The organism is Breznakia sp. PF5-3 (assembly GCF_029504745.1).
Classification (GTDB): Bacteria; Bacillota_I; Bacilli_A; order Erysipelotrichales; family Erysipelotrichaceae; genus Breznakia.
Map to the genome: position 1 here is coordinate 1 of NZ_JAQFIQ010000016.1, position 46,214 is coordinate 46,214.

General features: G+C 32.0%; 44 protein-coding genes. 35 read left to right on the forward strand and 9 right to left on the reverse strand.

Features of this window, described 5'->3' with window-relative positions; all coding sequences use genetic code 11:
- Positions 1–526: 526 nt before the first annotated feature.
- The 10 genes from M2475_RS05225 (at position 527) to M2475_RS05270 (ending at position 13,063) form a co-directional block, all read left to right on the forward strand.
- Complete coding sequence (locus tag M2475_RS05225; RefSeq protein WP_277490072.1) at positions 527–2,260, forward strand: ABC transporter ATP-binding protein; 1,734 nt, start codon at positions 527–529, stop codon at positions 2,258–2,260.
- Positions 2,261–2,336: 76 nt separating this feature from the next.
- Positions 2,337–3,209, forward strand: a complete 873-nt coding sequence (locus M2475_RS05230) for a hypothetical protein (protein WP_277490073.1) — start codon at positions 2,337–2,339, stop codon at positions 3,207–3,209.
- A gap of 97 nt (positions 3,210–3,306) precedes the next feature.
- A complete protein-coding gene (locus M2475_RS05235; protein WP_277490074.1) occupies positions 3,307–4,074 on the forward strand; it encodes a ZIP family metal transporter in 768 nt (255 codons plus the stop codon).
- Between the two features lie 7 nt (positions 4,075–4,081).
- Positions 4,082–4,591, forward strand: coding sequence for a transcription repressor NadR (locus tag M2475_RS05240; RefSeq protein ID WP_277490075.1), 510 nt, complete (start codon positions 4,082–4,084; stop codon positions 4,589–4,591).
- A gap of 68 nt (positions 4,592–4,659) precedes the next feature.
- Positions 4,660–7,293 (forward strand): PD-(D/E)XK nuclease family protein, encoded by a 2,634-nt coding sequence (locus M2475_RS05245; RefSeq protein ID WP_277490076.1) that lies wholly within the window; start codon positions 4,660–4,662, stop codon positions 7,291–7,293.
- Positions 7,293–10,418, forward strand: coding sequence for a UvrD-helicase domain-containing protein (locus tag M2475_RS05250; RefSeq protein WP_277490077.1), 3,126 nt, complete (start codon positions 7,293–7,295; stop codon positions 10,416–10,418). Before M2475_RS05245 ends, M2475_RS05250 begins: the two co-directional genes overlap by 1 nt.
- Before the next feature lie 112 nt (positions 10,419–10,530).
- Entirely contained in the window at positions 10,531–10,836 is a 306-nt protein-coding gene (locus M2475_RS05255) for a TIGR04197 family type VII secretion effector (RefSeq protein ID WP_277490078.1), read from the forward strand.
- Between the two features lie 5 nt (positions 10,837–10,841).
- Entirely contained in the window at positions 10,842–11,189 is a 348-nt protein-coding gene (locus M2475_RS05260; protein ID WP_277490079.1) for a hypothetical protein, read from the forward strand.
- Positions 11,189–12,634: a hypothetical protein gene (locus M2475_RS05265; protein ID WP_277490080.1), complete on the forward strand. Its 1,446-nt coding sequence runs from the start codon at positions 11,189–11,191 to the stop codon at positions 12,632–12,634. Before M2475_RS05260 ends, M2475_RS05265 begins: the two co-directional genes overlap by 1 nt.
- A 9-nt stretch (positions 12,635–12,643) precedes the next feature.
- Positions 12,644–13,063, forward strand: a complete 420-nt coding sequence (locus tag M2475_RS05270; protein WP_277490082.1) for a hypothetical protein — start codon at positions 12,644–12,646, stop codon at positions 13,061–13,063.
- A gap of 326 nt (positions 13,064–13,389) precedes the next feature.
- Here the strand turns inward: M2475_RS05270 and M2475_RS05275 are convergent, their stop codons facing one another.
- From M2475_RS05275 to M2475_RS05310, 8 genes are all read right to left on the reverse strand, one after another.
- Positions 13,390–14,727, reverse strand: a complete 1,338-nt coding sequence (locus M2475_RS05275; protein WP_277490083.1) for an MATE family efflux transporter — start codon at positions 14,725–14,727, stop codon at positions 13,390–13,392.
- A gap of 261 nt (positions 14,728–14,988) precedes the next feature.
- Positions 14,989–15,726 (reverse strand): copper homeostasis protein CutC, encoded by a 738-nt coding sequence (locus tag M2475_RS05280; RefSeq protein ID WP_277490084.1) that lies wholly within the window; start codon positions 15,724–15,726, stop codon positions 14,989–14,991.
- A complete protein-coding gene (locus tag M2475_RS05285; RefSeq protein ID WP_277490085.1) occupies positions 15,719–16,240 on the reverse strand; it encodes a FumA C-terminus/TtdB family hydratase beta subunit in 522 nt (173 codons plus the stop codon). The genes M2475_RS05280 and M2475_RS05285 overlap by 8 nt, the downstream gene beginning before the upstream one ends.
- Positions 16,237–17,085: a fumarate hydratase gene (locus tag M2475_RS05290; RefSeq protein WP_277490086.1), complete on the reverse strand. Its 849-nt coding sequence runs from the start codon at positions 17,083–17,085 to the stop codon at positions 16,237–16,239. The genes M2475_RS05285 and M2475_RS05290 overlap by 4 nt, the downstream gene beginning before the upstream one ends.
- Entirely contained in the window at positions 17,082–18,254 is a 1,173-nt protein-coding gene (locus tag M2475_RS05295; RefSeq protein ID WP_277490087.1) for an NADP-dependent malic enzyme, read from the reverse strand. Before M2475_RS05295 ends, M2475_RS05290 begins: the two co-directional genes overlap by 4 nt.
- A gap of 85 nt (positions 18,255–18,339) precedes the next feature.
- A complete protein-coding gene (locus M2475_RS05300) occupies positions 18,340–18,813 on the reverse strand; it encodes a VanZ family protein (protein ID WP_277490088.1) in 474 nt (157 codons plus the stop codon).
- An 84-nt stretch (positions 18,814–18,897) separates the two neighbouring features.
- A complete protein-coding gene (locus tag M2475_RS05305; RefSeq protein WP_277490090.1) occupies positions 18,898–19,443 on the reverse strand; it encodes a hypothetical protein in 546 nt (181 codons plus the stop codon).
- 133 nt (positions 19,444–19,576) lie between these two features.
- The gene (locus M2475_RS05310; RefSeq protein WP_277490091.1) at positions 19,577–21,493 is read right to left on the reverse strand and encodes a BglG family transcription antiterminator; all 1,917 of its coding nucleotides are present in this window, start codon (positions 21,491–21,493) and stop codon (positions 19,577–19,579) included.
- A gap of 186 nt (positions 21,494–21,679) precedes the next feature.
- On the opposite strand from M2475_RS05310, the gene M2475_RS05315 reads away from it, so the two are divergent.
- From M2475_RS05315 to M2475_RS05435, 25 genes are all read left to right on the forward strand, one after another.
- Complete coding sequence (locus tag M2475_RS05315) at positions 21,680–21,994, forward strand: PTS sugar transporter subunit IIB (RefSeq protein ID WP_277490092.1); 315 nt, start codon at positions 21,680–21,682, stop codon at positions 21,992–21,994.
- A gap of 37 nt (positions 21,995–22,031) precedes the next feature.
- A complete protein-coding gene (locus tag M2475_RS05320) occupies positions 22,032–23,291 on the forward strand; it encodes a PTS transporter subunit EIIC (protein WP_277490093.1) in 1,260 nt (419 codons plus the stop codon).
- A 21-nt stretch (positions 23,292–23,312) separates the two neighbouring features.
- The gene (locus M2475_RS05325) at positions 23,313–23,651 is read left to right on the forward strand and encodes a PTS lactose/cellobiose transporter subunit IIA (RefSeq protein WP_277490094.1); all 339 of its coding nucleotides are present in this window, start codon (positions 23,313–23,315) and stop codon (positions 23,649–23,651) included.
- A 58-nt stretch (positions 23,652–23,709) separates the two neighbouring features.
- Positions 23,710–25,140 carry a family 1 glycosylhydrolase gene (locus M2475_RS05330; RefSeq protein ID WP_277490120.1) on the forward strand — a complete coding sequence of 477 codons (1,431 nt, stop codon included), beginning with the start codon at positions 23,710–23,712 and terminating at the stop codon, positions 25,138–25,140.
- 11 nt (positions 25,141–25,151) lie between these two features.
- Complete coding sequence (locus M2475_RS05335) at positions 25,152–26,603, forward strand: family 1 glycosylhydrolase (protein ID WP_277490095.1); 1,452 nt, start codon at positions 25,152–25,154, stop codon at positions 26,601–26,603.
- Between the two features lie 11 nt (positions 26,604–26,614).
- Complete coding sequence (locus M2475_RS05340) at positions 26,615–28,051, forward strand: family 1 glycosylhydrolase (protein WP_277490096.1); 1,437 nt, start codon at positions 26,615–26,617, stop codon at positions 28,049–28,051.
- Between the two features lie 2 nt (positions 28,052–28,053).
- Positions 28,054–28,653, forward strand: a complete 600-nt coding sequence (locus M2475_RS05345; RefSeq protein WP_277490097.1) for a hypothetical protein — start codon at positions 28,054–28,056, stop codon at positions 28,651–28,653.
- Positions 28,654–28,719: 66 nt separating this feature from the next.
- The gene (locus M2475_RS05350) at positions 28,720–29,319 is read left to right on the forward strand and encodes a hypothetical protein (protein WP_277490098.1); all 600 of its coding nucleotides are present in this window, start codon (positions 28,720–28,722) and stop codon (positions 29,317–29,319) included.
- A gap of 144 nt (positions 29,320–29,463) precedes the next feature.
- Positions 29,464–30,969: an NAD(P)H-hydrate dehydratase gene (locus tag M2475_RS05355; protein ID WP_277490099.1), complete on the forward strand. Its 1,506-nt coding sequence runs from the start codon at positions 29,464–29,466 to the stop codon at positions 30,967–30,969.
- Complete coding sequence (locus M2475_RS05360; protein WP_277490100.1) at positions 30,966–31,868, forward strand: hypothetical protein; 903 nt, start codon at positions 30,966–30,968, stop codon at positions 31,866–31,868. The genes M2475_RS05355 and M2475_RS05360 overlap by 4 nt, the downstream gene beginning before the upstream one ends.
- 51 nt (positions 31,869–31,919) lie before the next feature.
- Positions 31,920–32,264, forward strand: a complete 345-nt coding sequence (locus M2475_RS05365) for a PTS lactose/cellobiose transporter subunit IIA (protein ID WP_277490101.1) — start codon at positions 31,920–31,922, stop codon at positions 32,262–32,264.
- A 170-nt stretch (positions 32,265–32,434) separates the two neighbouring features.
- Positions 32,435–32,857 (forward strand): hypothetical protein, encoded by a 423-nt coding sequence (locus tag M2475_RS05370; protein WP_277490102.1) that lies wholly within the window; start codon positions 32,435–32,437, stop codon positions 32,855–32,857.
- A gap of 41 nt (positions 32,858–32,898) precedes the next feature.
- Positions 32,899–33,231: a hypothetical protein gene (locus M2475_RS05375; protein ID WP_277490103.1), complete on the forward strand. Its 333-nt coding sequence runs from the start codon at positions 32,899–32,901 to the stop codon at positions 33,229–33,231.
- An 11-nt stretch (positions 33,232–33,242) separates the two neighbouring features.
- Positions 33,243–33,536, forward strand: coding sequence for a hypothetical protein (locus M2475_RS05380; RefSeq protein ID WP_277490104.1), 294 nt, complete (start codon positions 33,243–33,245; stop codon positions 33,534–33,536).
- A 2-nt stretch (positions 33,537–33,538) separates the two neighbouring features.
- Entirely contained in the window at positions 33,539–34,300 is a 762-nt protein-coding gene (locus tag M2475_RS05385) for a hypothetical protein (protein ID WP_277490105.1), read from the forward strand.
- Positions 34,297–35,844: an Mbeg1-like protein gene (locus M2475_RS05390; protein ID WP_277490106.1), complete on the forward strand. Its 1,548-nt coding sequence runs from the start codon at positions 34,297–34,299 to the stop codon at positions 35,842–35,844. The genes M2475_RS05385 and M2475_RS05390 overlap by 4 nt, the downstream gene beginning before the upstream one ends.
- A gap of 75 nt (positions 35,845–35,919) precedes the next feature.
- Positions 35,920–36,756, forward strand: a complete 837-nt coding sequence (locus M2475_RS05395; RefSeq protein WP_277490107.1) for a DUF368 domain-containing protein — start codon at positions 35,920–35,922, stop codon at positions 36,754–36,756.
- Positions 36,757–37,104: 348 nt separating this feature from the next.
- Positions 37,105–40,614, forward strand: coding sequence for a pyruvate:ferredoxin (flavodoxin) oxidoreductase (gene nifJ, locus M2475_RS05400; protein ID WP_277490108.1), 3,510 nt, complete (start codon positions 37,105–37,107; stop codon positions 40,612–40,614).
- Positions 40,615–40,746: 132 nt separating this feature from the next.
- Positions 40,747–41,211: a GyrI-like domain-containing protein gene (locus M2475_RS05405; RefSeq protein WP_277490110.1), complete on the forward strand. Its 465-nt coding sequence runs from the start codon at positions 40,747–40,749 to the stop codon at positions 41,209–41,211.
- A gap of 473 nt (positions 41,212–41,684) precedes the next feature.
- The gene (locus M2475_RS05410; RefSeq protein WP_277490111.1) at positions 41,685–42,176 is read left to right on the forward strand and encodes a GyrI-like domain-containing protein; all 492 of its coding nucleotides are present in this window, start codon (positions 41,685–41,687) and stop codon (positions 42,174–42,176) included.
- A 196-nt stretch (positions 42,177–42,372) separates the two neighbouring features.
- Positions 42,373–43,164: an HAD family hydrolase gene (locus M2475_RS05415; protein WP_277490112.1), complete on the forward strand. Its 792-nt coding sequence runs from the start codon at positions 42,373–42,375 to the stop codon at positions 43,162–43,164.
- Between the two features lie 93 nt (positions 43,165–43,257).
- Entirely contained in the window at positions 43,258–44,220 is a 963-nt protein-coding gene (locus M2475_RS05420; protein ID WP_277490114.1) for a type I phosphomannose isomerase catalytic subunit, read from the forward strand.
- A gap of 7 nt (positions 44,221–44,227) precedes the next feature.
- On the forward strand, positions 44,228–44,656 hold the full coding sequence (locus M2475_RS05425) for a DUF3284 domain-containing protein (protein WP_277490115.1): 429 nt from the start codon (positions 44,228–44,230) through the stop codon (positions 44,654–44,656).
- 55 nt (positions 44,657–44,711) lie between these two features.
- On the forward strand, positions 44,712–45,170 hold the full coding sequence (locus tag M2475_RS05430) for a hypothetical protein (protein ID WP_277490116.1): 459 nt from the start codon (positions 44,712–44,714) through the stop codon (positions 45,168–45,170).
- A gap of 85 nt (positions 45,171–45,255) precedes the next feature.
- Entirely contained in the window at positions 45,256–45,738 is a 483-nt protein-coding gene (locus M2475_RS05435; protein WP_277490117.1) for a hypothetical protein, read from the forward strand.
- A 33-nt stretch (positions 45,739–45,771) separates the two neighbouring features.
- On the opposite strand, the gene M2475_RS05440 is transcribed toward M2475_RS05435, so the two are convergent.
- The coding region (locus M2475_RS05440) for an IS3 family transposase (protein ID WP_277490118.1) at positions 45,772–46,214 on the reverse strand (443 nt) is incomplete at its 5' end.

The window sequence follows — 46,214 nt, forward strand, 5'->3', positions numbered from 1 at the left end:
AGTTATTTTCAGTGTACACTTATTCACTTTTCAAAGATCTTTAAAAACTTTTTAAAGTTGGTCAATATTGCTTGACTTCCTTATAGTTAGCTCCTTGTTTAAAAGTGTGCTTTGTATGTTTTTTTCAACATAGTCTAGATGGTTTTCTTTTAACCATGCTTTTGCTTTGATAGCTGATGTACAGCCGAACGATGTATACATTAAAATCATATCCATCTCTCCTTTCCTTATCCACCTTCATTGTAGCATATAAAAAACAGAAATCAACAAAAACCTATCTTTTTAATAGGAATTAACAATTTCTTAACAATTATCACATATTTTTACATATAACCTTGATAATTGCGATACTAGAAAAGGGTATACTTTAAGCAAGCAAACGATAATAGGTTTGCTGAAGTATTCCCTAAAAATACTTCATATATTCTCCCTTTTTTTAAATAAATTCAAATAAAAAGCCTAATGGGCTTTTTATTTTTAGCTTTTCTGTATTATATGATATAATGCTTTAATTGGGGGAATGAACATGAGTAAAAGAATGAAGAAGTTTTTAGGTTATTATAAACCGTATCGTAAAATATTTTTTACGGATATGTTTTGTGCTTTAATCGCTTCAGCAATTACGTTGATATTTCCTTTATTAACAAGGTATATTGCAAATGATGTTTTACAAGCAGAAGGAAATGTTGCCTTTGATATCATCTGGAAAATAGGAACGGTGATGGTTGTTCTTGTAATTATTGAATATTTTGCTAATTATTATATTGCTTATAAAGGGCATGTCATGGGAGCTTATATGGAAGCGGATATGCGGGATGAATTATTTCAGCATTATCAGAAGCTAAGTTTTAATTTTTATGATGATCAAAAAGTTGGTCAATTGATGACGCGTCTAACAAATGACTTGTTTTCTTTAACTGAACTTTATCATCATGGACCAGAGGATATTGTGATATCCTTTATTAAAATTATTGGTGCTTTTGTAATTTTGATAGCTATCCATGTTCCACTTACATTAATTGTATTTGGAATGATACCATTTATGATTATCTTCAGTGTTTATTATAATAAGCAGATGAAGCGTGCATTTAAAGCGAATCGTAAAAAAATAGGAGATATCAATGCTAGAATTGAAGATAGTCTTTCTGGGATTCGAGTTGTAAAATCATTTGCGAATGAAGAGCAAGAAATGAATCGTTTTCAACATGAAAATCGTTTATGGATTGATACAAAGCGTAATTCATATCATAAGATGGGAAGATTTCATTCAGGGATTGGTGCTTTTATTAGCATGTTAAGTGTGGTTATTATTTTAGGTGCAGCATATTTTATTTCTGAGGGACAAATGAACGCAGGGGATTTAATTGCTTACTTATTGTATATTTCAAATCTAACAGATCCAATTAAACGATTGATTAACTTTACGGAGACATTTCAAGATGGAATATCAGGGTTTGAACGTTTTATGGAATTGTTAGAAATCAATCCTGATATTGAAGATCAACCAAATGCAATTGAATTAAAAGATGTAAAAGGAAATGTAGTATTTGAAGATGTATATTTCCGTTATAATGAAAAAAGTGAATATGTTCTTGAGGATGTAAATCTTGATGTAAATGCAGGAGAGTATATTGCCTTGGTTGGGCAAAGTGGTGCTGGAAAGACAACGCTATGTTCTTTAATTCCAAGATTTTATGAAATCAATAAAGGTGATATTAAGATAGATGGAATATCAAATAGAGATATTAAATTAAAATCATTACGAGATAATATTGGTGTTGTTCAACAAGATGTATATTTATTTGCTGGTACAATTATGGATAACATTGCCTATGGGAACCTTACAGCAAGTGAAGAGGATATTATTCGTGCAGCGAAACAAGCAAATGCACATGAGTTTATTATGGGCTTAGAAGATGGTTATTATACTGATATTGGATCTCGTGGGGTGAAGTTATCAGGTGGTCAGAAACAAAGGTTATCCATTGCTAGAGTATTTCTTAAGAATCCTGCGATTTTAATTTTTGATGAAGCAACAAGTGCACTTGATAATGAGAGTGAACAAGTGGTTCAAGAATCTTTAGAAAGCTTAGCGAAAGATCGTACAACATTTGTAATCGCACATCGATTATCAACGATTAAAAATGCAAAAAGAATTGTTGTTTTAGGTGAACATGGTATTGAGGAAACAGGAAATCATGAAGAATTATTAAAACAAGATGGAGAATATGCCAAATTATATAATATGCAATTTAGATAGGTAGTTCCTATCTTTTTTGTTATAAAAAGTTTGGAAATGGAGAATGTGGGGTATAATAAAGAAAAAGGAGAAAAATATGGATGATATGAATCGAAAATTGGATGCATATTTAAAATCAAAAAATATTGTTACCGAGGATGAACTAAAAAAAGCGATGGAGGAATTTATAGATTTGTATAATACAAAAAATATGCCAGTTAATGAATCTAAAATGTCGCAAGCATATGATTATTTAGAACAGGCTCAATCTGCGAATACTTTAGCATCTGCAAAAAAATATGCTAAGAAGGCTTTGGAAATATGTCCAGATTGTCTTGATGCGACAATGTTTTTGGCAGAATTAGAACCAGATTTTTTCAAAAAGGAGAAAATGATGCTCTCTGCTATTGAGATAGAAGAAAAGAAATTGAAGAAAGAGCACTACTTTGAAAAGGATATGGTAGGGAATTATTATGGAGTTTTTGAAACGCGACCTTACATAAGAGCACTTTATCAATTGGCATTTATGTATGCTGTAGATGGCAGAATAAAGAAAGTGATTGAAATTTGTAAAGAGATATTACGTTTAAATGAAAATGATAATACAGGAAGTCGATATTTATTGATGGCAGCTTATGCTTATATAGAAGATGAAAAAGCATTGAAAACTTTATATACAAGATATGAATATGAATGTTTAGAAACCCTAATTCCTTTTTTAATAATTTATTATAAGCAAGGCGACTATGGAAAGGCAAAAGAGTATTTGAATAAGATAAATAAAGCAAATCAATATTTTAAAAGTTTATATTTAGATGATAGTATTTTGAACGATTTAAAAGTACCTGATGGTTATTTCGCTATTGGGGAACCATCAGAAGTTAAAATGTATTTTGAAAAGTATAGTTTTTTATTGGATAGTGTTAATTGGCTAGATGAATTCATTAATAAAAAAGGAAATATTAGATAATCATCATTATTCATTAAAAGGAAGTTCCTATCTTTTTTGTGCATTCAATTTGAGTTTTCTTGATGCGGATTAGTATAATATGTATAAGGAGATATTTATGGAAACATTTATTGGAATTATGATTCCCTTTTTTGGGACTACCTTAGGGGCGTTATGTGTTTTTTTATTTAGGGAAAAAGTGAGTGATAAAATATTATCAAGTTTTCTTGCCTTAGCTGCGGGAATTATGGTGAGTGCTTCTTTTTTCTCGTTAATATTACCAGCTTTGGAAGCTGGTGGGGATAATGCGATTATTCCAGTTACGATTGGTTTTATGGCAGGGGGTATCTTTTTGTTTGTCTTGGATCGAATTTTGCCTCACCTTCATCCCAATACCAATACGGTGGAAGGATTACCAGCCCATTTAAAGAAATCTACTATGTTAGTATTAGCGGTTACCTTACATAATATTCCTGAGGGTATGGCTGTAGGGCTTTTATATGGTGTTGCATTACAAAGTGGTGATGTGGTATCTTTTTCTTCGGCGCTTGCTTTATCGCTTGGAATTGCATTGCAAAATATCCCTGAAGGAGCAGCAATATCATTGCCATTGAAAAAGACGGGAATGTCAAATGTTAAAGCGTTTATTTATGGAATGCTTTCGGGAATCGTTGAACCACTTGGAGCAGCAATTGCAATTTTCTTTGTTTCTCTTGTTGGTGGAATGATGCCTTGGTTGTTATCTTTTGCTGCAGGTGCTATGATGTATGTAGTTGTTGAAGAATTGATACCAGAAGCACATATGGATGAGCATTCTCATCATATAACATTTATCTTTATGATTGGATTTGCAATGATGATGGTTTTGGATGTCGTTTTAGGATAAGGAAATTATGGATACAAAAGTACGTAGAATAAAAATTTTAGAAGATTTGAAGCAAACAACAAAGCCGTTAAATGCGACTTTGTTAGCGAAAAAATATGGTGTATCAAGACAGATTGTGGTTGGTGATATAGCCATTTTGAAAGCGCAGCAGGAGCCCATTGTAGCGAGTGTAAAAGGTTATTTGTATCTTCGCGACGAAGATGATGGTATGTATACAATAGCTTGTAAACATAGCAGTGAGGAGACGAGAGAAGAACTACAAATCATTGTTGATAATGGTGGTGTTGTGATGGATGTTATCGTTGATCATCCTGTGTATGGAGAACTGGTTGGGAATTTGGATATTGCTTCACGCTATGATATTGATCAATTTATGGATAAGATAGCTTCCACAAAAGCAAAAAACCTTAGTGAAATGAATGAAGGTATTCATTTGCATACTATAAAATGTCATGATCAAGCAACATATGAACGAATAAAAAAACAATTAAGAGAAGGTGGCTATTTGTATGAATAGTCATTTTTTTTAACTATAATTTTGCAGTTAAAACGTTTATAATGTAGAGTAGAGAAAGAGGTGGATATATGCGCTTACAAGATATAAAAAAAGATGCTATTATTCTTGCTGACAGCTATCTGCATACAGAAATCAGAATGCAGTTATTAGACCAACAGGATGCATTAGCAAATGTATCGGTTATGACATTGACTACCTATCTGAATAATTTAGCTAGTGAGGAAGAAGATGCAATTATTTATGAGTATTATAAAATCTTAGCTACACTAGATTTACACGTTTTTAAGAAGGTTGCCTTAACAGGCGATTTTATTGATGAAGTATTGCAATTTGTGAAAGATATAAAACGATATCAGATTGATGTTGAAACATTACCAGAGCATGATCGTTATCAGCAAGAGTTAAAAAAGATAATTAAAGCAGTAGTTTTGGTTCCTCTACAATTGGATTATCAATTAAGTGAACTAAAGAAGCAAACGGATTTTCATAATTTCTATATTTTGGATTATAATTCAAATGTTTTTAAAGAGCGAGTGTATGAAGAATTAGTTAGTAAAGGTGCGGTTCGTTTGGATATTGAAATAATTAATCCACATAAAGAATTTTATTATGTATTAAATAAGCGTGAAGAAGTAGAAGCTCTAGCACGTTATATCATTGAACATGATATAGATGTGCAAGCGAGTAAATTAACGATTTTAAATACAGAATATGAAGGATTTATTGAACAAATTTTTAAACGTTATCATATTCCATATTCTTTTGTATCGTCTACATCGAAAAACCGATTATTGTTTAAATATTTATGTTTGATTGAATATTATTTAAATCCTTCTATGGATACTTTATTAAATGTTGTAAAGGAAGAGGTTTTTCGGCATCCTTATATTAGTGATTTTATGGAATATGTTTCAACTTTTAAGAAAACCCTTCATGATTCTTTTACACACATTCAAGATGCAACAATCACTAAAGATATTGTTAATGATATTGAATATAAACAATTGGTGAAGCTAGAATCTCATGCAAATGAGGTAAAGGAATTGATTGCAAAGCAACTTTTGGAATTGGAAACATTATCACCTAAACAAGCACTTATGAAAATTGATGAAATTGTTAACGAAAATCATTATTTTTCAAGTGTTGATGATTTAAAAACCGTACGAAAAATTCGTTCTCAAATGAAAGATATGATTCCATATATAGATGTTGTTCCAATGCAGTTATTTCTTCATGTATTAGAAAAACTTCAAGTTCGTAAAAAAGAGGCATTTGAAGGAATGCTTGTAGCAGGATTAAATGAGCCTTTAGGTGTAAAAGACTATCATTTTGTATTGGGAGCAAGCAGTGATAACTATCCGAATTTTCAATCTTTAGGAGGAATTTTTTCTGAGCAATATGTTAAGGAAATTGATTATCCAAATATTGAAAAGCGTTTTGCCTTGCATGAACAGAATTTAAAAAATAATCTATGTTCTAGCAATCATTTGGTTGTTTTTTATGCAACATCTTCTTTAGCGGGGAAAGAAAAGGAAGCAGCTTTAGAGGTAGAAACTTTTATGGAACAAGATGCACAGTATTATGCGCTTTCTTATAATCGTAAGGGATACGAACTTAATACCCAATTGGATACAAAAATAAGTAAACAGTTATTTTATCCAAACGATATTTTTAAGGGGTCTATTACATCTTATGAGATGTATAGTAACTGTCCTTTCAAATACTTTGTTCGTCATGGATTAAAGATTCCAGAACCAATGAGTTATGAATTTGATTCTGCGAAGGTTGGTACCCTTATGCATTATGTTTTAGAAATGTTAGTGAAAACTTATGGGAAAGCATATGCAGATCAAACAAGTGAGGTTATAGAAAATTTACTTGATAAAAAGATAGCAGAATTACAAACACTGTATCCATATATGAAAGAACAAATAGCAATAGTGAGAAAAGGGATTCTAGATAGTCTTGAGAAGAATTTACATTTTTTAAGTGAGATGGAAAAAGACTCTTCACTTACACCAAGTAAAAGTGAAGAAAGGTTTGATTATGAATTTCATATAGATAATGAAGTTTTACAACTATATGGATATATTGATAGGATAAATGAAAATAATGACTTTATATCAATTATTGACTATAAAAGTAGTGCTAAAAAACTAAAGGAAGAAGAAGTTTTTGCATGTTTAAAATTACAGCTTTTAACTTATTTAGTCGTTAGTGCAAAGCATTCTACAAAACGTCCATTAGGGGCATATTATTATTCCCTAGGAAATAAACAACAGAGTGCAGAATATGCAAAGTATCAAAAACGGACGAATGAAATTGTTGAAAATACAAAAGAGGATAGAGAAGCCGACTTTTTGAAGAGTAAGAAATTGGAAGGGTGGACAACAAGTGAGGATATTGAAGCAATGGATACTTCGCTTGAATTTATAAATGGTGTAGGTTATAAACAGGATGGAAGTTATGCATCAAAAACGAACATATATGATATTAAAGGGTTAGAACAATTATGTATTCGTATTTATAAAGGGTTGCTAGGGGAAATAAAAGCAGGAAATATGGATATCATTCCTACAACTTGTGACTTCTGTAAATATGGAAGTATTTGTCATTATAAAGGTAGAAAGTATGAACGTGAACAAATAACTGTTGATGATGACCTTTATCTTGTACATAAAGGTAAAAGGAGGGATTCATAATGGTTAAGTGGAATGAAGCACAGGAACGTGCCATTTATACAAAAGATAAAAATATTCTGATTTCTGCTAGTGCAGGTGCAGGAAAGACGACGGTTTTAATTGCCCGTTTGATGCATTTAATCAAAGATGACCATATAGGAGTTGATCAAATTTTAGCGATGACGTTTTCGGAAGCAGCAGCGGCAGAAATGAAAAAAAGATTGGCTAAAGCATTGCATGAAAGTTTACATGAAAACGATGATTCTACATTTATACAAAAACAGTTGGCAAATTTAGACAGTGCCAATATTTCTACAATTCATGGATTTTGTTTAACGATTATTAAAGAATATTATTATATGGTGGATCTTGATAAGAAGCGCATTCAAAATCCAATGGAAGAAACACAGGCGAGTTATTTGAAGAATAAGGCTTTAAAAAAAGCACTTGAAGAAGCCTATAGGAATCCTAGCTTTTATTCTTTTGCTTCCTCGTTTACAAGTCGACCTGAAAGTAGTGGAAGTTTAGATGATGAACTTGTTTCACTAGCGAATCTAGCAAATTCAAAGGCGGATCCTTATGCGTTTTTGGTAGCATGTAGAAATGCATATCACTCTCTTTCATCCATCAAAGATGTAGATGAAAATATCTTACATTATTTTATAGATGCTTTTCGTATTCCAACCAATTTATTATTGGATCTTGTTGTAAAGACAATATATGATTTAAACGATGATAGTTTAATAGAGAAAAAACATAATTATGAACAGGCTATGGAAGCTTTGAATCACAATGATTATGAGATGTATCGTTTGTATTTTATGAATGGGATGAAAGTAAAATTACCAGCTGCTACAAAGTCTGCTTATATTGCAGAAATTACAGCGAAAGAAAAAAGTATTTTGAAAGTGTTGTTTGATGAAAAGACCTTTCTTGAACAACATAATGCTTTAGTTGATGATGTGCATTTCTTCATTGATATCACTGAACAGTATTTGAAAGAATATGAGCAATTAAAAATAGATGAAGGGGTTATCGATTTTGATGATATGGAGCAATATGCAATTAAGATATTGAAAGCAGATAATGGATATGTAGCTAGTTTGTACCGTGAAAAATTTGCATCAATAATGGTTGATGAATTTCAAGATAGCAATGATGTACAAGATGAATTGGTAAAACTTATTTCTAGATCCAATAATGTATTTCGGGTTGGAGATATCAAGCAATCGATTTATGGTTTTCGCCATGCCCTTCCTTCAATTATGAGGAATTTGATGATTCATAAAAGTGAAGCAGATGAATTGATTTTTTTAAGTCATAATTATCGTTCGACTAAAGCGATTGTAGACTTCAATAATTTATTATTTGAAAGACTTATGAATCTTGATGGCTTAACATCTTCTTATTTAGAAGCGGATCATGTTTCGATTGGAAGTGAGAGACAAGAACAAGTAGCTTTTCCTATTACGATGCATGTATTAAATAAAAAGACAATTGATCCAGATGGAGAATATACTTCAGCTGATTTAAAGGCTTCTTATTTAGCTAATCAAATTCAAAAGTTAGTTAAAGATGGATATAAATATCAAGATATCGTTGTATTAGTTCGTAGTAATGCAAAGATGATAGAAATTAAAGATGCTTTAGATGAAGTGAATATTCCATGTTTTTATAATAAAAAACAAGGATTTTATGATAGCAAAAGTGTACAAACAGTACTGAGTTATTTAAAAGCGTTGGTAAATCCATATGATGATTTGCATTTTGTATCGATTCTAACATCAGAAATATATCAAAAAGATGTTACTTATTTAGCTTCAGCACGTTTAGAAAAACAAGAGGAAGCATTTGCTGCGTATCTTAAAGATGATCAGTCTTTAGCTACTTTTTATGATTTAAAAGAACATTTATATGAATATAAATTAAGTGAAATTCTTACCCAAATTTATGATATTAATAATTTTTATATGGAATATACAACTTCACAGGAAAAAGCAAATTTGGATATGTTATATGAAATTGTTTGTGACTATGAGAAACAGGAAGCAGTTTCAATTAATGGGTTTTTAAATTATCTATCAAACCAACAAGATGTGGAAGTTGGGGAAGCAATGCCAATTGGTGCAAATGATGATGTAGTTAGAATTATGAGTATTCATAAATCAAAAGGGTTACAGTTTAAAGTTGTATTTTTATATTCATCTAGTAGTTTCTCAAGTGTTGGAAGTGATGGGGTTATGAACTTTGATGAAGAATTAAAAGTAAGTATGAAATACTTGGATAAAGAACTACTTGTTCGTTATCCAACCATTACTTCTATAGCATTGAAACAAAAGCAACTACAGGAATACCTTGAAGAGGAACAACGATTGCTATATGTAGCTACAACTCGCTCACAAGAAGTATTGCATATCATTGATGTAGGTGATGATAGTGAAGTAGTAGAATATTCAATCAATGAATTTTATAAGTTACATGGATATACTGGATGGATTCGCAAAGCTTTCGCATTGGAACCATCACCGCTCTTTGTTTATGAACATGTAAATGAGATGTGGGAAAATGAGGTTTTAGAGGAACATGAAAGCACTTATACATTTCATTCATATGATAGGCATACAACATCATATGAACTTATATCACCAAGTGATACAGAGTTAAGAATTGAAAGACCAGCAGCTTTTTCTATTGATGAGGACCTAGGGTTTGAAAGAGGAACGAATTTGCATAGAATGGTAGAATACCTTCCTAATAGCGAATGGAATACAGATATCATAAAGAGGGTTGCAAAAGAACAGAAAATTGAGTTGAACAATCATGATCAGGAAGTATTACAGTCTTTATCTAATAATGCTGTGTTTAAGTATGCTTTAAGTTTCCATGATATATATCATGAATATGCTTTTAGTGTTAAGAAAGAACAAAAGATAGCACATGGATATATGGACTTTCTTGCAGTTCAAGATGATCGGGTTATTATGGTTGATTTCAAAAGTGACCGAGGAGTAAATGAAGCAGTTTTAAAAGATCGCTATCAATTGCAAATTTTAGAATATCGTGAAGCATTGTGCCAATTGTATCCTAAGAAAACGATAAAAACATATATTTATAGTTTTGAATTGCAAACGATGATTGAAGTATAGATTATAAGATATTAAAAAAGAGGGTAAATCATTTTCAATGCTTATCCGCTTTTTTATGTGAATAGAACGCTTTTTATTTGTATTTCGTCACAATAATTGAAGGAGGGGTATGATGATAAAAAGTAATATATATGAAGCAGATAATATAACCAATACAATGCAAAGAACAACAGAAAAAGTATTAGGAGTTGAAAATGATGCAAATTTGGCAGTGAACACAACAGTTGCTGGAAATATCATAGCAATGCAATGTATCAATCAATTGATAAAGAGTATAAAAGAATTCTCATCAGCATATAGTAAAGACAGTAAAAGAGTCCATGGATTGGCGAAAGCATTTAATGAAGTGGATGAAAGTATGAAGAATAGAATTAAGTATAGAGCAGAATGGGATGCATTGAAACCCTTTGCTAAGTAAGATATATGAATACAGAAGAAATTAATAAGCAGTTAAAATTGCATGATGAGAAGATAGAAAGTCTGGAAAGAAAATTAATAAAAATAGATCAAGAAAAAGAACAGCTAGCCCATATATATGAATATCAAAATAACCTAAAAGAAGAAATTCAAGTTGCTTTAAACAGTCTAGATTATAATCAAAATATGGACTATATGAATGAAGAAATACGTACACTACAAATACATAGTATGAAATATCTAGAAAATAATGGGGAATCGCTATTAGAACGTAGAAATCATGAATTGAACAATCAAGATGATTTATATCATAAACGATTGAAGCTTCTAGTAAATGAAGAGGAAAAACAATAATGGGAATCAATGTCTATCTAGAAGAGATTGAAAAACAAAGAACCTATGTATACGATCTAGCAACAACATATCAAACCTATTTAGATGAACTCAGAGGAACCATGAATTTGCTTTTCTATGCTACCCTCGAAGGTGAAGGCTATGATGCTATAAGAGAATATTTTGCTAGTGAGTATATTCCTTTGATGAATGGATTGAAAATGATTTGTGTAGAATTAATGGATGCTCATTATTATTTTGTAGAGGGATATCGTAGTGAAGTGCATGATGGAAATAGTGAAGAACTTGTCCTTCTTGATTTAATAGAGAGATTAAAATATCAGATTACAAATGCTGTCGAAATTTATCATGATTTGACATTTGAAGATATATATTTAGAACAAAATATTAATTTGATGCAACTACAACTCCAAATGTTGGAAGAACGATTATATAAATTATATGATTTCCAATCCTCATCTCCTAGTTATTTTGAGTCAGTTTTAGTCTTGATTGAACATGTAGATAAAGGAATAAAGGCAATATCAGAAAATGCAGGATGGGATGAACTTACAGGTAAATATGATAAGAGTAAGGTAGATTTAGGATGGGCAAAGGAATTGGATGTCTTATGGAACCGTTTTGATAATCGGTTATCCATAATAGAGATACAACTAAGGGAAGAGCAGGAAGAACTGGAAAAGAAATTAAAAGGGAGAACGTATAGCTTTGTAGAGATAGTGAATGGAGCAAGAGTCAAGTATTGGGTGAAAGGTACAGGACGATTAACAAAAGAAGATATAGAAGTGACAAAGCAATATGAAGAGTGGATAGATAAAATGATATCGATGTATGGAAGCGATGTAATCTATGGTACAATAAATCCAGATCCATTGGTTGTCTTATCGTTTGAGATGAGGACAGGAGTAGAGTACAAAACAGGAAGAAATCTAAGTGATATAGAGAAGTTGCAAAGACGATATACAATGTTGAGTATGGCGGCAACAATCGGGTTATCCTCATGGTGGTCAGTGATAGCAAACAAGAATGTGACAAGAAGTTTTGCGGATGATATGAGTATAGAAGATGCGACAAGATACAATGAATGGATGGAATTGAAGCGACAAGGATTAACAGCAGAAGAAATAAGTAATCTGAGAGAGTTTGGCTCTACGATAGTGGCTGGAAATTTGAAAACACAGGGTTCTGGGAATCAAGCAAAGGGAGAAGATTTACATCATGTATTTGATGATCCTGAACATAATTTAGATGGATATTTAAATTCACAAGGAGGAAATCAAAATAATGCATTCAATGCAGTACAAAATGAAGCACAAAAATATGCAGATAAATTTGGATATACAAGAGGACAAGATATAATTGTAAATGTTAATGGGTTTAATATAACAGTTAGAGGAAATATGGTTAATGGGGTTTTCAGAATTGGGACATTCTTTATTCCTTAAGGAGGAAAAATGGATAATAAATTAATAATTAAAAAAGCTATGAATTTGTTATTAAATGGTAATTCAGCTGTATTAAAACAACTGACAAAACAATATGAAAATAGCAAAATAACAGATATAAGAGAAACAGGAAAAGGTATTTTTGTAGATTTTAAAGTTTTAGATACTTCTTTAAAACTAAATTTAAAAGGAGTCAAAAAGGATTTTGTTTTTGGCGATGTGTATGGAGAGATTAGCACAGAATATGGAGACGTAGAATTTATATTATTTGTTAAAGATGGGTATATTACAATGTTAGAAGGGTTTACTTATTTTTCAGATGGCTGGAGTAAAGTGACAAATGAGACAGTATTTAGATACTTTAATGGAGATAGAGATATAAACGAATTGGATAAAAAGTGGATTGACAGAGATTTTGAAAGCAAATAATAAAATTGATATATGCGCTGAGATAGGAGGGTATGTTAGTGTAAAATGTGGAGGTTCAAAGATACTAACCCACAAACCAACACGGTACTAATAACCCTACTAAGTAAATACAAGCAATACGTAATAAACAGTACTAACAAAATAGACAAAGTTAGTACTGTTTTTATGTGTTATTTGGTTTTTCATATTGTTACTGAAAAGGATATAACTGCAATAAAATAAATGTATATTTGAATTATGTAAGGTTGCAATAAAAATGTTCGTATCTTCCTATAAAGGTTATCCATGCAAACATCTGTGAAGATAGGAACATTATCATGGAAACGCTACACATCTTGAATCCATTTATTACTTTTATAACGTATTTCACTAGTAAAGAATTTGATGATTTGATCTGCTTTCGTCAATCCAAAAATCATATATACAGGTAAATGAAAAACAAAGGCTGATAGTAAACACACAGGAATGGCATATAACCATAAGAAAGTCATATCATTCCATAAAATGAACTTCATATCACCGCCACCACGAAGAATTCCCATCATATTCATACCTTGGATAGATTTAAAAAACTCAATTATTGTTGCACACAACGATAACTGTTTAATATATAAATTGGACAAGTCAGGGTAATCATAAATTATAGGGATAATAAAGATTCCAAAAATCATGATAAGCGCATTAATAATTCCTACGAAGATAGAAATTCTTTTAAAAGTTTTAATTACATAATTTAGCTTATCATAATTTTTTTGTCCAATTGTTTTCCCACATATAATACAGGCGGCAGAAGCAAATCCTAAATTAACGGATGTTAATTGTGATAACAAACTGTAGACACTTTGGGCATTGATAAAGTCTGATCCTAAACGTCCAAAAACAATAATAATAACAGAATCTCCCAAGGCCCATAACAATTCGTTGCTAACCAAAGGAGCAATAGTTTTATAGAATCGTTTTGCGAAAGCAGGATTACGATATAATAATTTTATTTTTTTAAAGTTAATTTGGTTTTGTTTGTAAATCGTGTAGATACTAATCAAAGTACATTCAATTATACGTGATATGAGTACAGCAATTGCAACACCTTGAATACCAGCGTTTAATGGAAACATGAAGAATAGTGTTAAGCTAATATTAGTAATACAAGCAATAATTGAGACGATGAGTGAAGGAAGAACAATTTCTACCGCACGTAAAATATTATACATAATAGTGCTCACACAAAAAAACAGATATGAAATACCTACAATTTTAAGATATTCACAACTCAATGTAATAAGTGTCTTATCAGTTGTTAAGATGCGCATAATTTCTTTGGGGAATATAAAGGTTATGAGTGAAATAATACATCCAAATACCAATGTATTACGAAGTGTATATGCTAGGGTATGATGAATTGCATCATGATTATTTTCACCCCAAAATCTTGAAATCATAACATTACTTCCTTCAGCTAATCCAGTAATTGCTAGATAGACTAGAAAGTATACTTGATTTGCAAGTGTTGCAGCAGATAAATGAATTCCACCTTGTAATCCTAAAATAAAGATTGATGACATATTTAAAAGAAAAACAATAAGATTTTGAAAGGTTATGGAAAAAGAAATCGTAGTAATTTCTTTTTTTACTAATTTTTTTGAAAATATATTTTCATTAGTCATATTTTATATAATTAATGTATTGATATAAAGTGTTCATACATTATCCTCCTTATATCCATAACAGCAAAAACCATGCCATTATGGACATAGTTTTTTAAGACGATGAATACTAGTAGATTTAGATTCTTTCTTTTTTTATTTCGACACTATTTATAGGATTTTCAACACTGACATGAATTCTATAATACATAATGTTCTTATTCTCATAAAGAAAAGCCCTTTCCTAGGTTTTCAAGGATCAGGGCATTTTCTTTATAAAGGCTATTTTGATAATGCATTTTTTAAGGCTTTTACTTTATGGTAACTAACAATATCATAATCATTGTTGTTTAAAAATTGATAACTTACTAATTTCGTACTTGTTGTAGGATCTGTTTTATAAGCTTTACATGATGAATGAACCTGAGTGATTTGGGTATACTCTATCAGGGATTCTACATTGCGTTCATTGATCCCAGAACCCATTACAATTTCAATTTTATCACCGTATTTTCTTTGAATACTTTGTAGTACGGTTTTTCCATCCTCTGCATTTGCATGGGAACCACTAGTAAGAATGCGATCACATCCTAGTTTGATTAAACACTCTATGGCTCCATCAATATCTAAACAAATATCAATTGCACGATGGAAAACAGCTTCTTTTCCATAGGAATGAATGAGTTCAATCATTTTTTTAGTAGCAGGTTTATCAATCGTTTTATCTTCGTTTAGAAAACCAAAAGCTATACCATCAGCATGCTGATCTAATAACATTTTAGCGTCAAAAAACATTGTTTTTTGATCTTCGTGGTCGTAGCAGAAACCACCTGCTCGTGGACGAACCATGCAAATGGTTTTCACATTTGTATGTTCCTTGGTTTCAACAAGGGAACCAATGGAAGGTGTAAGTCCACCTAAAAACAGTGCACTATTAAGTTCAATTCGATCTGCACCAGCTTGGGCTGCATGAAATGCATCGTAAAAGCTACCACAACATACTTCTAAAAGGTTATTCATATAGCATCCTCCCTTTTCCATCAATTGCAACAGTCACAGGAAAATCAACAACTTCTAAGCGTTGAATTGCTTCTGTTCCTAAATCTTCAAAAGCAATGACTTCTGCATGTTTAACACATTTTCCAAGCAAAGCTCCTGCGCCACCGATGGCAACCATATAAAGTGCATTATTTTTTATGATTGCATCTTGCACTGCTTTACTTCGATAACCTTTTCCAATTGTAACACTGACACCTAAATCATATAACTTTCCAGCATAAGTGTCCATTCGTGCACTTGTAGTTGGTCCTGCACTACCGAACGTTTTATTTGGTGGGGTTGGTGTAGGGCCAACATAGTATATCGTTGCATCTTTAAGATCAAAGGGTAATTCAATTCCTTGGTTAATCATTTCAGTCAATCGTTTATGTGCAGCATCGCGAGCGGTATATATTGTACCTGTAATGTAAACCAAATCACCAACCTGTAATGTTTCACATAGTTTTTTGGTGATAGGTGTAGTAACTTTTATCATTGGATGACCTCCTTAGCATGACGAGTAATGTGACAAGAAATATTTACAGCAACTGGTAATCCAGCAATATGTGTAGGAAAATATTCAATATTAATCGCCAATACCGTAGTATCTCCTTTAAATCCTTGAGGCCCAATATTTAACTTATTTGCCTCAGTTAATAAAGTTTTTTCTAATTGTGCATATTTAGGGTTTGGATTTGCCATAGTAGCATCACGTAGGGTTGCCTTTTTTGCTAATACAGCAGCATAATCAAAACTACCACCAATGCCGACTCCTACCACCATTGGTGGACAAGCATTTGGTCCTGCCTGCTTTATTGCATTTAGTACTGTGTCTATAACACCTTGCTCTCCTTGAGCAGGTTTAAGCATTTGTAACATTGACATGTTTTCACTACCAAATCCTTTTGTTCCAATTTCGATTTCTACTTGTTCACCATCAACTATTTCACTATATATGATACAAGGCGTATTATCTTTGGTGTTGATTCTTTCATAAAGTGGATCATCAACAATTGATTTTCGTAAGTACCCTTGCTCATAACCTTGTCGAACACCCTCGTTTATAGCTTCATTTAAACTACCATCAATAAGTTGAACATTTTGTCCAATTTTTAAAAAGACGATAACCATTCCTGTGTCTTGGCAAACAGGAATATGTTCTTTTGCTGCAATATCAGCATTCTCTTGTAAGAGTTTTAATGTGGTTTTTCCTAAAGGGTTTCTTTCATTGTGAGTTGCTTCATCTAAGAGAAATCGGATATCTTTTGGATAGTTAAAATTTATATCTTGTACCATTGTACAAACTTTATCACGAATGATATTTACACTGATTGGTTTCATTTTTTCACCAACTTGCTTTTTTCTGCAACATCTTGTACTGCTTTTGCAACTACGTTTACGACATTATTATTAAATGCATCAGGAATAATATAATCATCTCGTAAGTCTTTTTCATCAATTACAGAAGCAATTGCATATGCTGCAGCAACTTTCATATCTTCATTAATTTTGGTTGCCTTTGCATCTAACGCTCCGCGAAAAATTCCAGGAAAGACTAAAACATTATTAATCTGGTTAGGGAAATCACTTCGCCCTGTAGCAACTACTCTCGCGCCACCCTTCTTTGCATCATCTGGCATGATTTCAGGAATAGGGTTAGCCATAGCGAAGATGATTGCATCCTTGTTCATTGAACTAACCATTTCAGAATTTAAAATGTTTGGGGCACTAACACCAATAAAAACATCCTTGTTTTTTATAATAGTTTCCAAGTTGCCTCGTTGTTGTTTGGGGTTTGTGATTTCAGCTATTTCTTTTTGTACATCGTTCATCCATGGTTCACCAGGACATAAAGCGCCTTGTAAATCAACAAGCGTAATATCACAGAATCCAATCTTTTGTAATAATCGGCAAATGCTAATACCAGCACTACCTGCTCCATTGATTACAACACGAACGTTTTTTAAATCTTTGTTTACAAGTTTTAGTGCATTTAATAATCCTGCACTAACAACAATAGCGGTTCCATGTTGGTCATCATGGAAAACAGGAATATCTAGTTCATCAATTAAACGTTTTTCAATTTCAAAGCATCGAGGAGCACTAATGTCTTCAAGATTAATTCCGCCAAATGTTGGAGCTAAATATTTTACTGTTTTGATGATTTCTTCAACATCTTGAGTATCTAAGCAAATGGGAAAGGCATCAATATCAGCAAATTCTTTAAAGAGAATCGCTTTTCCTTCCATTACAGGTAGAGCGGCTTCAGCTTTAATATTACCTAATCCTAGTACTGCACTTCCATCACTTACTACAGCAACCAAATTACCTTTGCTCGTATATTTATAAACATTACTTTTATCTTTTACTATTTCTCTACATGGCTGGGCTACACCAGGTGTATACGCTAAGGAAAGGTCTTCCATAGTATTGACTTCTACTTTCGATACTACTTCGATTTTTCCATGATTTTTTTTATGTAAAGCTAATGACTTTTCATACACATCCATAAAAACACACTCCTTTTTATCTTTTTATTATAGCACGAGATACTTTTAGAAAACGATTAAATATAAAGCAAACTTATAAAAAGTATCAGTTTAAACGACTGATACTTTCTTTAATTATTTTAAATATACGATACATGAGATAGCCTATGATAATACTTCCTACATTTAAAATAATATCATCAATATCAAAGCGACCCAAATTTGTCAGAAGTTGAAATACCTCAAATGATGAAGAGATAAGAAAACTTAATAAAGCTGTTTTGATAAATGAATATTTATATAGATAACCAAGAAAGAAACCAAGGGGTAAAAAAGCGATTGTATTTCCTACAAGATTAAAAAAAGCATTTCCATAAAAACCATATTGTATAGCTGAAAAGTTAGCTTGAATTGTTTCAAAAGGTACTAGATTTACTCTTAATGATATATTTGGATCAAAAATATTAAAGAGATTTATTCCTCTAAGACCATTATCAATCTTGATAATCACAAAGAGAAAAAGAAAAAGCATGTATATCATAAAAAGTATTTTCATTGGTTGGTTTGTCACTTTTTTCATAAACCTACTATATCATATATTGATTAATTAATACCTTAATATTTTCTTAAGATATTATAAAATAAAAACTCCTTTTTACAGGAGTTAACTAATTGCTGTTTGCGTAGCTTTTGCTGGTTTAGCAATTGCTTGATACACAACTTTAGCGATAAAAAAGTCGACCATACTATGAACAATTGTACCAATCCCTACTAAAACAATTACCGAGTAGAAAAAGTTTGATGTATCTGCTCCATTGAAGAAGAATGGCATTACAACTGCAACTTCACATATCGCATGGATAATCGACAAAACAAAAGTAAAGACAGTAAACTGTTTTATATTTGTCAATAGACTTGGTTTTTTCATGATAGCATAACTACCAATGGTAGCAAACACAAGATGCGATGCTGCACGAGCTACAACCGTGATTGGGAAACCTCCGAAAAAGAATCCAATGGTAGTACCAATACATACGGTTATTGTAATTCCAGGTGATAAGAACATTGCAATCATAATCGCTACATGACTTGCTAACGTGAAAGAAGCCGGTTCGATTACAACTTTAATTGGTGAGAACATTGGAATAATAATTCCAACAGCACATAACATACTTGCTAACATCATTTGATATATTTTATTATTACGCATACAATTTTCCCCATTTCACACACTATCTTTACAAGTGTCATGACACATTATACTAAATATTATGTATTCATGCAAGATAAGAAGTAATATTTGGAAATTAGTTTCACTAAGAAAAAAAAGGAGTTAATACTCCTTAAGGTTCTCTTACAAAGGATACGAGAAGTTCTATGAATTCCTCATAGTCCCTAGCTGTTATGATACGTTTGATATTATCATTATCAGTTAGAATCATCGTCAATGTATCAAAGATTTCATTGAAAATATAACGTTCATTTTTATTGAAAGCTAGCATCAAGACTAAATTTACAAGTTGTCCATCCCAATCAATTCCTTTATCGCTTATCATGATATTCATACTAGTTTTATTGGCATTCATCTTTAATGCATGAGGAACTGCAAATGAATTAAAGGCGGTTGTAGCCATGCTTTCACGATCGCGAATCTCTTGTTCGAAACTTTCATCGACACAATCTAGTTTCACCAGTTTTGAACACATATAGTGAATGGTTTCATCTTGGGTTTCTAAGGTTGAGTTTTTTTCAAACAAATCAGGCCAAGTTAATAAATGTAGATGCTTTTTAAGCATTTGTTTTTTCTTTTCAATTTTGATTTCATCAATTTTATTGCGAATTGCATAAATGTCTTTATCATTTAATAAAAAGCTTACTGTAATAGTTGGTATTGGCAATACAGAACTAATTGGAATTGTTGAAATAATCAAATCATAATTTGAAAGGTTTTCAAACTCTGTTTCGTCAGTGATAACGTTTTTCACAAGAATACTCGACGAAAAGTTTGTATTGATTGTGCTGATTAACTTTTTATTCATATCATAATAATTGGGACAATAAAGTACAGCATTGATTTTTGAATGTAGTGCTTGTTGTGTTTCAAGAGCACTTCCAATATGAAATGCAATATAAGCAATTTCATCATCATTGATATACAATCCAGTTCGCTGTTCAATGCTGTGTGCCAAATTTAAAGCTGCATCATAAATAAGTGGACAAGATTGTTGAATCCCATTGGACAAAGGGTTTTTACTAGAATAATTATATTTGCTTCGCACTAAAAGGTTACGGATATGTAAAGCAAAACGTGTTAAAAATTCAGGTTCTGAAAGATTGATATAGTAATAAGAGTTTACTTCGTTTACTAACTCATTTACTAATGTCATACATTCTTTTCCAACTAAATTTTCTAGATTTGCTTCTTTCACATTATTATAATCAGTCGCATTTGCATGAGAAATCAATAATAATGTAAGTTCATATAATTCCCCTTCGTTGTATTCAATATCAAAATGTTTTTCTAAACGATCAACAACGTTTTTAGCTAATTCAAATTCATGAAGTTTCACCATTGGTTTTTCACCTTCACTGACAAAGCTTGTATAGTTATGTTTGATTCGGTCAATTGCTATAGTTATATGCAGCACAAGATTTGTCAGTGAATAGTCATTTACGAAGTAATGGTATTCTTCGAAGGTTTCCATTACGACGTTTTTGATATATTCGATATCGATATCTGCGAAAGCACTTTGAACAGTTTTTAAATTTACAAAGTTTACGCTTGATTCATCATAAAGAATAGAACTCATTAGTTTACGCTTGTTCTTCTCAATTCCCTCTAAAGATAATTGATCATTATTATTAATAAGTTTTAAATCGAACTTTGCAACTTTACGTTTTACTTTTTTAAGTTCATTTTTTAATGTTGACATGCTGATATATAGTTCATCACAAAGATCAAAAGCGTCAACAGAATCATTTTCTTTGACGAGACTATTAATAATGAAATCAACACGATCTTGAGAAGATTGTGGGAGGTTGTCTTTATTTTCATCTAATATTTTTCCAGCTTTTTCTAAATCAATTCGATACCCTTCGCGTGAAGATATAATCGGATCTTGATAAAGTTGATTGATTTCAGAAATATAGTTTTTTACACTACGTGAAGAAACATCTAAAATACTAGCTAAATTATTTGCTGTAACCCAACCACTACTATCCATGAGCGTTTTTACTAAAATTAAATATTTATCCTTCATAATCCAACACCTTTATTGAGTAACTATCTTTATTATAACGTTCATTTGTTATTTTTCCTAACAATTATTTTCACTATAAGAGTGAAAGTAATTGTTTTCACTTTGATGGTGAAAAAGTGTAGTTGCGAGAAAAATTGAGTTGTTTGATAATGTTAGTAGAGAAACCGGTTTTAAAGGAGAATTAATATGAAAAAATTGAGTGTATTATTAGTGTGTGGTTCAGGAGCAAGTTCTGGATTTATGGCTGCTAACATGAGAAAGGCAGCTTCAAAACAAGGATTAGAAATTGATATTAAAGCAAGAAGTGAATCTGAGATCGAAAACTATATTGATGAAATTGATGCTTTGATGGTTGGACCTCATTTGGCTTATATTCTTGATGAAGTAGAAGATTATATTCACGATCACCCAGTAAAAGTAATTTTGATGAGTGGAGAATATTACGCTACGTTAGATGGAGATAAAGCAATTACACATTTAATGGAGGAAATGAAAAAATAGATTATTCAAGTTGAGAAAATAAAAAAAGGAGAACAAAATGCAAAAATTAATAGATTGGCTAGAAAATAGTTTCGCGCCAAAAATGAACAAGATTAACCATAATGTATGGGTAGTCACTTTAAAAGACTCTGTTATGCAGATTTTACCATTTATTTTATTGGGATCATTATTCTGTGTTGGAGCGGTTGTAGAGAATTATGTTGACCTTCCATTTTCATTCTGGACACCATTTGGGTGGACGATGGGAATGGTATCATTATTGGTAGCTTTCTTAATTCCATTCAACTTTTGTGAGAAAAAACGTTTAAGAAAACAAAGATTAATCGCAGGATCAAGTGGAATTATTTTATTCTTAATTTCAATTACACCAGAAGTAGTTGCAGAAGGTGCACCAGGATTTGGATCTAGTGCATTGGGTGCAGGGGGAATGTTCTGTGCAATTGTAACAGGGATTTTAACTTGTATTGTATTTAACTTATTTGGAAAGTTTTCATTCTTTAAAGAAGATAGTGCGATTCCTGATTTTGTACGTCAATGGTTTGATTCTTTATTGCCAATATTTATTATTATTTTTGGTGGATTTATCTTAGTACAAGTAGCAGGTGTAAACTTATATGGAATTGTAACTTCATTCTTCGAACCTTTAGGTGCGATGTGTAATACATGGTATGGATTTATTTTGATGAACTTCATCACGTGTTTCATTTACTCAATGGGTATTTCAAGTTGGGTATTGACACCAGCAACAGAGCCAGTAAAATTGGCAAGTATTGCAGCAAACATTGCTATGGTTAGTGCAGGGACAGCAACCGTTGCTAACTTGAATATGTATACTGAGACATTGGTTTATACATGTTATATGTGGATTGGTGGGATTGCATGTACGTTCCCATTAGTTCTGTTCTTGATGAGATCAAAATCTAAAAAATTAAGTGCTTTAGGAAAAGCATGTTTAGGACCAGCAATCTTTAATATCAATGAACCAGTTGTATTTGGTTGTATTGCATGGAACCCTATTATGATGTTACCAATGTGGATTATTGGTTTGGTAATCCCAGCGATTACTTGGATTGGATGTAAGGTAATTGCCTTTGCACCAATTCCTACAATTCAGTTTGATTTGTGGTACTGTCCATATCCAATTTCTACATGGATTTCATCACAAGGATCGATTGCAGCGGTTATATTCGTTATTATAACGTTTGTTGTTGCAGCATTGATTTGGTACCCATTCTTTAAAGCATATGAAAAACAATGTGTGGAAGAAGAGATGGCAGCTTTAGAACAAAAAAAATAAAGAGAAGGAGCGTGACTTATTATGATGAGTGAAACAGTAATGAACTCAGCGATGCAGATTATATTGCATGCTGGTGATGCAAGAGTATCATGTAAACAAGCACTAGATGCAATTGCCGCAGCTGATTTTAGTACAGCGGAAGAAAAAATGAAAGAAGCGCAAGACAAAATCACGCTAGCTCATAAAGTTCAAACAGACGCAATTCAGGAGGAAACACGGGGAGAAGAATCTGAATATTCTCTATTGTTTGCTCATGCTCAAGATACGCTAATGACAATTTATAGCGAAATCAATATAGCAAAGCAGTTACTGAAAATATTTACAGTATATGACAAAAGAATTGCTGCTTTAGAAAAATAATTACTAAGGATTTCAGCAATGAAATCCTTTTATTAACTAAGTTATGGAGGTATAGATGATGATAAACATACCAGAAGGGTTTCCCAAAAACTTTTTATGGGGTGGAGCCATAGCAGCAAATCAGGCAGAGGGGGCTTGGGATGTTGAGGGTAAAGGTCCGTCAATGGCGGATATTGAAGAATTACCATTGGAATATAGTAGAACCAAGGTAGTTGGATTTAAGCATACAAGACAAGAATTAATAACTGCAAGTAAAGATCTAACAAAATTTTATCCACGACGTAGTGGAATTGATTTTTATCATACATATAAAAATGATTTAGCACTGATGAAGGAAATGGGATTTAAATGTTTCCGAACGTCTTTTAATTGGACTCGAATTTTCCCTAATGGGGATGAAGAAGAACCAAATGAAGCAGGATTGAAATATTACGATGATCTCTTAGATGAAATGATAAAACTGGGAATTGAACCGGTGATGACGATTTCACATTATGAAATGCCAATTCATTTAATTAGTACATATGGAGGTTGGTATTCTAAAAAAGTATTAGATTGCTTTATGCGCTTTTGTGAAGTCTTATTTAAACGGTATCACAATAAAGTGAAATATTGGATTGTTTTCAATCAGATTAATTCATTAGGAGGTTGGGGTGAATTCGCCTCTTTAGGAATGTTGGAAGATGAGTTTGAGGATTGGGAAAGTGCAAAATATCAAGCCACACATCATCAATTAGTAGCAAGTGCGAAAGCGAAGGAATTAGCAAAAGCAATCAATCCTGAAATGCAAATTGGAATGATGTTGGGTGATGATGCAACATATTATGCTACCTGTGATCCAAAAGATGTATTTGCAAACACACAATATATGCAGATGAGTGTATATTTCTATAGTGATGTTTTAATTCATGGAGAATACCCAGGATATGCAAAGCGTTATTTTGTGGATAACAATATTCATGTAGAGTTTGATGATGGGGATGAAGAATTATTAAAAAAGAACACAGTTGATTTTTTATCTTTTTCTTACTATCATACAAAAATTAAAAATGCAGCAGATAAAGATCCACAACCCAATCCATATCTTGAAAAATCGATTTGGGGTTGGGCAATCGATCCAATTGGATTTAGAAATTCATTGAATCAGTATTGGGATCGTTATCATCTACCAATGTTTATTTCGGAAAATGGTTTAGGAGCATTAGATGAAGTGGTGGATGGAGAAATTCATGATGAGTATCGTATTGCTTATTTGAAAGCACATATTGAGCAAATGAAGGAAGCAATCAAAGATGGTGTTAATGTATTTGGATATGCATCATGGGGACCAATTGATATTATTAGTTGTTCTCAAGGTGAAATGAGTAAACGCTATGGATATATTTATGTAGATTTAGATGATCGTGGAAATGGTAGTGGTAAGCGAATCAGGAAAGATTCTTTTTACTGGTATCAAAAAGTAATTAAAACAAATGGAGAAGCATTGTAAGGAGGAAGCGAATGAAACAAATGCCAAAAGGATTTCCCAAAGATTTTTTATGGGGAGGAGCAATTGCTGCGAATCAAGCAGAAGGTGCATATGATGAAGGTGGAAAAGGTTTGTGTGTTGCAGATCTATTAAAAGTACAAGACAAAGGAGATTTACGAAAAAAGTCTAATAAAGAAACAACGATGAAAGATATTGAATTTGCTTTGAATGATAAGGAAGGATATTATCCAAAGCGTTATGGAATTGATTTCTATCATACATATAAAGAAGATTTAAAGTTATTAGCTGGAACGGGAATGAATTCATTTCGTACAAGTATCAACTGGGCTCGTATTTTTCCTAATGGGGATGATGAGAAGCCAAATGAAGAAGGTTTACAATTTTACGATGATATGATTGATACCATGTTGGAAAATGGTATGGAACCATTGATTACGTTATCTCATTATGAAATGCCACTTAACATTGCTACGAAATACAAAGGATGGTATTCGCGTGAAACCATTGATATGTTTGTGCGTTATGCGGAAACCGTATTCAAACGTTATAAAGATAAAGTTAAGTATTGGATTCTTGTGAATCAGATAAATCTGATTCATCACGAATCATTCAATCATTTGGGGATTCCTGCTGATAGTGTTGAAAACTTGTGGGAAGCAAAATTTCAAGGTGTTCATAACGAATGTACAGCAAGTGCGATTGCAACGAAGATTGGACATGAAATTAATCCAGAATTCCAAATTGGAATGATGGTGTATGATGGCTTGAGTGAGCCGTTAACTTGTAGCCCAGAAGATGTTTTCGCTACTATGAAGCGCAATCAGATGGAATATTTCTTTAGTGATTTATTAATGCGTGGTGAATACCCTGGATATGCAATTCGTTTCTTTGAAGAAAAAGGTTTTAATTTAGATATTCGTGAAGAAGATTTGAAAGTATTAAAGGAAAATACAGCTGATTTCTTTTCAATTTCGTACTATTATACAATTTGCTCTTCTGCAGAAAGTATGAAAGAGTATGGAGTTAATGAAGATGGAGCAATTAGCAATCCACATATTGATGCAAGTGAGTGGGGTTGGGGTATTGATCCACTAGGAATGAGAACGGTATTGAATTATTATTATGATCGCTATCAAAAGCCAATTATTATTGCAGAAAATGGTTTTGGAACGATGGATACGGTAGAAGCAGATGGAAGTATTCATGATGAGCGAAGAATTGCTTATCTTAGTGAACATGTGAAAGCCATGAAAGAAGCAATTAAAGATGGTGTAGATGTGATTGGATATTATCCATGGGGACCAATTGATATTGTTTCTTGTTCATCAAGTGAAATGAAAAAACGTTATGGTTTTATTTATGTAGATCTTGATGATTATGGAAAAGGCAGTGGTAAGCGAATGATTAAAGATAGTTATTATTGGTATAAAAAAGTTGTTGAAACAAATGGTGAAGAGGTATAGGAGGAATGAACATGAAAAAAGTACCAACAGGATTTCCAAAGGATTTTTTATGGGGAGGAGCAGTAGCTGCAAACCAATTAGAAGGAGCATGGGATCAAGGGGGGAAAGGATGGTGTGTTGCTGATATTAATGAGTTTAGAGATGATGTAGAACTTGATAAAAAGTCAAATACTGAAATTACTACTTCTTATGTAATTGAAGCAATGAATAGTACAGATCGAATTTTTCCAAAACGTTGGGGTATTGATTTTTATCATACATATAAAGAAGATTTAAAATTGTTAGCAGGGTTAGGTTTAAAAACATTTAGAACTTCAATTAACTGGGCTCGTATTTTCCCTAATGGTGATGAACAAGAGCCAAATGAAGAAGGATTGAAATTCTATGATGATTTATTTGATGAAATCATTAAAAATGGCATGGAACCAATGATTACAATGTCACATTATGAAATACCAATTCATCTTACGACACAATATAAAGGTTGGTATTCAAGAGAAGTGATTGATTTCTTTGTAAGATATGGAAAAGTAATATTAGATCGTTATCATACAAAAGTAAAAAAATGGATTGTAGTAAATCAAATTAATCTGATTGTTCATGAATCATTTAATCATTTAGGAATTGCTGAGGATAAAGTTGATGACTTACTATCTGCAAAGTATCAAGGAGTTCATAATGAGATGGTAGCTAGTGCATTGATTACAAAATATGCGCATGAGCATTATCCAGATAATGAAATTGGAATGATGTTGTGTGGAGGACCATCTTATGCTGCTACATGTAAATCAGATGATGTATTAGCTACGATAAAAGTGAATCAAATGGAATACTTCTATGCAGATGTATTGTTGAGAGGTTATTATCCAGGATATGCTTTCCGTTATTTTGAAGATAAAGGAATTCATGTAAAATTCTATGATGGAGATGAAGAAGCATTAAAAAATACAGCAGACTTTATGTCATTCTCTTATTACTATACACAAATTTGTGATAAAGATTCTTATGATAAGGATGAGGGACCACGTAGAAATAAAGAGTTGGATGCAAATCCATGGGGCTGGTCAATTGATCCAAATGGGCTTCGAATTTTATTGAATGAATTTTATGATCGTTACCAATGTCCTATTTATATTACAGAAAATGGTGTTGGATACTTTGATAAGTTAGAAGATGGAAAAATCCATGATCCTTATCGTGTAGATTATTATCGCGATCATATCAAAGCGATGAAGGAAGCAATCAAAGATGGTGTTGATTTAAGAGGATACTATGCTTGGGGACCAATTGATATTGTTTCTTGTTCATCAAGTGAAATGAGTAAACGTTATGGATTTATCTATGTTGATATTGATGACTATGGTAAAGGTAGTGGAGATAGAATTAAGAAAGATAGTTATGCATGGATGCAAAAAGTAATTGCATCAAATGGTGAAGATTTAGATTAAGAATGTCAAAGACGATAAAAACAATCCTTGGTTTGTTCGTTGCGATAAATTTGACTGGATTAGGTGTAGCATTGTTTGTTGGAGTAAATCTGGGATCGGATACCATTACGGTTTTGGTAGATGGTATTCATCAAACCTTTGATATGAGTTATGGAGCTGCATCGAGAGTTTATAATATTATCATGTTGATGATTGCACTAGCAGTAGCACGTAAAAGTATTGGATGGACGACCGTTGTTTATGCATTAAGCGTAGGTTTTTCCATGGATTTCTTTAACGAGGTGTTATCTATATTTGCAATGAATGACTTTTCATTAATTGCGAAAGTATTATGTATTATATTAGGTCAATTATGTTTTGGTATGGCCTATGCATTGTTAATTATCTTTCGTAAAGGAATGAATCAAGCGGATGCGATATCCTATTATATTGCGGATAAAATACATACAAAATATGTTTATGTAAGAACTACCATGGATATCATGATGATTGTTGTCGGATATCTATTGGGAGGTATTGTAGGTATTGGTTCTATTATTGCAATGTGTACAACAGGGATATTTGTAAATATGTTTTTAAAAATTATGCATTATGAGCAGTAGTTAAGACTACTGCTTTTTATATGTTTTAAACATGCTATAATAGCAATGTTGATTTAGGGGGAGTATATGAAAAATAAATTTATAAGAACAATACTTGGTTTATTTGTAGCCGTTAATTTAGCAGGTTTTGGTGCAGCTATCATGGTTCAAAGTGGTTTGGGTAGTGATCCGATTACCGTTTTTATTGATGGTTTACATCATACATTAGGAATCTCACTTGGCTGGGGGTCAAGAATGTATAGTGTTATAACATTGCTAATCGCTTTTATGATTGCTCGTAAAGATATAGGGTGGACGACAATTGTATTTACATTGAGTGTGGGCTTTACAATTGATTTCTATGATATTCTTTTGAAAAATTTTCCTATTGCAGATGTTGCATTTGGTTATCGTCTTCTATGCGTGTGTTTAGGCCAGGTGTGTTTGGGTGTTGCCTATGCGATACTGATTCTTTTCCGTAATGGAATGAATCAATTGGAAGCGATATCCTATTATGTCAGTGATAAGCTAAATACTAAATTTGTTTATGTGAGAACAACTTTTGATGTCATCTTTTTAATAATTGGAAAATTGCTTGGAGGTATAGTAGGTATAGGGTCTATCATTGCAATGTGTACAACCGGCTTTATTGTGAATATGATTTTAAAAATTATGCATTACGAATAAAAATAACAATAATTGAATATATTGTTATTTTTATTTTATAAAAGAGGGTTCTCTTTATTGGTATTTCTAATAAGAAAGAAGTTGGGTAAAAGAAGAGGAATGTTTAAATTTATTACTTTATAAAATGTTGTATAATATAATCATATGAAATTAGTAAATGCAAAACAAATGCGTCAAATTGATGAAGCTGCAATTCATAAATATCAAATACCAAGTTTAGAATTGATGGAAAATGCTGGACAGCAAGTGTACGAATCCATTATTCAACTTGTGAGTAAGAAGGACTTCATAGGTATTGTTTGTGGAATTGGAAACAATGCTGGTGATGGTTTTGTTGTCGCTAGAAAACTATATGATGATGGATATAATGTTGAGATATTATCTATTGGTGAAGAAGCGAATATGAGTTTAGATTGTAAAGTGAATTACAACAAATGTACTACCTTAAGAATACCTTTTGTAGATTGTATGCAATCATGGGATGTTGTAATAGATGCTATTTTTGGTACAGGTCTATCAAGAAATGTAGAAGGAGCGTATGCTTCGATTATTGAAAAGATAAATGCTTTATCAACAAAGGTGATAAGTATTGATATCGCTAGTGGTATTGATGCCGCTACTGGTCACATATTAGGGAGTGTTATAAAAGCAGATTATACATTGACTTTACAAACCGGAAAAATTGGATTGTATATGTATCCTGGAAGAATATATAGTGGACATGTAGAAGTATTGGATATTGGGATTCCACAACAGTTAATTGATGAAATGGATAGTACAATATATTTAATTGAGAAAAAAGATATGAAGTCATTACTACCAAGCCGTAGCATTCATTCTAATAAAGGCACCTATGGGAAAGTATTGTGTGTAGGCGGAAGTATGGAGATGAGTGGTGCTATTTCTTTGGCAGCACTTGCTGCGCTTCGCAGTGGTTGTGGAATGATTACTTGTGCAGTTCCAAAATGTATAAAAGATGTTGTTGCATGCAATGTGTTAGAAAGCATGAGAATTATTTTAAGTGATATAAATGGCCATATAGATAAACAAGCAGTAATAGAATTAAAGCCTAGACTATCTGCTTACAGTTGTTTGTTGATAGGTTGTGGTATAGGAAGAAGTAAAGATATAGAAGCAGTTTTAGAAGTACTACTAGATAGTGAACTTCCTTTAGTAATAGATGCAGATGGAATTTTCGCATTGAAATCTTTATTACCTAAATATAAAGAACGAAAAAATATAATTATTACACCACATCTGATGGAGTTTGCTAGACTTGTAGATAAGGATATACAAGAAATTATTGATAATCCAATTCAAGAGGCACTTGCCTTCACTGAAAGATATCCCTATATTACACTTGTTCTAAAGAGTGAAACATCTTTAGTTGTTCAAAATAGAAAAGTTTATGTAAATACTTATGGAAACAATGGACTAGCAAAAGGTGGTAGTGGAGATGTGTTAGCAGGAATAATTACAGGTCTTTATGCACAGAATAAGGATGCGTTAGCAGCGGCTACTCTAGGTGTTTTCCTACATGCGTATAGTGCGGATGTTTTACTGAATGAAAAAACCCTCTATAGTATGATTCCAAGTGATATATTTATGCAAATTGATGATATAATAAAATCATTAGAGGAAGATTTATGATTCATATTATTGCAATGGTACCATATCTAGATAAAATTGAACGAGGTAAGGTTGATGAAAATCAACATTTTCATTTGCAATATACAACTTATCGTTTATCTAATGATGGATTACAAGTAGGACGTTATTTAAATACTCTAGGTGTTGATTATCAAGCATATGGTATAGTTGGAAAACAAGCATTAAAGTTTAAAGAGGATGATATGCATGCAATACAGATGGATGTTGAAAATGGAATGCGGATATCATTTTACCAAGATGAAGAGTTGTGGCAACGTTTATATGATCCTCAACCTAGTTTAAGTGAAGATCAGTTAATGTTATATAAAACAATTGTAGGAAGTAGTATTCATCAAGGGGATTTACTAGTGTTTGCAGATATGTTAGATACGTTATCTTTTGCTCAAGCAAAAGCCCTATATTGTGATTTACGAAATAAAGCAAAGCTTTCTATATGGGCATTACCACCGATGTATTTATCAATGTTGAAAGATGCACCTTGTAATGTACTTGTTCAAGATCTTCAAAGTTTAAAGAAACATTTTAAGATTCAAAAAGAATTAAACCTTGTGGAAACGATACATCTTGTGAAACAAGAATTGTTATCGTTATCGAAAATTGTAATCTTAGGTGTTCGTAGTAATAAAATTTTAATTTTTGTTGGTGAAGATATATATAGCGCAGATTACAAAGTAGATGATCCAAAAGATAATGTTTATTATGCAGCAATGATAAGTGGGGTACTATATTGTCATATCCAAAATGGTGACATAAAATGTTTGCTTGAAGAAGTACTTAGCTTAAGTGTTGGAGCAAGCTTATCTGGTGATTTGTATATACCTGAAAAGGAAGTTATAGCTAAGATTAAAGAAAAGATGGTGATTTCAAAATTGGTATAGAGGGAGAATGTGATACGTAATAAAATAGTATGCATAAGGAGGGGCTTTTAAATGACGAATCAACGAATTGAACATTCTATGAAAATTTTATTGTTGGCAGGAGATGCTAGAGCAAAGTGCATGGAAGCACTAAGTGCAATTTCAAATCAAGAAATTGATTACGCAAAAAAACTATTAAATGAGGCACAGGAAATTATAACAAATGCTCATAAAGTACAAACAGAAATTATACAAGAAGAAATATGTAAAGAATACAATGAGTATTCACTTTTATTTTCGCACGCACAAGATACATTGATGACAATTTGTAGTGAGATTAATATTGCGAAACAATTGATAAAGATATTCACACAATATAATCAACGCTTGTGTGAGTTAGAAAAAGTACATATATAAAAAATCAAACAAGATAATTGTTTGTTTTTTTTATTACCATGTCTATAAAATTATAATATATCATCTTAATAATGATTAAAACACTAACAGCATTTCGCTTTAAGAGAGAATTTGTGTTTCATTCATCATGATAATGTGATAAAATATAAATAAAATTAGGAGGGGGGAGCATGGAAGAACAATTTAGAAGACAACTGTTTTTACTTGAAAACCAATTGGATGATACATATAGATTATTGAGAAGTAGCCAACAAAAGATTGAAGATATAGAACAATTTATGATGTATTATCAAAGCAAAAGGGTTCATATTCTGCAAGGAATAGATCAAAAGCGAATAAAGCTTTCAAATTACTATGATATATTTGAAAATGGAATAGCAACAAGAAACTATTCTGCATATATGCAGAATTTTTTGTGTGGTCAAAAAGGAGCTATAATCAACTTGGAAAGTGATAAAGCAGAAGATGAAATGAGACGAAAAAAAGCCCAATTACAAAATCAATTCTTGGATATAGAATGCAATATAAGATCATTGAATAACCAGTATGAAACAGTACAATGGGATTTAAGAAGGTATTTATCCGATAAATAAAAGGATAAAAGATATTTAGTAAAGAGATAGGAGAAATAAGGATGGATGAATTAAAAATAAAAGATAATGATTTTAATCAAGTAGAAGATTATATAAATCAATTTATGAATGAACTAAAGGAGATATCGAAGCTGTATTTTGATAACATACATGTTATTTATGAGTATGGATTACAAGATAGCGCTATGCAAGAAGTTATTTATGATAAGATTTACGCTCTTGTATATTTCACTTCAAGAGAGATTCAATCGGAAGTGGGGATGGAGAAAGATTATCATCCATTGCAAAAAGCAGTAAATGAATATAGTTTTACGCATAATGAATTGAATGCGTTTGTTTCAGAAATTGATGAAATTGATTCAATATTATATTAGGGAGAAAGAATATGGGAAAGACATTAATAATAAAACCAATCATATGTATGGACGCTTTACTTAAAATGAGAAAAGCAGCGGAACAGATATTAAAAATGTATGAACATGATCTTGATGATTTATTAGCAAATAGTACAGGGAAATCAGTTGAGGAATTGAAAGTGATGGTTATGGAAATGCATGGATTGAAAACAGAACTGTATGATTTAATGAAAGAATTATCAGATGAAATTGATAGTTATTTGAAAGAACATATTGAGTTAGATGAAAAAACAGCATTGAAAATAAGAACCCAAAGGGAGTGAATATGAAAAAGCGGATAGTAATAGTCATATTAAATGTTTTCATTCTTAGTGGATGTAGATATATGAATGAAGATAGAAGCTTTACCAAAGAAGAAATAGAAGAGTCAATTTTGACGTATATGGAAGATAAATATGGAGAAAAGTTTACGATAGAAAATATTGGGTATAGTGCACCATTGGGGAATGCTGTAGAAGCATTTGTTATTTCAGAGGAAGATGAGCGAAAAAATGAAATACAAGTGAATTGGCGATATGAAGATGGGAAAGAATTAATAGATGATAATTATACACATCTACTTTATAAAAAAGAAGCAAATGAGTTGATGGATCCATTAATTGAAGATGGGTTTAAAGAGTTTGAGTACGCAGCGTATAGTAGAATCAGTGATGATGTTCCGATTGAAAAATATGATAAGAATATATCTTTTAAAAAGATAGCGAAAACTAAGAAGGTTGGTATAGAAGTTGTTATTTTACTAAATGAGAATACAGTGGGTGAAGAAGAGAAAATTAAAGAAAAGATTCTTCAATTATATGAAGATACAAAGGATAAGACTACAGATGAAGTGCATTTTAATATAACTGTTTATGTTTGTGGGAATAATAATTTTTATGAGAATCAACCACTTATGCAACAGTTTAAAGAATTATATTCTTTGGATATAGGTGAAATTCCTTTCACTTTTTATGGGGCTGAGAAAGATGTAATTATTGAGTTTTTATTTAGTTCTAACGATATAGAGGAAGGGGTAGAGGAATTATGAGTATTGAAGAAGTACTATTGATATTGAATGCTTTGGTTTATTCAAATGGAGTCAATGAAAAAAGCATGGAAAAAAATGTATATGATTTAGTTGAAGATGGATTATTAAAACCAGACGATGCAATTGCAACTAAAGAAGAATGGAATGCTTTGATTCGTACGATAAAACAAAATGAAACTTATTTCTCTAAAGTTAAATTGGTAGATATTGAAAGTAAAAAAGAAGCACAGAAGAATGTTACGTTTATAAATGAAAATGTTAATGCAGATAGAAAACAAGAAGTATATGTAGTTTTCAAAGGAACAGGATCATTAGAATGGCATGATAATGCGAAAGGTGCTTTGTTGATGGTACCACTTACTCCACAACAACAAAATGCTTTGAATTATGCAAATAGAATAGCTAAAGATTATAGTCAATATGATTTTATAGTCAGTGGTCATTCTAAGGGTGGAAATAAAGCACAAGTGGTTACACTTTTATGTGATAAAGTAAAAGCAGGATATTCTTTTGATGGACAAGGAATGGGAAAAGGGTTCATGATTAAATATCGATTACAAATAGAACAAAACCAACATAAACTTGTTTCTATTTCAAATCGAAGTGATTTTGTGAATTCATTATTTAAGTCAGTAGCAGGAAAGGTGAAGTTTACGAATAATACTGGAAACTTGTTGGATTGGCTTATGAGTGGGGATAAGGATATAGCGATGCATCAACATTCTCCATTGGCAATGTTTGAGATAAAGGATGGATATTTGCGAATGTTTGATACAAAAGGGATAAAGCAGGATTCAACTTCTTTATTTTTAGGGAATATGGTGGATTATTTTCGTGAGCATATGAGTGAAGATGATTTTGAAACGTTTGCAAATCTAGTGATGCATATGTTTGAGACTGGAGGATGTGGAGATAAGCATTTTGATATTAAAAACATAGATCCAGAGTTTTGGGTACGATTAATAAATCATATATTGAAGTATGGAGAAGAATTAGGGATGAAGGAAAACGATATGCTATTATTGTTGAGTAATCTATCAATCTTTATACCAGATGATAGTGTATGGGGTTATGTATTAGAAGCAATTAAGTTATTCAGAAATCCAGGAGGGATTTTAGCAGATGCGATTATTGCAGATGAAACACCAAGACGGTTGAATGAAATAATGGTTGAGTATAATAGCAAATATAGTGAAGTGATGAAAAAGAAAGAAATAATTCGAGATTTTAGTAGTGAAGCACAGGAAGCGATGCGAGATAGTTTGGCATGTGAAATAGATCGTTCGCAATTATCAATGGAATCAACACCAGGGTGGGGATATGTAGCAGAAATCTTATCGGATACAGGAGTGTTGGAAAGTCATCACAAAGTAGAGGAGTTATGCAATGAGTTATTGGACACATGTGAGGTAACAGAAGCAAAGTATAATAAAATTATAGAAGAAGTATATGCGAAGGATCATGAGTTTGCACAGAGATTGAAGAAGAAAACAGATAGGATAAGAGATTATCGAGCAGTTATAAGAAAAGCGAGAAATAAATAAAAACAAAAATAAAACAATGTTTTACACATTAAATTATGATACGATATATCCTGTAAATATACTGGAGGACGATGTATGTTGAAAGTATTTATTGGTGGTATTGCTGTAGGATTGGCAAATATCATTCCCGGAGTTAGTGGTGGAACAATGATGGTTATTCTGGGGATGTTTAATCGTGTAATGAGTAGTATCGATGGTTTATTTCGCAGAAAGAATGATCATCGTTTACAAGATTTTACATTTTTATGTGTATTAGGTGTTGGAGCAGTGTTAGGATTAGTAGTGTTTGCGAAAGTCTTAGAGGTTTGTTTTACAAATTATCCTACGCAAACAATGTTTTGTTTTGTAGGAATGGTTGCTTTTTCAATCCCTACGCTTGTAAAGAAAGAAATGAAACATGATAAATTTAATATTATTCCCTTTGCTATTGGGTGCATTGTTATTTTTGGTTTGATGTTTTTTGCACCAGAACAAAAAGATTTGGTACTAACAAGTTTTCCTGATTTAGATATTGGCTATTTATGCTTAATGGTTGTACTTGGTTTTATTGCAGGTGGTGCAATGTTTATGCCTGGTGTTAGTGGGTCAATGATATTGTTGATTTTAGGATATTACTATTTATTTAAAAGTTTGTTAGCAAATGTTACTAGTTTTCAAATGGATGTTATTATTCCGTTAGGATTTATGGGAATTGGAATCGTGTTAGGAATTGTTTTGTGTGGTAAACTAATGAAATTCTGTTTGGATAAATTTCATGGAGTATCAATGAATTTTATCTTAGGACTGGTAGTGGCAAGTACAATTGTATTAATTCCGATTCATGCAGAATATGATGTGTTTGTAATCGTTACATCGATTGCAGGATTATTATTAGGTGGCGTACTTGTATTTGCATTAGAAAAATTAACATAATGAAAAGCTGGAGCTAATCCAGTTTTTTTATGCTTTCTTTGAAATGAATTATTCTAAAAATAAGACAAAAAGGGGAGAGTGTATCCATAAGATAGTAAATGCTAAATAAAGTGAAAGGTAAGGGAAGTAATGTTTTGAATTCATATCATAAACAACATAGATATATGAAAAAAATCAATATCTATATATTTGACAAAAATGATATAATAATTGAGGAAGAGGGTTCATGAAAAAATGAGACATATTTTTGGTTAAAAAAACGTAATTTTATTAGAAATCGCTTTCATTTGCTGGTAAATAGGTCTATAATAGGAATGTTAGAGAAAACATAAAGGAGGACATTTTTAAATGGCAAAAAAATTCATGTCTATGGATGGTAATACGGCAGCTGCATATAGTTCATATGCACTAACTGAAGTAGCGGGTATATATCCAATTACCCCATCTTCGCCAATGGCTGAAGTTACCGATACATGGTCAACACAGGGGAGAGAAAATGTTTTTGGGCAACAAGTAAAGGTGAGCGAGTTGCAATCAGAAGCAGGAGCTGCAGGTGCAGTTCATGGTGCCCTTCAAGGAGGAACATTAGCAACGACGTATACAGCGTCTCAAGGATTGCTTTTAATGATTCCAAATATTTATAAAATGTCTGGTGAATTATTACCAGGTGTAATTCATGTTGCTGCACGTGCGTTAGCAAGTAGAGCACTTAATATTTTTGGGGATCATGAAGATATTTATGCATGTCGCCAAACAGGAGCATGTATGATTGCTTCACATTCAGTGCAAGAAGCAATGGATTTGGGTGGAGTTGCGCATTTAGCTGCAATTAAAGGTAGCGTGCCATTCATACATTTCTTTGATGGTTTTAGAACATCACATGAAATTCAAAAAATTGAAACAATGGATTATGATTTCTTAAAATCACAATTGGATATGGAGGCTTTGGAAAAATTTAGAGCAAACGCTTTAAATCCTCATACAAATCCAGTAACTCGTGGTGGTGCTGAAAATGATGATATCTTCTTCCAAGGAAGAGAAGCACAAAACGAACATTATGCAAAAGTTCCAGATATGGTTAATGACTATATGGAAGCTGTATCAAAACACACTGGAAGAAACTATGCTCCATTTACATATTATGGAGATGCAGATGCAGAAAGAATTATCATTGCGATGGGTTCTGTAACAGAAACAATCCAAGAAACAATTGATGCAATGTGTGCAGCTGGAGAAAAGGTTGGTTTAATTAAAGTTCATTTATACCGTCCATTCTCAGCTAAATACTTATTGAGAGTATTGCCTTCAACAGTTAAGAAAATTGCTGTTTTAGACCGTACAAAAGAAATGGGTGCTAGAGAACCACTTTATTTAGATGTATTATCAGTATTAAAAGATAAAGATATTGAAATTATTGGTGGACGTTATGGATTAGGTTCAAAGGATACAACAGCTGGACAAATTAAAGCAGTTTATGATGAACTTAAAAAAGATGCACCAAAACCTGAATTTACAATTGGTATTGAAGATGATGTAACAAATTTATCATTATCAGAAGATAAAGACTTTAAAGTTACAAGTGATTATACTTCATGTTTGTTCTGGGGATTAGGTTCTGATGGAACCGTATCAGCAAACAAAAATGCTATTAAGATCATTGGTGATAACACAGACTTATATGCACAAGCATATTTTGCATATGACTCTAAAAAAGCTGGTGGGGTAACACGTTCTCACTTGCGTTTTGGTAAGTCACCAATTCGTTCAACATATTACATCAACAATGCAGACTTTATTTCATGTTCATTAGATGCATATATGTTTAAATATGATTTATTAAAATCTTTAAAAGATGGTGGAACGTTCTTGCTTAATACAACGTTCTCAAAAGATGAAATTGTTAAGCAAATGCCAAATAGAATTAAAGCTAGATTGGCAAAAAGTAATGCTAAGTTCTATATCATTGATGCTACAGATATAGCTTCTAAAATTGGTATGGGACGTAGAACAAATACAATTCTACAATCTGCATTCTTTGCCCTTAATGAGCAAATCATGCCTTATGATAAAGCGGTTGATTTAATGAAAGAAGCAGCGAAAAAATCATATGGTAAAAAAGGTGATGATGTAGTTGAAATGAACTATAAAGCAATCGATGAAGGAAAAGCAGGACTTGTAGAAGTAAATGTTGATCCAGCATGGGCTGACTTGAAATATGATGAATTAGGTAAGACTACAGGTGACGAATACTTTGATAAACATGTTGAACCAATCAACATGCAAATGGGAAATGATTTACCTGTTTCTGCATTCACAAAATATAACTTATTAGATGGATCAATGAGAAACAATGTAGCATTCAAAGAAAAACGTGAAATAGCTACAGAAGTTCCAACATGGCATCCTGAAAACTGTATTCAATGTGGGTTCTGTTCATTTGTATGTCCACATGCTACAGTACGTCAATTTATGTTGACAGATGAAGAAATTGAAAAGGCACCACAAGAGTTTGAAACAATTCAAGCGATGGGTAAAGGTTGTGAAGACTTTAAATATCGTATTCAAGTTTCACCAGACAACTGTGTAGGCTGTGGACTTTGTGTTGTTGAATGTCCAGGTAAGGCTGGTAATAAAGCTCTTGAAATGGTAGAAATTCACGAAATGATCGATGAAGCTCCATTGGCTGATTACTTATATAAAGAAACAGAACCAAAACTTGGTTACCATACTGCAAATGTTGTAAAAGAATCACAATTTATGACACCTTACTTTGAAGTGAGTGGAGCATGTCCAGGTTGTGGGGAAACACCTTACTACCGTTTAGCTTCTCAATTATTTGGAAAAGATATGATGGTTGCAAATGCAACTGGATGTTCTTCTATCTATTGTGGTTCAACACCATCAACACCATTTATCACAGATAAGAATGGTGAAGGGGTTGCTTGGGCTAACTCATTGTTTGAAGACAATGCAGAATATGGATATGGAATGGCTTTAGCACAAACATTTAAAGAAGCTACACTTCTTGATATTATGGAACGCAACATGGATTCTGTAGAACCAGAATTAAAAGATGTATTCCAAAAATACATTGATGCAAATGGAAACCGTGATGCACAAAGAGCAGTAAAAGATGATATTATTTCTTTAGTAAAAGCATCTAAAAATGATGATGTGAAGAAATTATTAGATTATGAACGTGACCTTGTAGGTAAGTCTGTATGGATCGTCGGTGGAGACGGATGGGCATATGATATTGGATATGGTGGACTTGACCATGTTCTTGCAAATGACTTAAACGTAAACATCTTAGTATTAGATACAGAAGTATACTCAAATACAGGTGGACAATCATCAAAAGCATCACAAGCAGCTAGTATTGCTAAGTTTGCTGCTGGTGGTAAAGCAACTTCTAAGAAAGACCTTGGACAAATTGCAATGGCTTATGGTCATGTATATGTTGCAAGTATTTCAATGGGAGCAAATCGTATTCAAACATTGAAAGCATTCAAAGAAGCAGAAAGCTATGATGGACCATCATTGATTATTGCTTATGCACCATGTATTGAACATGGAATCAAAGGTGGATTATCAAATCATCAAAAAACACAAAAAGCCGCTGTTGAATGTGGATATTGGACATTGTATCGCTATGATCCACGTAATGAAGAAAAACCTCTTACAATTGATTCAAAAGCACCAGATTTCGATAAATTCCAAGACTTTATCTTGAACGAAACACGTTATAGTCAATTAGTTAAGATTAAAGGTGAAACAGCATACAATAGCTTTGCGAAAACAAAAGCAGATGCTGAAAAACGTTATAACCGTTTATCAAAATTAGCAGAAGTGGAATAAAATAAAATCTTCCTGAGATGAACTTCGTCTCAGGATTTTTTAATATATGTAACTTTTTAAATGCTTTTTGAGCATTCAGTGATAAGTTTAGAATATAAATATTTGTTATTATTTTTGATAGGAGGTGTTAAAATGGCACAAATATCAAAAGTATATATAAAAGAAAAAGCAGAATGCATTACACTGACAATGCGAAAAACAATAGATTTTATGAAAGAATATAGTGATTTTGTTGAAGAGGTTGTTGAAATACTTGAACAATATGCAGAGCAAAAGAATATTCTATTTTCTAGTGGTCTTATGACGTGTTTTCATAATATGGAACTTGAAGCATTGGATGTTGAAATTGGATGGGAAATTCCAAAGGAAATCGAAGAAAGTGGGAATATTAAGGTGAATAGAATTTCGGCAACCAAAATTATAACTGCGATTGATCAGGGGCCATATGAAAAACAAGACCCAACATTAGAAGCTCTGTTTTCTTTTCTAAATGACATGCAGATGGTAATGAAAGGACCAATTTACTATTACTATCTTAATGGGATTGAGCAAAAACCTGAAGCTTATCTTACTGAGATGATGATTCCTATATTATAATTTGGTATATTTATAGTAATTGATAATATTGGACAAGAAAAATCAAGAATAAGAAGTGATATTTCTTTAAAATAGCAAGTGAAAGGAGAGCTTATGAATTGGATAAATCAAATTAATGAAGTAGTGGCATATATCGAGCAAAATCTTGATGGAGAAATTGATAATCACCAAATCGAAAAATAGCCAATTGTTCTATTTATAATTTCCAAAGATTATTCTCATATATTGCAAATCAATCACTTGCTAGTTATATTCGCGATCGACGATTAACGTTAGCAGCTTATGAAATTTTAAAGGGGGAGAGGAATATTCTTGAGGTTGCCATACTTTATGGATATTCATCTAACGAATCCTTTGCACGTGCATTTCATAAGTTTCATGGTGTATTACCATCAAAAGTGAAAGTAGAAAGAGTACAGTTGAATTCAATACCTAAGATCTTCTTTCAATTAAATATTAAAGGAGATATACAGATGAAATACACAATTGAAGATTGGCCAGCATTTGAAGTGTCTGGCTTTAAAGAAAGCATTGTGGTAGAGGAATCATTTCAAAAGATTCCTGTATTATGGGATGAAGCATTAAAAAGTAATAGATTTAAAGAACTTATTGATTTATGGAAAAGAGCAGATATGCGTCCAGTTGGTGTATTAGGAGTAGCCTATGGAGTAGAAGGCTCAGCAACGTCAATGATGGATTATATTCTAGGTGTTACAACCTATGTTGATGTTGTAGAATGTTCAAGAATGGAAATTCCTAAAATGATGCAAACAATTAAAATTCCAAAGGCAAAATGGATTGTTATTCAAGCTGATGGGGATGCAGCTGAAGCTGTTCAAGAGGTTTACAAAACCTTTTATTCTCAGTGGTTACCAAATTCAGGATATCAACTAGCAGATTTACCTGTAGTTGAATGTTATAAACAAAATGGACATCAAGAAGTTTGGATTGCTATTCAAAAATAAGAAGAGTGTTATGACACTTTTCTTTTTCTTTGCAAAGAAAAAAGTTTGGAAAAGGAAAAAATGGAGTTTGTTTTTAAGAATATAAAGAAAGAAAGTAACAGTTGATAATGGGATATGATAGAATGTTATAATGTGGAGGATTTAAGATGCAGTATAAAAAAGATGTAGTGTGTTTATATAATCAAGGAGTATGGATATGATAAAGTTGGTTTTATGTGACATGGATGGAACGCTTTTACATGATGATAAAAGTTTGCCAAAAGATATCTATGAGATATATCGTAAGTTATTGGATAAGAATGTGTACTGTGGAATTGCAACTGGGAGATCTTTGTTATCAATACAAAGAGACTTTGCATCATTAAAAGATGAATTGATTTTTATAATTGAGAATGGTGCAGCAGCATATTATAAGGGAGAGGTTCTTTATCGGACAATAATGGATAAAAAATTTATTCATAAGGTGATTGATGAAAGTCAAAAAATAAATGATATTCAATTAATTTTGGCTGGTGAAACACAAACGTATTGTGAAGCATGTAGTGAGGAAGAATTAGAATTGTTTAAGATTTATTATCCAAAGATTCAAGTTGTAGAATCACTTTATGATGTGGATGCTGATATTATGAAGATGACGGTTTTTAATAAGCGTAATCAAGCAGAAGAAAATTATCCTTTTTTCTTACAATTTAAAGAGCAGGCGAATATTATTACATCAGGAAAAGAATGGATTGATATCTCTGTGTTAGGTGCAAATAAAGGAAAAGGAGTAAAGGTAATTCAAGAGAAGTTTCATTTAAAAAAGGAAGAATGTATGGCTTTTGGTGATTATATGAATGATTATGAAATGATGCTAAATGTAGGAGCATCATATGCGATGGGAAATGGACATCCTAAAATCAAAGAAATAAGCAAACATATAATTGGTACTAATGAAGAAGAAGCAGTACTTCAAACATTGCGAAAAGAATTCAAACTAGAAGATTAAAAGAGCTTATATATATGAGCTTTTAATCGTTTATTTTTATTCCGCTTTTATATAAAGTATTGTATAATGATATAACATAAGGAGATAATTAATATGGAAATGATTAAATTGAAACCAGCATACAAAGATTATCTGTGGGGTGGAACCAAATTAAAAGATATTTATGGTATGAAAACAGATTTAGATATTGTTGCTGAAGCGTGGGAGTTAAGTGCTCATCCAGATGGTCCAGCTACAGTTGAAAACGGATCTTATGCTGGTAAACTATTTACAGAATATCTACAAGGTATGGGAAAAGCTGTTTGGGGTAAAAATGCACAACATTTTGAACAATTTCCTATTTTGATTAAGTTTATTGATGCAAAGCAAGCATTATCAATTCAAGTACATCCAGATGATGAGTACGCACTTCGTGTTGAACATGAATATGGAAAAAATGAAATGTGGTATATTGTTGATTGTGAGCCAGGATCATTTTTATATTATGGAGTAAATCAAAATTTGACGAAAGAAGAATTTAGAGCTCATATTGAGAATGACACAATATTGGATGTACTTAATAAAGTGGAAGTAAAAAAAGGAGATTGTTTCTTTATTAAATCGGGGACAATTCATGCGATTGGAGCAGGATGTTTGATTTGTGAAATCCAACAAAACTCTAACTCTACGTATCGTGTTTATGATTTTGATCGTGTTGGTGTAGATGGAAAACCTCGTGAGTTGCATATCCAAAAAGCAGTAGATGTAAGCCAATTAACACCGAGTGCAAAAAATGGTGAACCAGAAGGTAAAAAAGAAAGCTTTGATGGTTACAGTGATACTTTGCTTGCTGCAAGTGAATATTTTACAACTAATGAATATGAAGTTGAAAAAGAAGTAGCACTTCGTGCAGATGAAACAAGTTTTCAATCGATTATTATCCTACATGGAGAAGGTAAAGTTGTATCTGAAAAACAAACACTTGATTTTAAAATGGGTGATAGTATCTTTGTTCCTGCAGGATTTGGTGATTTCAAGGTGATTGGTAAATGTAGTTTTATCAAGACGAATCTATAGGTGACATATGATTGTAAAGAAAGAATTACATGTAAGTGACAAGGAATTTTTTGATTATATTTTGAATAATTTACATAAAGAATTAAAACGTATTGTATCACGCAATATAAAGAGAAGTGATATTAAAGAAGGGTATACTTTTGTGAAACGGTATAAGCAGGGAAATGCTACCATAGAAATTGATTGTAAGATTGAAGAGTTAGATATTCCCAAAGCTTATAAATTAGTAATGAGTACACCAAAAACGGATCAGATTATTGCACATCGTGTTACTAAAATCGATGATGATCATATTGAGCTAGAATATGAAGAAGATGTGATTAGCAAAAGTTTATATGTGAAGTTGAATAAGTTTTTCAAAGGCTCTAGTGCTCGAAAGAAGATGGAAAAGACTTTAGATATGCTTGAGTTTGAAATTATTAGTAAGAAGAAATAAGGGGTATATAATATCTCTTATTTTATTTTTATTTATAATGTGGTAGGATGAAAATATGAAAAAAATAATATTAGGATTACTTGTATGCTTTTTATTTGCCTGTGGGAATGGAAGTAAAGAGAAAGATGAAGTAAAGATTAAATTGAATGAGAATAAGGGTGAAGTTGTAGCATTGACGCTGGATGAACTAATAACCAAAATGGAAAATGAGGAAAGCTTTGTCTTTTTGTTTTCGCAAACATACTGTGGATCATGTATGAGTTTTTTTGCTGAAAGCGATGAATACACAAAAGAAATTGGATTGACGTTGTATGATGTAACTTTGGATAGTGAAAAGAAAACGGAGGCGGAACAGCAAGCGATATTTGATAAACACTTTAGTGATTTTTCAGCAACACCAACTATATATTTTGTGAGTAATGGAGAAGTGAAAGATTCATTAAATTCAAGTGAAGAAGATGTATCATTGGATAGTTATAAGAAATTTTTAAAGGAAAATAAAGTAATTAAATAATTAAAAAGTGCAAGGGAAATGCAAATTAATGTAAATACAAACTTCTTGAATAAAGATTATAATATGCTTAGAAGAGGTGGCAGATATGAAAAAGAAATTGGGGATTATCTTATTAAGTGGAGCATTTTTATTTTCTGGATGTAGTTCAGAAGAAAAGGCTGATAAAGTTATGACTTGTTATATGATGACAACAGTGGAAGATTCAACTTATACTTCACTTATTGAAATTGAATATAATGAGGATTCTAAAAAAGTTATAAAAGGGAGTGTAGACAATAACTATACAGATTTGAAGAAAACAGATACGAATGGAAGCATCTTACAAGATTTATCAGAACTTCAAACAGCACATGATGCGATTGAGGGTGTAAGTGTCACACTTGATGTAACAGAGAGTGAATTTGCTTATAAAGAGGAATGGGATTATCTAGCATTAGATATGAAGGAAGTCTTGGAAGCTGATAAGGATTTGGAAAGATTTATTAGCAAAGATTCATTTTCACTTAAGAAGCTAAAAGAAGTATATACGCGAGAAGGATATTCTTGCACAGAAGAAGATAAAAAGTAGAAATGAAGTGACCCCAATAAGTTGGAAGTAATGTCATTGGTGTAATTGAAGGACTTGAGTTCTGTAAGCTACAGGACTCAGTCCTTTTAATTTTACTTTAATGCGTTTAACGTTATAGTACTCAATATATTCTGTTATTGCTTTCCTTAGCTCTTGTAGATTCTTAAATGTGTGTTCTTCTCCATAAAACATTTCTGATTTCAATATCCCAAAGAAACTCTCCATCATCCCATTATCCATACTATTTCCTTTCCTTGACATACTTTGTTGAATTCCTTTTTCTTTTAATTCATGGATATAACTGAAGTGTTGATATTGCCATCCCTGATCGCTATGAAAGATTAAACCTGTGACTACTGGATTCCTTTCAAAAGCATCTTTAAGCATCTCTTTGATTTGTTTTAAGTTTGGCGATATGGATAGATTAAATGAAACTACTTCGCCATTGAACCCATCTAGAATAGGTGATAAGTATA

Excerpts from the sequence above, each read along its gene's own strand:
- M2475_RS05245 (WP_277490076.1), top strand. The coding sequence starts at position 4,660 with ATGCGCTTACAAGATATAAAAAAAGATGCTATTATTCTTGCTGACAGC.
- M2475_RS05235 (WP_277490074.1), top strand. The coding sequence starts at position 3,307 with ATGGAAACATTTATTGGAATTATGATTCCCTTTTTTGGGACTACCTTA.
- M2475_RS05240 (WP_277490075.1), top strand. The coding sequence starts at position 4,082 with ATGGATACAAAAGTACGTAGAATAAAAATTTTAGAAGATTTGAAGCAA.
- M2475_RS05380 (WP_277490104.1), top strand. The coding sequence starts at position 33,243 with ATGGGAAAGACATTAATAATAAAACCAATCATATGTATGGACGCTTTA.
- M2475_RS05335 (WP_277490095.1), top strand. The coding sequence starts at position 25,152 with ATGAAACAAATGCCAAAAGGATTTCCCAAAGATTTTTTATGGGGAGGA.
- M2475_RS05330 (WP_277490120.1), top strand. The coding sequence starts at position 23,710 with ATGATAAACATACCAGAAGGGTTTCCCAAAAACTTTTTATGGGGTGGA.
- M2475_RS05390 (WP_277490106.1), top strand. The coding sequence starts at position 34,297 with ATGAGTATTGAAGAAGTACTATTGATATTGAATGCTTTGGTTTATTCA.
- M2475_RS05385 (WP_277490105.1), top strand. The coding sequence starts at position 33,539 with ATGAAAAAGCGGATAGTAATAGTCATATTAAATGTTTTCATTCTTAGT.
- M2475_RS05275 (WP_277490083.1), bottom strand. The coding sequence starts at position 14,727 with ATGACTAATGAAAATATATTTTCAAAAAAATTAGTAAAAAAAGAAATT.
- M2475_RS05395 (WP_277490107.1), top strand. The coding sequence starts at position 35,920 with ATGTTGAAAGTATTTATTGGTGGTATTGCTGTAGGATTGGCAAATATC.
- M2475_RS05225 (WP_277490072.1), top strand. The coding sequence starts at position 527 with ATGAGTAAAAGAATGAAGAAGTTTTTAGGTTATTATAAACCGTATCGT.
- nifJ (WP_277490108.1), top strand. The coding sequence starts at position 37,105 with ATGGCAAAAAAATTCATGTCTATGGATGGTAATACGGCAGCTGCATAT.
- M2475_RS05315 (WP_277490092.1), top strand. The coding sequence starts at position 21,680 with ATGAAAAAATTGAGTGTATTATTAGTGTGTGGTTCAGGAGCAAGTTCT.
- M2475_RS05300 (WP_277490088.1), bottom strand. The coding sequence starts at position 18,813 with ATGAAAAAAGTGACAAACCAACCAATGAAAATACTTTTTATGATATAC.
- M2475_RS05230 (WP_277490073.1), top strand. The coding sequence starts at position 2,337 with ATGGATGATATGAATCGAAAATTGGATGCATATTTAAAATCAAAAAAT.
- M2475_RS05410 (WP_277490111.1), top strand. The coding sequence starts at position 41,685 with ATGAAATACACAATTGAAGATTGGCCAGCATTTGAAGTGTCTGGCTTT.
- M2475_RS05250 (WP_277490077.1), top strand. The coding sequence starts at position 7,293 with ATGGTTAAGTGGAATGAAGCACAGGAACGTGCCATTTATACAAAAGAT.
- M2475_RS05430 (WP_277490116.1), top strand. The coding sequence starts at position 44,712 with ATGAAAAAAATAATATTAGGATTACTTGTATGCTTTTTATTTGCCTGT.
- M2475_RS05270 (WP_277490082.1), top strand. The coding sequence starts at position 12,644 with ATGGATAATAAATTAATAATTAAAAAAGCTATGAATTTGTTATTAAAT.
- M2475_RS05280 (WP_277490084.1), bottom strand. The coding sequence starts at position 15,726 with ATGAATAACCTTTTAGAAGTATGTTGTGGTAGCTTTTACGATGCATTT.
- M2475_RS05365 (WP_277490101.1), top strand. The coding sequence starts at position 31,920 with ATGACGAATCAACGAATTGAACATTCTATGAAAATTTTATTGTTGGCA.
- M2475_RS05405 (WP_277490110.1), top strand. The coding sequence starts at position 40,747 with ATGGCACAAATATCAAAAGTATATATAAAAGAAAAAGCAGAATGCATT.
- M2475_RS05340 (WP_277490096.1), top strand. The coding sequence starts at position 26,615 with ATGAAAAAAGTACCAACAGGATTTCCAAAGGATTTTTTATGGGGAGGA.
- M2475_RS05305 (WP_277490090.1), bottom strand. The coding sequence starts at position 19,443 with ATGCGTAATAATAAAATATATCAAATGATGTTAGCAAGTATGTTATGT.
- M2475_RS05375 (WP_277490103.1), top strand. The coding sequence starts at position 32,899 with ATGGATGAATTAAAAATAAAAGATAATGATTTTAATCAAGTAGAAGAT.
- M2475_RS05320 (WP_277490093.1), top strand. The coding sequence starts at position 22,032 with ATGCAAAAATTAATAGATTGGCTAGAAAATAGTTTCGCGCCAAAAATG.
- M2475_RS05255 (WP_277490078.1), top strand. The coding sequence starts at position 10,531 with ATGATAAAAAGTAATATATATGAAGCAGATAATATAACCAATACAATG.
- M2475_RS05370 (WP_277490102.1), top strand. The coding sequence starts at position 32,435 with ATGGAAGAACAATTTAGAAGACAACTGTTTTTACTTGAAAACCAATTG.
- M2475_RS05355 (WP_277490099.1), top strand. The coding sequence starts at position 29,464 with ATGAAATTAGTAAATGCAAAACAAATGCGTCAAATTGATGAAGCTGCA.
- M2475_RS05420 (WP_277490114.1), top strand. The coding sequence starts at position 43,258 with ATGGAAATGATTAAATTGAAACCAGCATACAAAGATTATCTGTGGGGT.
- M2475_RS05360 (WP_277490100.1), top strand. The coding sequence starts at position 30,966 with ATGATTCATATTATTGCAATGGTACCATATCTAGATAAAATTGAACGA.
- M2475_RS05295 (WP_277490087.1), bottom strand. The coding sequence starts at position 18,254 with ATGGATGTGTATGAAAAGTCATTAGCTTTACATAAAAAAAATCATGGA.
- M2475_RS05435 (WP_277490117.1), top strand. The coding sequence starts at position 45,256 with ATGAAAAAGAAATTGGGGATTATCTTATTAAGTGGAGCATTTTTATTT.
- M2475_RS05285 (WP_277490085.1), bottom strand. The coding sequence starts at position 16,240 with ATGATAAAAGTTACTACACCTATCACCAAAAAACTATGTGAAACATTA.
- M2475_RS05260 (WP_277490079.1), top strand. The coding sequence starts at position 10,842 with ATGAATACAGAAGAAATTAATAAGCAGTTAAAATTGCATGATGAGAAG.
- M2475_RS05310 (WP_277490091.1), bottom strand. The coding sequence starts at position 21,493 with ATGAAGGATAAATATTTAATTTTAGTAAAAACGCTCATGGATAGTAGT.
- M2475_RS05265 (WP_277490080.1), top strand. The coding sequence starts at position 11,189 with ATGGGAATCAATGTCTATCTAGAAGAGATTGAAAAACAAAGAACCTAT.
- M2475_RS05345 (WP_277490097.1), top strand. The coding sequence starts at position 28,054 with ATGTCAAAGACGATAAAAACAATCCTTGGTTTGTTCGTTGCGATAAAT.
- M2475_RS05290 (WP_277490086.1), bottom strand. The coding sequence starts at position 17,085 with ATGAAACCAATCAGTGTAAATATCATTCGTGATAAAGTTTGTACAATG.
- M2475_RS05325 (WP_277490094.1), top strand. The coding sequence starts at position 23,313 with ATGATGAGTGAAACAGTAATGAACTCAGCGATGCAGATTATATTGCAT.
- M2475_RS05425 (WP_277490115.1), top strand. The coding sequence starts at position 44,228 with ATGATTGTAAAGAAAGAATTACATGTAAGTGACAAGGAATTTTTTGAT.
- M2475_RS05415 (WP_277490112.1), top strand. The coding sequence starts at position 42,373 with ATGATAAAGTTGGTTTTATGTGACATGGATGGAACGCTTTTACATGAT.
- M2475_RS05350 (WP_277490098.1), top strand. The coding sequence starts at position 28,720 with ATGAAAAATAAATTTATAAGAACAATACTTGGTTTATTTGTAGCCGTT.